Below are 57,671 nucleotides of genomic sequence, written 5' to 3' on the forward strand. Positions count from 1 at the left end.
AATGTTTTAGAACAGCCTTATAAAGATCAATACTTAAATGTGTACCAAAAAGGAGCTTTAATTGGTATGTGTATTGACATTATTATTAGAGAAAAAAGCAATGGAGAAAGAGGAATTCTTGATTTAATGCATAAATTATCTAGCGAATATGGTATTGATAAACCATTTAATGATAATGAATTATTTGCAAAGATCACGCAGTTAACTTATCCTGAAGTAGGCGAATTTTTAAACAAATATGTAGCAGGTACAACGCCAATTCCTTACGATTTTTATTTAGCGAAAGTTGGTGTTTCAAAAGCAACAGAGAAAAAACCTGGAAATGCTTTCATTAAAGGACAAGTTCCAAATATTACTATCGACAAAGCAACAAAAGAAATTGCTGTTCGTCCTGAATCAGAATCTCTTGAATTTTTCAAGAACTTAAACCTTAAAGGCGGAGATAAAATTTTAGCTGTAAACAACAAATCATATAATTTAGATAACATTTATGATTTGATTACAGAAAGTGAAAATTGGAAAGAAAACGATCCAATTACTTTAAAAATTAAACGCGGCAGTAAAGAAGAAACTATAAAAGGAAATGTAAAACTGCCTTACGAAGAATCTGAAACTTTTAAAGCTACTGATGCTTCAAAAGAAAAGCTTAAAAATGCATGGTTGAAAGGTTAATTCCTTTTGACTAAAAACAAAAAAAACCGACAAGTGATTGTCGGTTTTTTTTATACTGTAGCTTGTTAGGTTTGTCAGGCAGATCGGAATCGAAGCCATCGAAAGTTAAATTAGCACTGAGTTGGGCTTAGACTCCGCTCAGCCTGACAAAAAAGAGTTTATTTCTTCACTGGAAATTTCCAAGCAAATTCATCTTTATCATTGATGATTGCTCCAATTTCGAATTTCACCACTTCGTCAAATTCTGTTTGAAGAATAAACCAATTGTCTTCATTGAAATAATTTTCAAACGTATCAAAAGTTTCTTGAGTATATTTTGTTATTCCTTTTGCAGCAAAATCTTTCTTTACATCAGCAATTTTTCTTCCGATTAACTTGAAGCCAAAAACTTCTAAATCATTACTAGAAGCCACTATGTAACCTAATTTCAAGTCTTCTTCTTGATAAAATGTCAATCGCATTTTGTATGCATTATATACAAAAATTACATTATCATCTTCGTCGTTATAGTTTTTATCAGGTTTTCCTAAAGCTGCTGTTACATCGTTCTGCTTCATCCCGAAAAGCAGTTTATCAATTCCTGATTTTAAATTTATTTTCATAATGATTTTTCTAATATTTGAAATGCAAATTTCGGGAACTTTTTTGTTGTTCCGCCACGAATTACACAAATTTTCACGAATTTTAATATTACACCGTTTGGCTCATTTATTAACTTCTGTCAGGCTGAGCAATCTTTTCTGCCAGGCTGAGCATAGTCGAAGCCCATTTTCGTTATAAAAACCCTTCGACTACGCTCAGGGTGACAAACATAAAACTAATTTTAATATTGTTTCTTATTCGGTTTTGAACTCATATAAAATGTAATCTTCCCGCCATTTATAACATCAGCATGTTTTAAAAACGGTCTTTCTAATTGTTTTCCGTTAAGCAGAACTTTACTCACAAATACATTTTTATCAGATTGGTTTACGGTTTCTACTTCGAAAGTTTTTCCGTTTTCTAAATTTATGACAGCATTTTTCAGCAATGGACTTCCTAATGCATATTCATCAGAACCTGGAGCAACTGGATAAAATCCTAAACTGCTAAAAATATACCAAGCACTCATTTGTCCGAAATCATCATTTCCTCCTAAACCATCAGCACCATTTCTGTACATTTTTTTCAAGATCATTCTAATTTTATCTTGAGCTTTCCACGGAGCATCTGTCCAATTGTACAAGTACACAACGTGATGTGAAGGCTCATTTCCGTGAACATAATTCCCAATTATTCCTTCTCTTGTAATGTCTTCTGTATTCTCAAAATATTTGTCCGGAAGATGCATGTTGAATAACGAATCTAAACGAACTTTAAACTTCTCATTTCCGCCCATCAATTTAATCATATCAGCAGGATCTTGCGGAACGTACAAGCTGTAATTCCAAGAATTTCCTTCAATAAAACCTTGGCCGTGCGTGTCAAGGGGATCAAACTCTTTCTTAAAGGTTCCATCGTTTAATTTCGGACGCATGAAACCTGTTTTTTCATCATAGACGTTTTTATAATTTTTCGATCTATTGATAAATTCATTGTAAATTTCTGTTTTTCCTAATTTCTTTGCAGCTTGCGCAATCGCCCAGTCATCATAAGCATATTCTAAAGTTTTAGAAACCGAAGCCCCGCTTTTGTCTTCTGGAACATATCCTTTATTCATGTAAAATTCTAAACCATCATAATACGGCACTTTTGCAGTATTTACACAAGCCTGAAGCGCTTTTTCAGCATCAAAACTAATATTTCCTTTTACAATTGCATCTGCTATAACTGAAACAGAATGATATCCAATCATACACCAATTTTCGTTTGCATAATGCGACCAGATTGGAAGCATCTTATGAACGCTTTGATCTGAATGTGCCAGCATTGAACTTACCATATCAGCATTTCTTTTTGGCTGCACAATATTAAATAACGGATGTAAAGCACGATAAGTATCCCAAAGTGAATAACTGGTATAATTGGTGAAATTTTCGGCTTTGTGAACATTCATGTCTAAACCTTTGTAATTTCCATCTAAATCCATATACTCGGTTGGTCCCAAAAATGCATGATACATTGCGGTATAAAAATTAACCAAATCTTCTTTTTGAATGGTTTCAATCTGAACCTTATTCAATTCTTTATTCCAAACGTCCTGACTTTGTCTTTTTACTTTTTCAAAATCCCAATCAGGTGTTTCTCTTTTCATGTTTTCTAATGCTCCAGCGGAACTAACAGGAGATAAAGCCATTTTTATTTTGATTTTTTCACCTTCATTCGTATCAAAATCAAAAAACAATTTTAGGTTCTGACCTGCCATTTCTGGGAAGTTTTTCGTTTGATCAAATCTCCCCCAAAAACCTCTGTACACACTTTTTTCTTGTGCTGCCTGTCCATAACTTTTAATTGGTTTATTGAAAGACATAGCAAAGTAAACCGTTCTGGTTCTCGCCCATCCATTTGTCTGACGATATCCTGTTATCAAAGTATCATTTTCTATACGAACAAAAGTCCAGACATTTTTTTTATCATAATTGTAAATCCCAGATGTCAAATCTAGAATTATATGTGCTTCATCAGATTTAGGAAAAGTGTATTGGTGCATTCCAACACGAGTTGTTGCTGTAAGTTCTGCTTTTATTTTATGATCTTCTAAAAAAACACTGTAATAAGCCGGCTCTGCTTTTTCTGTCGAATGAGAAAATGCCGATCTATAGCCCGATAAAGGTTTTGATGCAATACCTGGATTTAATTGCAATTTTCCTGTTGTCGGCATAATTAAAAAATCACCTAAATCTGAATGCCCAGTTCCGCTGAAATGAGTATGACTGAAACCTACAATCGTTTTGTCTTCATACTGATAGCCGGCACAATATTTATAAACTTCTCCATTATATTTTCCGTTTAAACTGTAAGCAATCGTATCGGTTTCGGGGCTTAATTGTACGCTTCCAAAAGGAACTGTCGCGCCTGGGTAAGTGTGTCCCATTTTTGCAGTTCCTATCATTGGATCTACATACTGAATAAGATTTTTTCCACTTGCTTTCTTTTGTGCGTTTATAGTGTTGGAAAAAACGAGCAGCAAAATTGATATTCCGAAAAGACAATTTTTGAAGTTTATTTTAGTCATTTTATAGTTTTTCTTATTTATTAATTTCATTACTTTTTGATAAGCGAATTTTCATTTAAAGTAATGGTGATCCGTTGGGGTAATTATTCAAAATTAAAAGTTCATTGAACTGTAACTTAGAATTTAAATCAAGTATTGAAAAGAAACATGAAGGGAAATTTTAAAAATAAAATCCTTTAAAAAAAGCAGACCTGTTTCTGGTTTTAAAATTTGATACTGGTATTATTCAATTTTCTTAAAAACTAAAATTTGAGTACAATTGTCATCGAGACAATGAATTTCTAACATTGAACCAATAGTTACAATTGCGTTTTGCAAACTATTTTTTGGATTACCAATAAATGTATTATTTGAATTAATACTGAAACCAAGGTCTGTTGTAAATTCATCAACAGCATTTAACTTTTTGATTTTATTAAAACCAAGTCCTGTTGTGCTTTTATGATAATTTGTTTTGATATTTAAAACACGTGTTTTCATTACCCACTTATTTTCTTGCTTACTGTTTTTATAAGATTCTGTGTAAAAAGGCACAACGTATTTGATAAAAAAAAAGGAGGGGAAAATTACAAATACAGATCCGAAAAAAAACATGAAATCATAATTAGACAACAAAATTTGATCAATTAAACTCTCAATTATACAAAATAGCAAAATGCACACAGGAAGAACTACAAAAATAATTGCAAAAACATGTGTTCTAAATCTGCTCTTAAGAATAACTTTTTCTTCTTTTGTTAAAGGAATTTTTTGAATGCTCATTTGCAAATAATCTTAATTTATTCAAATATATTATTCTTTCTCCAAAAAATTCATTTTATTCAACGTCAATTCTACTACCTTAATCTTTAGAATTATCAATAAAATTAATATTGTTTGCACTCAACGAGTTAAATGTAAATATGACAAATAATTAGAGCTGCGTTGGATAGCAAATTTCTATGAAATATTTGTCTTTATTCTAACTTCATCTAGATATCTTTACTTTTTATAAAAATCAATGTATGAAAAAAATATTCTTTATATTCTTTGTTTTAAACTCTCTTTTTAGTTTCTCTCAAAAGGCTGAAAGCAGCAGATTATCAAAAGAACAAATAATTCAAAAGGAACTAAACCAACTTTCAGATTTCCCAATCTATAGAGCATTTGAATATAAAGACAAAGGCGGTGTTTACGAATTGATTTTAGCCGAAAATCAGAAAGTGATATCGAAAGACACTTTAAATACAAAAATAAAAGCTATTTGCGTACTTAATGATCACGGGGGATTTTTAGAAAAATGGAGAATTAACGATTTACTTGAAGACTACGATCCTAAAGAAACCAATATTTGGTTCTGGACAAAATATTGCAGCACAAAAGATCTTGACGACGACGGATATATAGACCCTGTAATTGTTTACGGAACAAGAACGGAATACGATGAAATAAGACGTGTAAAAATTATTACAGTTTACAACAACAAAAAGTATGTTATTCGTGCTGTAGAATGTGATTTAGATTATTGCAGAAGCTTTAAAAAGGATTCAAATTGGAATTTATTACCACAGAAAACAAAAACTTATATCGATCAATTAGTAATCAAAATAAGAAAAGAGCAAAATTTATTATTGAAGGATGGATAAAAGGTAAACTAAAATTATAACTTTTGTTTTAGATTTTCTTTTACCCCATCAAACCATTCGTTTCTTAAAATACTCAAAACAATAGAATCACGGCGAACAGTGCTGTTTGCTGTTGGCATATGACTGCGCAAAACGCCTTCAACTTTACAGCCAATACTTTTCATTGCGGCCACACTTCTTTCGTTATTATTGTCTGCACGAAATTCTACGCGCTCCATTCCTAAAGTTTCAAAAGCAAATTGAAGCAGTAAAAACTTGCAGTGTTTATTAAGTCCTGTTCCTCTAAAAGCAGAACCGTACCAAGTATAGCCCAATTGAAGTGTTTTATACTCGAGATTAATATCGTAAAAACGTGTTGAACCTGCATATTTTTGAGCTTTTTTATCAAAAACTATAAAAGGGAATTCTTTTTGATTTTCTCTCGCTTTTACAGCGGACTGAATGTATTTGATCAAATTTTCTTTACCATCAGCACCAATTAACGAATATTTCCATGTTTCAGGTTCATTAATCGATATTTCTAATAAATTTTCGACATCTGATTCTTGAAGTGATCGCAATAAAACGACCTCATCCTCTAAAATTAAAGTATTTGTAAAAGAAAAATTGGAAACAGTCATGGTTTGCTTTTTTATAAATTTTCAAGGAGATATAATTAATTCGAACTTTGTTTTTGATTTTTTTGATTTGCCATAAAACCGCAATCACAGCCCCTATTCCTCCACCTGCGTAACTAAAACTATGCATTTCTGAAACTGAAATTAGATTTTTTACATTTTTAATTTGAAGAGGAAAGCAACAATTTGACTCTAAATTCGAAAAACCTAAAAACCCGTAACATAATCCTAATAAACCAATTATTACTGTTGTAATCAACATTATAATAATTACACCTGTAATACTTCTTATCATTTCTTTTGTATTAGAACTAAAGAATCCAACAAAACCAAAGATAAGTCCAGTAAATAAACCAATCCACCAAACAGACCACACGCCAATTATTGAAGCAGTTAGTCTTGGAGTATTTCTGCCATATTCTACAAAACCAAATCTTTCAAACAAAACTTGTGTGAAAAATTCATCAGAAATTGTGTATGTGAACTGATTGTGTAAAACACCAAAAAGCGAAGACGCAATAATACTTAAAAGAATACAACAAACAAAAACGAGTACTTTTCTCATCTCCCTTTTTACAATAAATGAAACTTATTCACTCATTTCGTCATAACGCTCCGGAACTTGCGGATCATAAAGCGGACATTTAAATTCCAGCATCAAATCGACCAATTGGTTCATAGTTTTTCCTTCGGTGCCATAACAATCTATTTTGACACTTTGCGGAGTCGTAATAACTTGGAAAGCTCCTTTTCCTGCGTTATTTTTCCAACTGTTTTCATCAATTCTTTCCCATTTTGAAAAAACAGAATTAATGCGATTTATAATTACCTCAACAGGAAGTTTCTCCAGGCCGATAACTCCTTCTTTTTCAACAAGAGCTTCGTAAACCTCATGATGGTTTAGGTAAATTTCGTCTAAATATCTCCAAAAAAGCAGTTCGTACATAATGAAGTGTTTTTAAAACATATAAGTGATATAAGTTCATATTAAAATCGCTTGAAAAAGTAACTAAAATGAACTTATATCACTTATATGGTGAATTATTTTAATATTCGAATGTTCCGTATTCGCTGGTAATTGTTAGTTTTTTAGCATCAGCTGCTTCTACTCTACCTACGATTTGTGCATCAACATTAAATGATTTCGAAATGGCAATAATATCTTGTGCAATATTCTCAGGAACATAAATTTCCATACGGTGACCGCAGTTGAAAACTTGATACATTTCTTTCCAATCTGTTTTTGACTGTTCTTGAATTAACTTGAACAATGGCGGGACTGGAAATAAATTGTCTTTTATAATGTGTAAATCTTTTACGAAATGTAAAATTTTAGTTTGAGCACCTCCGCTGCAATGCACCATTCCGTGAATGTCATTTGGTGTATATTTATCTAAAATTTTCTTGATAATTGGTGCATACGTTCTCGTTGGAGAAAGTACTAATTGACCTGCATTTATTGGACTGTTTTCAACTTCATCAGTTAAACTAACCTGACCTGAATAAATTAATTCTTCTGGAACTGCCGCATCGTAACTTTCTGGATATTTTTTAGCCAAATATTTCCCGAAAACATCATGACGTGCAGAAGTCAAACCGTTGCTTCCCATTCCGCCGTTATATCCTTTTTCGTAAGCTGCCTGCCCAAAAGAGGCTAAACCAACAATTACATCACCAGCTTTAATATTAGCATTATCTACAACATCGCTGCGTTTCATACGAGCCGTAACTGTCGAGTCTACAATTATTGTGCGTACAACATCTCCAACATCTGCAGTTTCACCACCTGTTGAGTGAATAGTTACTCCAAATGATTTTAATTCGTTAATTAATTCTTCTGTTCCGTTTATAATTGCCGAAATAACTTCAGCAGGAATTAAATTTTTGTTTCTTCCAATTGTAGAGGAAAGCAAAATATTATCTGTAGCTCCAACACATAATAAATCGTCAATATTCATAATTAAAGCATCTTGAGCAATGCCTTTCCAAACTGAAATATCTCCAGTTTCTTTCCAGTACATATAGGCCAAAGATGATTTTGTACCCGCTCCATCAGCATGCATAATCAAGCAATGCTCTGAATCTTGCGTTAAGTAATCTGGTACAATTTTACAAAATGCCTGTGGAAACAAGCCTTTGTCAATATTTTTTATAGCGTTATGTACGTCTTCTTTTGATGCCGAAACACCTCTTTGTGCATATCTTTTGCTAGAATCTGAACTCATGAAAATTAGTTTGTGTTGATGTGGTGCAAAGATAATCCCTTTTTTTAATTCTTTGACTTATTCGATTATATGATTCACAAAAAAATCGGCAGAATATAATTTCTGCCGATTTCCCCTGATTAACTATTTTGAAAAAATTGGTCTTTTAAGTTATTTCCAATCCGGCATCGCTGCGTTTTGGAATAGAGTTGTCCTTGTTGAACTATCAGATATACTTGCTGTTTGAATGTTTTTAGCAGATAATCCATCATTCGACGTATTAACAAAGATGACTTTTGCTTCGTTTGGTGAGAATTTAACGTCTAAATCATTAAAACCATTCTCTTTTTGAGTGTCTAATTCTGCCGAAGTATTTGTTGCTACTGTGTAAATAAATATTCTAGAATCTAATCGTCTGTAAGTTGAATTTTCGAAACCAGAAACATCTTTGGTATAAACTACTTTACTATTATCGATCGTAATACCAAGACCGCTTGCAGCACCTTTTTCGCCTGAAAGTATTTGATACAATACATCTCCAGCCATATTTATAGCATATATTTCGACATTATAACCTGAGGCGTCATTTACTTTTAGTACAATCTGACTGCCGTCCTGACTCCATTCGCACTCTGATATAAACTTACCATTAGGAGTTTTAAATATCTGAACTAAACCTGAACCATCTGAGTCTATACGAAGGAGCTGATCAAAATTAGGATAAATTATCTGTCTTCCGTTTGTGCTCCAGCAATAATTAACATGATCCATATTAAATCCAGCGATTGGAATAAAGTTGGTCACTTTTTTCACATCTGTACCATCAGGATTCATAGTAAAAATTTGATTTAATGAACCGTCAGAACTTATGTAAGCAATTCGATTGATACTTAAATTTTTTCTCGGTCTGTAACTATTAATTGATGATGGTGATAACTGAAGCTCATTTCCTGCTTCATCTGCGGTATAAATAACATTATTATTTTTTACCTTTTTAACATACAAATATCTCGGATTTGGAAATGCTAATGTTGTAAAAGAGGTTATTGCACTATTTGTAGGTTTATTGATTCCGTCATTTGCCGATACTTGCCAATAGTATTTTGTACTATAATCTAAACCTGTAATTTTTAAAGTTGTAGCCTTAAGATCAGAATACGTTTTAACTTCATCAGTCGTTCCGTTTTTAACGGTAACTTGAAACGTCATTGGATCTTTTTCTGGATCAGTCGAGGTCCAAGTTAAATCTAAACTTAAAGCCTGAGAAGTAGCATTATCCAAAGGAGCTGTAAGCGTAGGAATTTCAGGCGGTTTATTATTTGCTGTAGATACTTCTAACTCAAAAATAATTTCTACCGGCACATCTTTTTCAACTGTTGCGGGTTGAAATCTGGCGATAAATCCATCTTTCTGCGCTTGAAAAGAATATTTTCCTACTGGTACTTTTTCCATAATAAAGTAACCATCTTTATCTGAGAATACAGTGCTTGTTGTTGGGCTCGATAAAACTCGGGCATTTGCGATCCCTTCGTAGGTTCGAATATCAACAACTCTTCCTTTTACTACTGCTGTTCCTGTGTCGTCAACTTGTTCTTCACTACAAGACATCAAAAGAATAAAGCACGCCAAAATTTTTAATCCTATTTTCATTTGAGACATAATTTTATTAAACTTACATTGTATTTACTCCTGTAATCATTTTAAAAAGAACCTGGAAATATCACGAGGTTTTATTATTTCTTCTTGTACTTATAACTTTTTGGGAAATAATAGGTCAATCCTAAACCAAACCGCCAGTAGTAATCATCTCGAACGCCGCTGACTAAATAATCTACATTATCACTAAAGGGAACATTAAACTCGCCAAAGGCTTTTATTCCCAGATAATTTGTTGCGAGATATTCGACTCCGCCGCCAAACTGAACTTTACTAGCTATGTTTTCGTATTTTTTATTGAACTCAACCCCAGTTCCAGCAAAAATATAAGGGGTAAATACATCACGAGGCAAGATTAAACATTCTAAATTGAGATCTAAGGAAAGATATCCTGCATCGAGTTTATTTTTGTTTGCCAGCCAAAATGCATTTGACGATGCACTTAAAGCAAATGTTGGTGTAAAGAAAAATTTTGCCGCACCTCTAATCAGTGGTTTCGGAACTGGATTTGCATAATCACCCTGCATTAAGGCAACTCCTCCCGAAGCTTCCAATCCAAAACGGGCTCTTCTTTCACTCAAATTTCTATTGTATAATTGGGCTAAATCGGCTTCGCTTTTTTCTTTATCATATTCAGCGACAAAAGCATCAATTTTATTCTGAGGAGCATTTACTTCCCATAGTTTATCTTTAATTCCGTCTACAATAAGACCTTCAACAGCTTTTTCGATTGCTTCTGTTACTGCTAATTGAATAGGTTCGTTTCGAGTAAAACCGGTCTCTACTTCTAAAAGTCGGTTTAGATTTACATATCGAAATAAACTCGCATCTACACTTTGAGACAAAATAGTTTTAGAAACATAAACCGTATTTAAGATTTTTCCGTTAGAAGTTGAAACTAACCTTAAATATACTGTTACACGATCTTGTCTGTAACGAGTAGAACCACCCGCACCAAAGTATCTTGCACCAAAACCACCTGTAATAATATTAGTATCATAAGAAATAATTCCACCCTCAAGCAAAACGCCTGCAAATAAAAGCGGCGTTAAAACGGCTTCATTCGCTTCTGTTTTTGAGGCATATTCCTGACGTGTCGAACGGATAATATTTCGTTCATTTAAAAGGTTACCTAGATTTTCACGCTCTATAGGTATAAACCACTTAGAGTCTTCCAGCGCTTTAATTAAAATCGAAGTTGCACCTTGAGTAACCGCGGTACTAAAAGTACTTCCTAACTCAGTAGCTTTATACTGCCCAGTCTGATCTTTAAATTTGTAAACCCCAACAACAATTTGTTCTTTAGGTTTAGGCATATCGACTAATGCGGTAGTTGCAGGAGTATTTTCTCCAAATACTGCCTTTTGAACTCCTACTGGCTGGTTAAAATAAGCTCCACATCCTGAGAATAGGCAAGTTATTAAAAGTATAAAAAGGGGACTTTTATTCATAATAAGTTATTTACAGTAAAACATGAACCTAATTGACGTATAAGAAAAAAAACAAGGAGCCAGAATCTATCGAGCTGGTATAATTACTTGCGTTTGTTCGCCTGTATCGATATCTAAAATATCTACTACCATTCCTAAATTAGAATTATAAATATCTACAGACAGTGTTCCAAAGACATATGTTCCTGGTTTTAGTCCGCCGCCAGTTCCTGTTCCAGTACCAGTACCTGTGCCTGTCCCCGTTCCTGTTCCGGAACCTGTTGCTGATCCAAATTGATCATCGAATAACGAATTTGAAATCCTGTTTAGCAGCTGATTATTTAAAGTACTTTTAAAACGTTCCAAATCAGTCTGCTGCTTGTATCCAGAGGTTGGATCTTCTTTATAATCATTTTGCGCTTGGGCAGAACTAAGCAGCCACTGATAATTAAAAGTATCGCCACCACTAAAAGCAGGATTAATAGGTTTATAAGCTAGATCTTGTGCATTTGAAACCGCACTAAAACCTGCTAAACACACTAGTAAAGCTAAAGTTTTCATATTGATATAATTTTATTTCCTACATTAAAAACACAACTCTTCTTGACACAAAACGTTCCTCAATTTTAGTATTGAGTTATAATTTTGCTTTGCTTTTCGAGATCCTTAAAATATTTAAATGCTTTTGAAGCGGCTGTATCAGCCATATATTTTAAAAAATCTTCATCTGGACGCGAAATAAATTCTTCAATTATTTCACCATCCACTAAAATCGTAATTTTTGTTGTGCGTCCAAAAGTCAATTCCTCTTGAACTGTTACGATTTTACTGGTATTGATCTTTAATTTCGAATATTGCGAATAAAAATAATCGTAAAAGTCATTTCCCAGTTTTGTTTTAGTGTCATTAGCAACAATTCCAATCATTTCGATTCCGTCTTGTGGAATAGCTTTTCCGGAATCTGATTCTTTTTCATCTCCAAAAACAACTCTATCTTTACCTATAATGGCATTATTTTCATCATAAATTAATAACAGTATTATGATCTCATCCTCTTTTGTAAAATTGACCTGTGTTTTTGAAAGCTCAACTTTTTGAATGGGTTCTAATGTGACTCTGCCGTCTTGTCCGTTATTTGATTTATTTGAACCTGATTTGCTTTTTTTGAATACTGTCAACTTATACGAGATATTCTTGAACTCAGATTTTAAATTCTCTACGGTTCCAGTAATAGCAAGAAGGTTTTCAATTTCTTTTACTTCTATCTTAGCTTTTACTTCTTTATAAACTACCTGCGAGAATCCTGATTCAGAAAAAAAAAGGGCAAAAAAAACAATTCCTATGTTCCAATACTTTTTCATAATTCTAACGATTGAATATAAATATTGTTCCTGAATTTCCAGATTGATTAATAATCAAATCTTTAGATATAGAATTTGAACCCGAATTAAAAACCGTTAAATTACTGCCGTTCTGATTTATTGACATTGAAGCGACTCCTCTTGTGTACAAGGAATAATCGCTTATATAATTATTGTTGCCTGTCTGTGTGTAGGATTGATTGATTTCCTCAGCTTTTTTATAAACATTCATATAGTTGGTATTGCCTGTTTGCTGAGCGGTTACATTTGCATTATTACTGATGATGGTTAAATTGGCCTGATTGTAATTTCCAATTTGCGAAACCGTTACAATATTTCTGCTTTTAATGTATTGGTTTATTTGATTTTGATTGCGATTGTTCATTTCATTTAAAACGTAATCACTTCTATTCCCATCAATTGATTGAGAGAATAAAATTCCTGTAATGAATAGGAAAATATAAGTGGCAAAACGTTTCATAATTGTGGTATTGTGGTAAAAGAGAATTCTAAGAAAAAAAAAAGGAAGAACTTAATAAATCAAATTCTTCCTTTTCTTGGTTCTATTTAGTTAGATTGGATTACTATACTTCCGTTTAGGAATCCAGTTTGAGTAACTGTACTAATGTGGTCATTTCCAAATTGAGCAGTTGCTGCAAAGTTTCCAATTCCATATTGTTCAATGCTAGAGTAGTTATCCCATCCTAATTGCAATGTAGCGGCATTGTTGAAGAAACCTACTTGAGTAGTTTCTGCAGTATTGTCATTTCCAAATTGCAATGTTGTTGAATTATTAAGTGCTCCGAATTGAGTAGTAGTAGCTGTATTAAAGTTACCTACTTGTAATACATCAGAATTGTTGTAAGCTCCGATTTGAGTAGTAACTGCTAAGTTTCCAACCCAGATTCCTTGTGCGATAGTTGAACTGTTGTCGTCTCCAATTTGAGTTACTACAGCAACGTTTCCTGCTCCTAATTGTGCAACACTAGACTCATTATCATCTCCGTATTGTCCAACAATTGCAACGTTTGCAATACCTATTTGATCAACATCTGAATTGTTTGATGATCCCACTTGGATTACCAATGCACCATTTAACAAACCTAACTGATCTACATCACTCACATTACCTTGAGCGAACGCTACACCTGCAAATAGCATCGCGGAGATGCTTAAAATTACTTTTTTCATAATAAATATATTTAATTGGTTATTAATACAAATTATTATGTAGGTATATGCAATTTGGGGAGAAAATCTGGGGGATTTTAACCATCATTTGAGAATAGTTTTTTCTGCTAATTCTCTCATTTTCATATTCAAAATTAGAAAACTTCTCGATAATCAAAACAGGTATAAATACGTATTTTACAAGATCTTAATCTGTTTTCGATGAAATGCAAAACTATAACGACGAACTGCTGTATTTGTTTTTTTTCTTAATAAGAAAAAAGTTACTTTTTACATTTTCCTTACATTTATGCCAAAACAAAAGATATATTTCAAACCTGAAACAGTTATATTAACATAATCACAAAAAAAGCCTGTCTTTTTACAGACAGGCTTTAACTTAATGTTAATGAAAGTTATTTAGTAAACAACAATTCTCTGTATTTGGTTAATGTCCAGCTTTCATCATCAACCAAAAGCTCCAGTTTATCGCAATGGTTACGAATGTCTTCGAAATAAGGTTTTACCTTATCGCAATAAGCTTCTGCCATTTTTTGTGCATCGGTCAATTGATTTGCTTTCTTTCTTTCGTTTGTCATTGCCAATACTTTAGAATTGATTCCTTCTATATGACCTGAAATTTCTTTTATTAAAATAATCTGCTCTTTTGCAATCGTTTCAAATTCTTTTCCAAAAATCTCTTTTAAACCTTTTACATTCTCAATCAAAGTATTTTGATAACGTATTGCAGTAGGAATAACATGATTTCTAGCGATATCGCCTAAAACTCTTCCTTCAATCTGAATTTTCTTAGTGTATTCTTCTAATTCTATTTCGTAGCGCGCTTCAGCTTCAACATGATTAAAAATACCTAGTTCAGAAAATAAGTCCAAAGCTTGCTTAGAAACTTTAGCTTTAATAGCCTCCGGAGTAGTTTTAAAATTACTTAAACCTCTTTTTCCAGCTTCTTTTTCCCAAGCTTCACTATAACCGTCGCCTTCAAAAAGTATTTTTTTAGACTGCTTAATGTATTCTCTTAAAACATTAAAAATAGCGTCGTCTTTTTTCATGTCTTTAGACTCGATCAAAGTTTCTACTTCATTTTTAAAGTCGATTAATTGTTTTGCCACAATAGCATTTAACGTTGTCATTGCGTTAGAACAGTTAGAATTTGAACCAACAGCTCTAAACTCCCATTTATTTCCTGTAAATGCAAAAGGCGAAGTTCTGTTTCTGTCTGTATTATCTAATAGTACGTCTGGAATTTTACCAACTACATTTAATTTTAGATCTGTTTTTTCTTCTGGAGATAATTTTCCAGTTGTTACACTTTCTAATTCAGACAATACTTTTGTTAACTGCGCTCCAATAAATACAGACATAATTGCCGGCGGTGCTTCATTTGCACCTAATCTATGATCGTTGCTTGCTGTAGCTATAGAAGCACGAAGTAAAGTTTCGTTATCATTAACCGCTTTAATTGTATTAATAAAGAAAGTCAAAAACTGTAAATTGCTCATTGGTGTTTTACTCGGACTCAATAAATTAACTCCTGTATCTGTTGCCAGCGACCAGTTATTGTGTTTTCCTGAACCGTTTACTCCTTTAAAAGGTTTTTCATGAAATAAAACTTTAAAATCATGACGTTCTGCGACCTTCTGCATAACATCCATTAATAAAGAGTTATGATCTACAGCCAGATTTGTTTCTTCAAAAATAGGCGCAAGTTCAAACTGATTTGGCGCAACCTCATTATGACGTGTTTTTACAGGAATTCCTAAAAGCATACATTCCTGCTCTAAATCTCTCATATAAGTAAGAGCACGAGTTGGAATAGATCCGAAGTAATGATCATCTAACTGCTGCCCTTTTGCCGAAGTATGTCCTAATAAAGTTCTTCCAGTCATCATTAAATCAGGACGAGAATTTGCCAAAGCTTTATCAATCAAGAAATACTCTTGCTCCCAACCTAAAGTAGCTGTTACTTTTTTTACATTTTTATCAAAATATTTACAAACTTCAGTAGCTGCTTCATCAATTGCAGATAAAGCTCTTAATAAAGGTATCTTATTATCTAAAGCTTCTCCTGTATAAGCAATAAATACTGTCGGGATACATAAAGTTGTTCCATATATAAAAGCTGGCGAAGTTGGATCCCAAGCTGTATAACCTCTGGCTTCAAAAGTATTTCTGATTCCGCCATTCGGAAAACTTGAAGCATCTGGCTCTTGTTGTACTAATTGTGCGCCTCCAAATTTTTCTACAGGATCGCTGCCATCATACGAAGTTTCAAAAAAAGCATCATGTTTTTCAGCAGTTGTTCCTGTAAGAGGCTGAAACCAATGTGTATAATGTGTAACACCTTTTGCCAACGCCCACTCTTTCATTCCCATGGCAATATAATCTGCCAGTTTTCTTTCGATTTTAGTTCCATGCTGAATAGCATCCCTTACTCCTTTTAAAGCATCTGAAGTTAAATATTGCTTCATGGCTTTTTCATTAAACACATTTGAACCAAAAAGATTTGATTTTCTACCAATCTCTTCAAAATGTACCGGCTTTCTTGTAGAAGCTTCTTGCAAAGCTTGGAAACGTAATGTTGACATGTATATAATTTTAAAAATTCGTACTAATTTTCATTAAAAAATGATCGGCAAATATAAACAATAAAATTCCCTGTTTTAAACATAAATTGGAGAATTTTGAAAAACAATTTCTCAACAGAAGATACTTTTTTCAAAGAATAATGAATCTGTTGTATAGAATTCTAACAAAAAACAATAGTATTACCTAATAAATAAACATTTTTTCATAATTCCTTAACCTTAAAATTCAAAAAGAGCCCCAAATTATTACGAATTTATTTTTTTAAGGCGTTAAAAATTGCTTTTTTAAAAATATACCCCTCTCAAAATTGCGCTTCTCAAAAAAATTATAGTCAGATAAACAAAATAGCCCCCTAATTTTTAGGAGTAAAAAAATAAATCTATATTTGACCCAGCGAAAAAACAAAAAAACAAATTTATATTATTATGGCTAAAATTAAGTTAGAGTATATTTGGTTAGATGGATACGAGCCAACTCAAAATCTTAGAAGTAAAACTAAAGTTGAAGAGCATGAAAATTTCAAAGGAACATTAGAAGAACTTGGAAATTGGTCATTTGATGGTTCGTCAACAAGACAAGCTGAAGGTGGATCTTCTGACTGTTTATTAGTTCCTGTTGCAATTTACCCTGATCCAACTCGTATTAACGGATATTTAGTAATGTGTGAAGTTATGTTTGCTGACGGAACTCCACATCCATCTAACGGAAGAGCTACAATTGATGATGATAATGATGATTTCTGGTTTGGTTTTGAACAAGAGTATTTCATCATGGATACTAAAACTTTATTGCCATTAGGTTTCCCTGTTGGAGGTTATCCTGCTCCACAAGGTATGTACTACTGCTCTGTAGGTGGAAAAAACACTCACGGAAGAAAATTAGTAGAAGAACATGCTGATTTATGTATCGCTGCCGGAATTAACTTTGAAGGTATTAACCAAGAGGTTGCCTGCGGACAATGGGAATTCCAATTATTCGCTAAAGGTGCTAAAAAAGCTGGAGACGAAATTTGGGTTGCTCGTTACTTATTAGATCGTTTGACTGAAAAATATGGTTACTATATTGAATACCACCCAAAACCACTTGGAGATACAGACTGGAATGGTTCAGGTATGCATGCTAACTTCTCTAACGAAGTATTAAGATCATGTGGAGACCAAGCTACTTACGAAAGAATTTGTGAGGCTTTCCGTCCTGTTACTGCTGAGCATATCGCTGTTTATGGTGCTTACAATGACCAACGTTTAACTGGTAAACACGAAACTGCTTCTATTCACGATTTCTCTTATGGAGTTTCAGACAGAGGATGTTCTATCAGAATTCCTTTAATGACTGTTCAAAAAGGATGGAAAGGATGGTTGGAAGACAGAAGACCAGCTTCAAACGGAGATCCATACAAAATTGCTGCTAGAATTATCAAAACTGTTAACTCAGCGCTATAATTCAAAGCTTACATTATATTCTAAAAGTGCCTTCGTAATTGTTGGCACTTTTTTTATTTATTAATCCGTTTACACAATCTTGTCATTTCGATCGAAGGGAGAAATCACACTCGTTGATCGACACAGATTGAAGAGTTTTTGTACGGAATTTCTAGTGTGATTTCTCATTCTTCGAAATGACAAACTTTGTGTATAAACACAAATTAGAGCAACAGGTTTTGCAAACACATTCTTTCCATAAAATTCACCATTAACTTTTCAATAATTAATTTCCAAGTTAAACTTCAAAACTTATCTTTGTACATCATTTAAAAAATTCATCATGATAGTCTGGACTTTCTTTTTGTTAGCCGTAATTTTTATTCTTGCTTTAGATTTAGGTGTATTCAATAAAACACCCCATATCATCAGCACCAAAGAAGCCAGCAAATGGACCTTAATTTGGGTTACTTTATCTTTTCTTTTTTCAGGAGTTATTTATTGGCTGTACACTACAGACTATATCGAAAACCCTGATAATCTAAAACCAGCTGTAGCCGCAATGAAATTCATTACCGGTTACTTAATTGAGTTATCCTTAAGTGTAGATAACATTTTTGTAATTGCTATTATTTTTGCTTCCTTCAAAATTCCGCAAAAATACCAGCACCGCGTATTATTCTGGGGAATTTTAGGCGCAATTGTTTTCCGTGGTCTAATGATTTTCTTCGGAGTAATGTTGATCAATAAGTTTACTTGGACAACCTATTTATTTGGAGCTTTCTTATTATTTACAGCGATAAAAATGTTGTTTTCAGGTGAAGACGAAGATTTTCAGCCTAAAGATTCGTTCGTTTACAAAGCATTAGGAAAAATTATTCCGATTACTTCTCATATGGAAGGCGAAAAGTTTTTCATTTCAACAAAAACCGCAAAAAGAGCTGCAACACCATTATTTGTTGCTTTGATTGTAATTGAAGTAATGGATGTTTTATTTGCTGTTGACAGTGTTCCCGCCATTCTAGCCATTACATCTGATCCGTTTTTAGTATTCAGCTCTAATATTTTTGCTATTCTTGGACTGCGTTCTATGTACTTTTTCTTAGCTAATATGCTAGCGAAATTCAGTTATTTAGAATACAGCTTAGTTGCTATTTTAGCCTTTGTGGGATTAAAAATGTTACTGCACGATTTTATCCACGTACCAGAATGGGCTTCTTTAGGATTTATTGCACTTTCACTTTTAGTTGGAATTATGGTTTCTCTTAAATTTGGTAAAGAAAAAGAACTTACTGATAGTAGCGAAGAATAATACTTTTCAAAAAATATAGACATAAAAAAAAGGAAATCTTTATGATTTCCTTTTTTTTATAATTCTAATACTAGATTTTAATCTCTTGAATTTGGCTTTCATTCAATTTTGCTGCAGACATTACTTCTGAAAAATTATTCGTATTAACAGTCTTAGCTAAATCAGATGGAATAATTACAACTCTAAAAGTTTGATTTTGAATATACTCTGGTTTGTTTAACAAATTATAAGTTCCTCTAGCAGTTATAATAAAATCGATTTTACTAAAATCATAATCATAATCCAACTCATTTCCATCATTAAAATAAATTGTTCTAGGTAGTAATTGCCAAACTGGAGTAGTTGGGTTAATAATACCTGTTAATCTATAAATCAAAACAGTTTCATCATCAAATAAATTATCCCCAATTTCAAATTTAAAAGTACTTTTTAAATTATACTCGTTATCAGCAACCCTACCTAAATTAACATTACTAATTTCAAATGCTTCAGGCATTAACGCATCTCTTCCCGGAGGCCCTTCTGGTCCTTCACAACTTGTAAAAGCGATTAATCCAACAACCGCAAAAAGGGTAAGTATCTTTTTCATAATTTATATTTTTTAGATTTATAAAGGTATCCCAAAAACCAAACCAAAAAAAGTTTTTAGTTGGCTTTGAAACGAGATTTTTGTTTATTTTTTTGCAACAACCTGATTTTTAAGCAGTATTTTATTAAAAAATAACACATGATACGGCAGCGAATTTTCCCAATATTCCCAAGTATGTGCTCCCGGACGCTCTGTATAATCATGTTCTATTTTATCGTAAACCATTCTGCGATGCAATTCTCTATTAGGTTCAATTAAAAAATCATCAACACCACAATCAATTATTAACGGCAGTTTATTGTCTTTTATTTTATCCAGCATTCCCATAACGGCGTGCTGTGCATACAATGCCGAATTATCGCTTTTGTCTCCAAAAACGGGCTGCATCAATTTTACCACTTGTGCCGAAGATTCGCGATTAAGCATTGTACTCATATCTATTGCCCCGCTCATACTGCCTGCAGCACAAAACAAATCAGGATGTTTGGCCGACAAATACAAAGCTCCATGCCCGCCCATAGAAAGTCCTGTTATTACTCTTCCGTTTCTATTGCTTATGGTTTTATATGTTTTATCCACTTTTTGAATTACTTCCTGCGTAATAAAAGTTTCAAACTGACTTCCTGGATTTACAGGGCTGTCTAGATAAAAACTAAACGTTTCGCCCTCTGGCATTACAATAATTATATTGTATTGATCTGATAAATTTTGAACTAATTTTTTATTTGGAGTATTTTTTAACCAATCACCAAAATGTCCGTAAGCGCCATGCAGCAAATACATTACCGGAAAAGCCGATTTACTTTTAGCATATGAATTGGGCAAAACTACAGCCGTTTTGTACGTTTTACTCATGGCTGCGCTGGCAATTTGCAGCGTGTCTACTTTTGCCGCGTACGACATTGACGAAACACATAAAAAAACGGCAAATACCCAAATTTTAAAGTTTTTCATTTTTATCATTTTTCGATTAAGGAATGTAAATATACCTTTTTTCAAAATAATTATATGAAAAATCCGACCAGCTTTTCACTAATCGGATTTATGGGGTTATTTTCTTTTGTTGCCACGACCCGAGCGATAGCGAACAGGCGAAGCAATTACACGAATTTTCAAGAATGAAACTTTGACAAAGTTTTAAACTTTGTTAAAGTAAAAACTAAAATTAAAAATTCGTGTTAATTCGTGTAATTCGTGGCAAAAAATTTATCATTCAAAAACCTAACTAATTATAATTTTATGCTCGTGACGATATTGCGAGGCACTTTTACCAGTATATTGTTTAAATGATTTACTAAAGTGACTGAAATTATTAAAACCGCTTTCGTAGCAGACTTCATTTATACTGATTGCTTTTTCGGCCAATAATTTTGAAGCATGAACCAAACGATATTCATTCACAAACTCTGTAAATGTTTTATTTGAAATCTTTTTGAAATAACGACAAAATGAAGGCGTGGTCATACTCACCAAATTCGAAACTTCGTCAATAGCAATCGATTCTTGAAAATGATCTTTTACATAATTAAAAATCATATTCATACGATCGCTGTCTTGTGTTTGAAGCTCCAACGAAAAACCATCAGCATTTAAAATGGTGTATTCTTCAGAAGATTCAAGTTCATCCAAAACACTCAAAAGTGTAAGCAAACGCTCAAACGGAAGCTGATGTTCCATCATTTCTATTTTCTTTCCAATTTGTTTTTTAGTCTCACCGCCAAAAGCAATTCCGCCTTTAGACTGACTTAAAATATTTTGGATTTTCTTCATCTCTGGAACTACAAAAAAGTCATTTCCTAAAAATTCAGGTTTAATATGAATGACTGTTTCGTTTGTATTTCCCGTATTTTCATTTGTAAAACCGCAATGCGGTAAATTAGAGCCTATCAGAATCAAACTGCCATTTGTGTAATAAGAAACGTGGCTTCCTATTTGTCTTTTTCCTGCCCCGCCGTTTATATAAACCAACTCAATTTCTGGATGATAATGCCATAAATGAGCTTTGCTATTGGTCTTTTCGGCGTGTTTAGTATAGGTAAAAGAACTTCCGTATGAGCTAGTTATCACTTCAAGAGCTGGGGCAATTGTCTTCATGATAAAATCTTTAAAAAATAATAGCAAATTTAACAAAATCACCTAAAATAATTTAAATTTTAACCTATAACGGTTTCGTAATTGAGGATTTTGTATAAAAATACAGTTCGAAAACAGGAGAAAATCGTCATTTTTTTCATAACTGATATTTTTCTGAATGTTTTTTTTCTAAAATCGTATTTAATCAAACGTTTTTATGGTCATCTGGTATTTTTTGTAAGAATACAGGAGTTTGTAAAAAATATTAACAATCTTAAATCATTAAAAAATAACAACTGAATTAACAAAAACACCTACAATAATTCAAATTTTAACCTATATCGGTTTCGTAAATGAGAATATAGCACATAAATTGGAAAATAGAGTAAATAAAAAATAGGCGCCACTGAAGTAATTTTACATCAGAAAATTAGTGATAACAATTTAAAACGAAATACTATGAAAGCGATTTTAAAATTAAGTTTAGTATGTGCAGTACTTTTATCAGGATTCAGTACTTATGCAATTGATGGAAATGAGGACTTTAATCTTCATGTATTGAAAAACGGAAAAATGATCACTTTTGGTCTTAACCAAGTTCAAAAAGCAAAATTAGCAATATACGATAAAGAAGGAAATTTGTTCTACTCTGAAAATGCTGCTGGTAAAGATGGAATTTTAAGAACTTTTGATTTACAAGATTTTCCAAACGGAACTTACTTTTTAGAAGTTGAAGACAATTCTAAAAAAGTGAGATATGAAATTATCGTAAACGATGATTTTACAACATTATCATCAAAAGCAATTTCGGCAGTATACAAATCAGATTCTTCTGCAAAAAATACAAGCGTAGCAATACGCTAAAAAAGTTTATACTCTCATACAGTATAAAAATGAGGTTAGATAGTTAGTAAAGTTAAAAAACGTAAGTTTTAGAAACAGCTCTTTGTGGTTATTGAGCTGTTTTTTTTTGTCCTTTATTATACTAAGATTTTAACCGCTAAAACTTAACCGCAAAGTATGTAAAGAGTTTTATGAAGATCATTTTTCTACGAAACTCCAGCAAATCAACTCTATCTTATTTTAAACAAAACATTAAGTAATAACAAGTGAATTAACCAAAACGTAACAAATAACGCAAAATTTAACCTATAACGGTTTCGTAAATGAGAATATAGCACATATATTGGAAAATAGAGTAAATAGAAAACAACAATCTAGAGCCTAATTTTACATTCAGAAATTTGAGATAAATAATTAAAACTAAATAGTATGAAAAAGATTTTAAAATTGAGTTTAGTATGTGCAATACTTTTATCAGGAATAAGTTCATATGCAATTGACGGAGGTAATGCTTTCAATTTGCACGTATTAAAAGCTAATGGAAAAGTAATCACTTTTGCTTTAAATCAAACTCAAAAAGCAAGCCTTAGTATATACGACAAAAACGGAAGTTTAATTTATTCTGAAAATGCTTCTGGTAAAGATGGAATTCTAAGAACTTTTAGCTTAGAAGAATTTCCTGCCGGTACTTATTTCTTAGAAATTGAAGACAGCGTTAAAAAAGCAAGACATGAAATTACAATAACAGACGAAAGTTCACTTTTATCTTCAAAAGCTCTTTTGACTGCTTATTAAACAAAAAATAAGCGCCGCAATGCGCTGTAAGAATTTATACTTTGTTTAAAGTATAAGGTTAGATAGTTAGTAAAGTTAAAAACGTGATTGTTTTAAAACAGCTCTTTGTGGTTATTGAGCTGTTTTTTTTGTGCTTTATTGAAATGAGATTTTAACCGCAAAGTTCGCAAAGTTTTTTAGACAAAGCTTTGCGAACTTTGCGTTTTTCTAAATTCAGCATATTAAAAACCATCGCGTGCTTTGCGGTTAAATCCACATAATACCTGTAAATAAATTCTTAATTCAATGTAAATTCAAAATCAAGAAAATCATTGAAAAATAATAACCAAATTAACAAAAACAGTAAATATTCTTTATATTTTAACCTATAACGGTTTCGTAAATGAGAATACAGCATCGAAATTGGAAAATAGAGTTGTTAAAATACACGCACCTCTGTAGTAATTTTACTTCAGAGAATTAAACTAATAATTTAAAACTAAGTATTATGAAAAAGATTTTAAAATTGAGTTTAGTATGTGCAGTACTTTTTACTGGAATGAGTACGTATGCAATCGATGGAAATGAAGATTTTAATCTTCATGTAATAAAAGCAAACGGAAAGCTTATAACATTTGCTCTTAATAAAGTGCAAAAAGCAAATCTGGCAATTTATGACAAAGACGGATCTCTAATTTATTCTGAAAATGCTTCGGGTAAAGATGGAATTTTAAGAACTTTTAATCTTGAAGAATTTCCAGAAGGAACTTACTTCTTAGAAGTTGAGGATAATGTAAAAAAAGTAACGCATCAAATCACCATTACAGATGATGCAACTGTATTATCAAAAAAAGCGGTTTCATCAGTTTACAAAGCAGGTTTTTCTGCAAAAAATACAAGCGTAGCAGTACGCTAAAAGGTTATACTTCTCATAAAGTATAAATCAAGGTTAGATAGTTAGTAAAGTTAAAAAACGTAAGTTTTAAAAACAGCTCTTTGTGGTTACTGAGCTGTTTTTTTTGTTTTAAACTCAAGCAGATTTCATTGTTTATTTTTATTTTGAAAAACTATTCTTAATAAATGTATAACACTGGTTTTTATGTCATTAAAAAAATGATATAAAAAAACATCCAAAACACCAGTAATTACGTATATAGTGTAAACAAAATACAGAAATAGTTTTAAATCAGCATTTTACATCATTAAAAAAGCACTTTTTTTGCATAAAATTAAATTTGTATTTGTAGTTTTGCGCGTTCCACATTAGTAATAAACATTAAAAAAAACATGACAAGATTTACCAAAACAGGGTTAGTTGCGGCCTTTTTTTTAGCAACTGTATTTTCTTATGCCATTGATGGAAAAGGAGATTATATTTTGAACATTAAAACCGGAGAAGGAAAAGTAGTAAGCTTTACTTTAGATACTGTTCAAAAATCATCATTTTCTATCTACGACGAAAATCACAATTTACTTTATGCTGGAGAATCTGCAGCAAACAAATTAGAGGTTTCAAAAACAATAAGTCTTGAAGGTTTTCCAGCCGGAACTTATGTTCTTGAAGTAAAAGCAAACGATAAGGTTGCAAAACATGAGATTAAAGTTGCTTCTAAAAAAGTAAAAACCGTAAAGTTAGACGAATCAGTAAATGAAAGTCCATCTTTTCGCCGCTAATTTTTTGCTCTAAAAATTAGAAAGCATCAGCCGCAGCTGATGCTTTTTTATTTATTCCCTTTCTTGATTTCTAAAATTATTCCCAATTTGAATCAGTTTCCAAAACAAATTAGAATCCATAGGAAGAGGGATTTTCTGAATATCATTCTCTAAATCCTTATTATAAAGTGACGAATGCAAAACAGCATAACATAAATCTAATAAATCAATTGCAGTAAAACTTTGTTTATACTCTAAGCGCAGTTCTTCGCTGTTTGCAAAACATACATTTCCCGTTTCTTTTTTGTCAAGAAACAATAAACAGTATCGATTTGTAATACTCTTTAGCAATTCAGAATTTAATTCTGATCTTTCCTGAAAAAGACTATTAAGAGTAAAATAAATTACTTTTTCATCTAATGAAATTTTTAAAACAAGCTTTTCTAAATCAACTTTCAGAAGATCTTTTTCCTTGCTTTCATCAACACGAAAATTAATTATTTTATCTAAGTATTGTCGAACTGTCATAATATTCTTAACTTTATAACTCTAAAGTTATAATTTATCCTTTGCATAAATGAAATATTTATTCTGATAAATCGTTTTTCATTATAAGAAATTTTCTATTTAATGCGTTAATTTGTTTCTGACAGCCCTAAAAAATCGATAAAACTAAAAAAACACCGTCTAAATACATGTTATATACTTGATTTAGATATATTTGCAAAAATAAAAAATAATAACCAAACCATTCATTTAAACCAATATTCATGAAAGAAAAACTAGCTGTATTAGTGCTGTTGACTGTTTTTTCACTTCGTGTTTCTGCTCAAAATGAAAAGCCTTTCATAACAGACAAGATAAGCGATAAGTATGCTTATGTTGATGTGATTAAAACTTACGAACGTATTGCTGCAAAAGGCTACAAATCTGTCGACTTGTTTCAAAAACTAGGAAATTCCTCTTACTCTAACTACAAACTAGAGAAAGCTGCCGCGTGGTACGGTGAACTTTTCGCTATAACATCAGATTTAGAACCTGTTTATTATTATCGCTACGCAGAATCTTTGCGATTTATTTGTCAAAATGAAAAAGCCGATGCTGTTATCGAAAAACTAAATCGTAAACCCAAAGTTATTACTAGAAAAAAGGTTTAAAAGAAACTGATATAAATAAAACCTCTCAGAAATGAGAGGTTTTTTGTTTTTATTCCACTCCAGTAATACCACAATATTGTCATTTCGATGTAAGGAGAAATCTCCGTACGCTGAGCACACACTGTTGTGGAGTTTCTTGTGGATATTTCTCCTTACATCGAAATAACAAACTTTATGAAGTTTTACTGTGTTATTAGAGATAGTATTCCGCTTGTGCATTATTTGGGTTCACGAATAAAATGCTTACCCTAGCTGATGCTGTTATCGAAAAACTAAATAGTAAGCTCAAAGTTATTACAAGAAAAAAGGTTTAAAACAGCAATAGTATACAAAATACAAAAGCATCCATTTATGGTGGATGCTTTTTTATCTCTTTACTTTTTTATAATCTTTTTAGTAATCTCAGTTCCATTAATTTTAGCCTTCAAAATATAGGTTCCTTGATGTAAATTGGATATATCAATTTTATCACCATTTAAATCAGATTTACCACTTACTAATCGGCCATTTAAATCAAAAATTTGAATGTCTTCAATTTCGCTGTAATCTTCAGTATGGAAATTTACAAAGTTTTTTGAAGGGTTTGGGTACAGATTTAAAGATTTTCTTTGATCTATAGAAACTGTACTTAAATTTTTTGCAAACTTATACAGTTTATTATCTTTAGAATAATACAAATAATCATTGTAAGCAAAAGGTTCAAGAATATTGTCTAATGAACTAATATTTTCCGTAGTTTGTAAAGAATTATTTAAAATCCAACCTTTCCTTTGAGTAGTTTTTTCTCTTGAATTCATAATAAAATATTCATCCTTATTAATTTTCAAAATAACCCCTCTATTGATGTCACGGAACGCCACGGGTCTTTCTAAATCATTTGCCAATGATAATTCTTTAACACTAGACAAAATATTTGTAGATAAATCCATCGAAACCAAGGATGTTCCTCCCGTTGAATTGAATGAACTAAAAAGCAAAGAATTCTCTGTTTTCACAAAATTAGAAGGAAAAAAGTATTGCATACTTGTCTTATCATGAATAGGAAAAAGATCATGGCTTTCTGCGTTGAATTTCAATATTGTTAAGTTATTAATACTTGAAGTAAAAAACATTAAATATAAGTTGCCATTTACTTCAATAATATCGCTAAAATCAACCAGTTTATAATCTTTATTTTTAGTATTTCCGACGCTTTTAGTATTTGCAAGAGTTCCATCAGTTTCAAACAAAAAAGATCTGCTAACAAAATATAATTTATTTTTATATTCTATATATTGACTCAAAATAGAAGTCCCGCCATTGGTCGATCCACCTTCAGTATATTTTCCTGAACCGTTTCCATCAATTTCTTCTGTTATTGGAAATGTTCCACCAGAAGTCCCATCACTTCTCCAAACTCTTGAATTATTACTCCCTTGAGGCTGAAATGTAAATATAAAGGTATTATTACACTTTCCTTGAAATGAAACTCTATTCGAAATAGAGAAATCATTCTTTATCATTATCGAACCAACTGCTGTTCCATCTGTTTTCCAAAGTTCTATAGAATTATCTACGTTTCTAATGATAAAAAAAATTGTATTTCCTACAGTAGTCAATCTTGTCACTCTGCCATTAAGAAAAGTTGTTATTTTTTCAGGAACTTCTGTTTTACCATTTATTTTCCATATTTCTCCATTAGAATCTACATCTTTGGCAATAAAATATAGATCATCATTTAAAATAGTTGATGTCTGTTTTAAATTTGCAACCGTCGAATTACCACTTCCTGCATTAATATCTTTTAACAAGCTTGTATTAGAAGTTGTTCCGTCACTTTGCCATATTTCTTTCCCAGTACTAGTTTCATAACCTTCAAAAAAAAACTTTTTATTAAAGAGAACTGAACTCATCGGAGTACCAGGAGAAAAATTATAAATTTCTTGTTGAGCACTAACTTCAGTAAATAAAAAAATAAAAAAAAATAAAAGTAGTTTTGTTTTCATATAAGTATCTTCAATAAAATTACATAAATATTGTTAATCAAAAAAAATGCTTTTTAATTAAATTTAACAGTAAATATATAACGATTTATATTACAAATATCATTTTACAAACAAAAAACGCATTCGATAGTTAAATCAAATGCGTTTTTATTATTTAAGAAAAAAACTATCTACATATTCCTTCTATACTGTCCGCCAACTTCAAACAATGCCGAAGTAATCTGACCTAACGAACAAACTTTTGTAGCTTCCATTAAATGATCGAATAAGTTTTCGTTTTTAATAGCCGCTTCTTGCAGTTTATTTAAATGCTCGTTTACTTTTGCTTCGTGAAACTGGTGTAAATTATCCAGCATCGTGATTTGATATTGCTTTTCTTCTTCGGTGGCACGAATAACTTCTGCCGGAATTACCGTTGGAGAACCTTTTGAACTTAAGAATGTATTTACACCCACAATTGGGAAATCGCCATTGTGTTTTAGGGTTTCATAATACAAACTTTCTTCCTGAATTTTAGATCTTTGGTACATTGTTTCCATTGCGCCAAGAACTCCTCCTCTTTCTGTGATTCTGTCAAATTCTTGAAGAACTGCGGCTTCAACTAAATCGGTTAATTCTTCGATGATGAACGAACCTTGAATTGGATTTTCGTTTTTAGCTAAACCTAATTCTTTATTAATAATCAGCTGAATTGCCATTGCACGACGTACAGATTCTTCTGTTGGCGTTGTAATCGCTTCGTCGTAAGCATTGGTGTGCAATGAATTACAGTTGTCATAAATCGCGTATAAAGCCTGTAAAGTTGTTCTGATATCGTTGAAATCAATTTCTTGCGCATGTAACGAACGTCCAGAAGTCTGAATATGATATTTCAGCATTTGTGCTCTTTCGTTGGCTCCGTATTTGTTTTTCATGGCTTTTGCCCAAATTTTACGTGCCACACGACCAATTACCGAATATTCTGGATCTACTCCGTTTGAGAAAAAGAATGATAAGTTTGGTCCAAAATCGTTGATGTTCATTCCACGGCTCAAATAATATTCCACATAAGTGAAACCATTTGAAAGCGTAAAGGCCAATTGTGTAATTGGGTTTGCTCCTGCCTCGGCAATATGATATCCTGAAATCGAAACCGAATAGAAATTACGAACGTTTTTAGTAATAAAATATTCCTGAACATCTCCCATTAAACGTAAAGCAAATTCAGTTGAGAAAATACAAGTATTCTGCGCCTGATCTTCTTTCAAAATATCAGCTTGAACGGTTCCTCGAACTTGCGAAAGTGTTCTGACTTTTATTTCATTATAAACCTCCAAAGGTAAAACCTGATCTCCTGTAACGCCCAAAAGCATTAGTCCTAAACCATTATTTCCTTCTGGTAAATCGCCTTGGTATTTTGGTCTTTCAATACCTTTAGCAGCATATATTTTGTTGATTTTTGCCTCAACTTCTTTTTCTAATTCGTTGGTTTTAATGTACAATTCGCATTGCTGATCAATTGCCGCGTTCATAAAAAAGCCTAACAACATTGGCGCTGGCCCATTAATCGTCATACTTACAGATGTTAAAGCATGCACCAAATCAAAACCTGAATACAACTTTTTAGCATCGTCTAAACAACAAATTGAAACTCCCGCATTCCCGATTTTTCCATAAATATCTGGACGCAAATCTGGATCATTTCCATATAAAGTCACACTGTCAAAAGCAGTCGAAAGTCGTTTTGCAGGCAATCCTGCACTTACATAATGAAAACGTTTATTGGTTCTTTCTGGTCCGCCCTCGCCCGCAAACATTCTAGACGGATCTTCGCCTTCACGTTTAAACGGATACAATCCCGATGCAAAAGGAAATTCTCCAGGAACATTTTCCTGTAAATTCCAACGTAAAATATCGCCCCAGCCTTCATATTTAGGCAAAGCAATTTTCGGAATCTGTAAATGTGATAAACTTTCAGAATGTGTTGCAATTTTGATTTCTTTATCACGAACTTTAAATGAGTAAACTGGATTTTTATATTTCGCTACTTTTTCATCCCAATTCAAGATAATTTCCCAATTGTACGGATCTAAATCCATTTTTACCTTATCGAATTGATTTAGTAAAAGATTTAAAAAGATTCTATTTTCGTCGAGTCCTTCGACTCCGCTCAGGATGACACTATCGTCATCAATTCCCGCTTTATTGATTTGAGGAACTTTACCAGAAACCGATTCTATGGTTTTGAAAATTCCGTACAATTTCTGCGCTACTTTTTGCTGTGAAACTGCAGTTTCATCATAACTTCTGTTGTTCTCTGCAATTTCAGATAAATAACGTGTTCTGTGTGGCGGAATCACGAAGATTTTCTCGCTCATTTCCTTTGTGATTGTAAAAGTCGACTTCAAATCTGAAGCCGTTTTTTCAACCACTTTATCCATAATTGCTTTGTAAAGCGTGTTCATTCCCGGATCGTTAAACTGCGAAGCAATTGTTCCGAAAACAGGCATTTCGTCTGGATTTTTATCCCAAAGATTATGGTTTCTTTGATACTGTTTTTTTACATCGCGCAAAGCATCAAGCGCGCCGCGTTTATCAAATTTGTTTAAAGCTACTAAATCAGCAAAATCAAGCATGTCGATTTTTTCCAATTGCGTTGCAGCTCCAAATTCTGGAGTCATTACATATAAAGAAACATCAGAATGATCCATAATTTCGGTATCAGACTGACCAATTCCAGAAGTTTCCAAAATAATCAAATCGTATTTTGCGGCTTTTAAAACCTGAATCGCTTCGGCTACATATTTCGACAATGCCAAATTAGATTGACGAGTTGCCAGCGAACGCATATATACACGAGGATTATTTATGGCATTCATACGGATTCTGTCTCCTAAAAGCGCTCCTCCCGTTTTTCTTTTTGATGGATCGACAGAAATTAATCCGATTGTTTTCTCTGGAAAATCAATTAAAAAACGACGTACTAATTCATCAACCAAAGATGATTTCCCTGCTCCGCCCGTTCCTGTAATTCCTAAAACAGGAATTTTAGAATCGGCATTGCTTTCGTGAATTTTATCAAAAACAGGTTTTGCAATCTCAGGAAAATTCTCTGCAGCCGAAATTAAACGCGCAATTGCTGTTGGAACTTTATTTTCGATATGATCGATTTCTCCATTTAATTTGTCTCCAATAGGAAAATCAGCCTGCTGAACCAAATCATTAATCATTCCTTGAAGTCCTAACGAACGGCCGTCATCTGGTGCATAAATTCTAGTAATACCATATTCATGCAATTCTGAGATTTCGCTTGGCAGAATCACTCCGCCGCCGCCGCCAAAAATCTTGATATGCCCTGCTCCTTTTTCGCGAAGCAAATCGTACATATATTTAAAATACTCATTATGACCTCCTTGGTAAGAAGTCATTGCAATTGCATTAGCATCTTCCTGAATTGCTGTATTAACCACTTCTTCAACACTTCGATCATGACCTAAATGTATTACCTCAACTCCTGTTGACTGTATAATACGACGCATAATATTAATGGCGGCATCGTGTCCGTCAAAAAGTGAAGCAGCTGTGACAATTCTTACTTTATTTTTAGGAATATATGGTATTTGTTGTTCCATTTTATGAATATGATAATTTTAAGGGAGCAATTTACAAAATATTTTAATATTTGGTTACTCTAATAGCTTTATGTTAACAAAAAAAGATTCACTATTCCTAAACTACTGGGGTAACATTTTAAATCACTTATTGATCTATAGTATATAAACCTACAACATGGCAATTTTGATAAATCTATATTTAATAAAGCAACTCATTTTCAAGATCTTAAAGTAATTTAGTAAAGTAGAAAAAGCCCCAAATTTTTACCAAACTTAAAATCTAAGTAATAACGTAAAAATTTAAAAAAATGAAAACTACATATCACCTAAGTATAATTATTGCTCTTAGTTTTATTATCGTATCTTTTAATAAGTACGAGAATGTTGAATCTAAGAATTACAAATCTAACGTTTTGGCTCTTTACAATAATTCAGATAATGATAATGTAAAAGACAATATTTCAAACGAATTCTTCAAGAAATATACTGATTTAAAAAAGTATAAATCTGATGTCATGTCCTTATACAAAAACCGATCTCTTGGAACTATTTGGTACGACGAAAATGAGATCAATCAATTTGGCATCATCTTATATGAAAACGCAAAAAAAATAAACGATTTGGTTATTCCTTACCAAAAAGAAATAGATCAGCTTTTTGATTCTTCATCAGAAACCAATCTCTCTGTAACCGATGCCGATATGCTTTTAAGTTCTTTATACATTGTATATGCTCAAAAAAGTAATTCAGATTCAAATAAAAAATTGTCTTATGACGCCATGCTGAAAGATTTTTTAAACTACAGTACAATCGAAAAAGCAACAGTAAAAACTGAGGACGATAAAAATCTTTATGACCAATATTATAAACTGCAAGGCGTTTTAAAACAATATAAAAAAATAGAACAATCTAATAAATGGAAACCTATTACAACAGAAACTCCATACAAAGATTTGCGTCCGGATGCAGCTTCAAGCACAATTGCTCAAGTTAGAACGCGTTTGTATTTATTAGGCGATTTAAAACAGGATTCTAAAAGTGATGTTTACGATCGTGAACTAATGGATGCTGTTATGAAATATAAAGTTCGTAATGGTTTTAAACCAAATTACATTCTGGCAGAAGAACATATTAAAGAAATGAATATTCCGCTTTCGGATAAAGTAAAAACTTTGGTACTAAATATGGAAAGAGTTCGTTCTATTTCGGCTGAGCTGGTGAACAATGACGAATACATTATGGTAAATGTTCCCTCTTACGAATTGATTTATGTTAAAAACGGAAAAATTGAATTAACTTCAAGTGTATTTGTAGGATCGCCTTTGACTAAAACTACCATTTTTAACGGGCAAATCGAAAGAATTGTTTTTAGTCCTTACTGGACAGTGCCGCAAAGTATAGTTGAAAATGAGTTAAAATTAAAAATAGCTGCCAATAAAAATTATCTTGCAGAACATAACATGGAAATGGTAAACGGTCAGATACGACAAAAACCAGGACCAGAAAACTCTTTAGGTTTGGTTAAATTCATGTTCCCAAATCCAGACGATATTTATATGCACGACACACCATCTAAAACTTTATTCGATTTTGAAAAAAGAACTTTCAGTCATGGATGTATTAATGTAAAATTAGCCAAAGAATTAGCAGTCGCCATGCTAAAAGATTATCCTGAATGGACAAAAGAAAAAATAGACAACGCAATGGCAGGAAAAGCAGAAAACAGTTTCAAACTTTCTAAAAAAGTACCTATTTATATCTGCTATTTTACTTCGCTTGTGAATGAAAACGGAGAGGTTGGCTTTTTTCAAGATGTCTATGAAAAAGATGCAGCTCTAACTCCTGAAAAATCAGCTGTTGCAGTAAACTAAATTTAATTTAAAACTTAAGAACCAATCGGAAATTCATTTATTTGAGTTTCCGATTTTTCTTTGTTCGCTGCATATGCCATAACTTAATACTGCAAAATATTCTCCTAATTTGAAATTTACAAAGAATTAAAAAACAAAATATCAAGGTACTAGAAGTCTATATTTACTTTTAAGAAATGTACCATATTAAGAAATTGTTTTTTTGTTAATTAAAACATGCTTTTTACTGGTACATTTAATAGTCATATTCATATATTTGGCAAAAATTTTTTTATGAAAAAAACTACCCTAATCTTATTACTAACTGCATTAAGCAGTGTGTCTTATGCTCAAAAAGCAGACACCAACAAGAAAAAAGTTAAGATAACGATTCCAAAATCTGACTTTTTCAAAAACATTAAAACATACAATATTATTGTTCAAGGAGACGATACTTGGAATGCAGATTACGCTGACAAGACCACAAAAACTTATGAGCATAATGTAACTAAAAACACTATTGAAGATTACTCTAAAAAAGATGCCTCAAACCCAGATGTTCGCGTTTTAATGGGATATAAAGGAGCTACTTACAAAAGAGCTGATAATGGTACTTATCTTTTAGACGGAGATTTCAAATATTTGGTTTTAGGAAAAAACAATGAAATCATATACGAAAAAGGCACAAATGCTAAAATGTATTCTGGAACTTATGTAAACGGAAAACCAAATCAAAGTTTAGCAAGTGACCTTAACAACATTGGATACAAATATCTTGCTGATAACAATATTTTTACAACCGAAAAAGAATTCACATTAAACTACGGTGTATTCGAAAAAGCAGATGAGTTTCCTGAACTTATCGAGTTTAACACTAAAACAAATGAATTTTTAGACAAAATTGCAAGCAATTCTTTAGATCAATCTTATCTAACAGAACTTGAAAAATTCTATTTGGGTTATGTAGGTAAAGAATACAAAAAATTAAAACCAAAAGATTACAATAAAGTAATTTACCTAAACTTATCGCTGACACAATTGTTCCTTTTAAATTTTAACAAAGCTTTAGAATACCTTGAAACTGCAAAGCAAGGTGCAGGTATGATGAGTATGTGGCCAGATGAAGCCAAAGCAAACATTACAAGTTTAATGACAGTAAACCAAAGTAACTTTACTGCAAAAGTTGAAAACCCAACATTTGACTCGGCTTACTACATCTATATTAACGGAACTGTATCTCAAAACGGAAAAACACAAACTGGAAAACTAAAAACGGATCGATTTGCAAATCGTGCAGAGGGAAGTATTCTATCTTCAAATGATCCAACTGAATCAAAAGTTTGGATTTATAAAGATAATGGTGAAACTGATTTTGTTGTAGTTAACGACAAAACAACTATTACTACAGATAAAGGATTAGAATTGAAATTTATTAAATACAACAACGCCTTTATTTTAGTAGAAAAAACAGCAGATTCGTCTTTTAAAAAATATGAATCTTCTGCAACTGAAATTTATGCAGAGAAAGACGGAAAATTTGAAGTAAAGCAATAAGCTCATTTTTTTTTTAATACCTATTAAAAAGATTCAACTAAAAAAGTTGAATCTTTTTTTTTTGCAGTTTTGTCGTCTCTCCCATTCATCAAATTTCTATATCTAAGAAATTGAAAGCTGTTCTAATGTTAATTATAAAACAAATTGTTACAGGTCCTCAAATAAAATTGTGGCTTTATTTTTGAATAAGTAGTATTTTTGAAACTTAAATAAAAACTCTATAATGAAAAAGATTTTAATTCTGTCTCTTCTATTTTCTCTAAGTTCTCAGGCTCAGGTAAAAGAAACCTTAGCTCAAAAAATATCAAAACTATCTACTAAAGTTTCAGGAGTTGGCGGCGTTGATATTGCATCTGGACTAAAAGAGGCTCTAAATAAAGGAATTACAGAACAAGTAAGTAAATTAACCGCCGTAGATGGTTTTTATAAAAATGAAGCTGTAAAAATTCTAATGCCCGAAGAGCTGCAAAAAGTCGATGCCACTTTAAGAAAAGTTGGATTAAGTTCACTTGCCGATGAAGGCGTTAAAATGCTTAATCGTGCTGCCGAAGATGCTGTGAAAGAAGCAACTCCAATCTTTGTTTCGGCAGTGAAAAATATGTCGATTACCGATGCAAAAAATATTTTATTAGGAAGTGAAAACGCTGCAACAACTTATTTACAAAGCAATACAACTAAATCTTTATACGGAAAATTTAATCCCGTAATTAAAAGCTCATTCGAAAAAGTAGGGGCAGATGTAGTGTGGAAAAACATTATAAATAAATACAACACAATCCCGCTTGTGAAAAAAGTAAATCCAGATTTAACGGATTATACAACAACTCAGGCGTTATCCGGCGTTTTTAAAATGATTGCTGTTGAAGAAAAAGATATCCGTACTAACATTAGCGCAAGAACAACACCTTTATTGAAAAATGTTTTTGCAATGCAGGATAAAAAATAGTTTTTTTTGTTTAACTGCTTAATCGTNNACGATTAAGCAGTTAAACAATTAACCGATTAAACCAAAAAACGAAATGCAAAAAATAACCATTCTGATTCATTGCAAAGACCAAAAAGGAATTATCGCTGCAGTGACAACTTTTATTGCCAAAGTTGAAGGAAATATTATTTACATTGATCAGCATGTTGATGTAGAACAAAATGTCTTTTTTATGCGATTGGAATGCGAATTAACCAATCCGAAAACGACAATCGAAGATTTTAAAACTGATTTTGATCAATCTATCGCCGCCGACTTTAATATGTCTTGGGATTTGTACAACCAAGAACAAAAGCCAAAAATGGCATTGTTCGTTTCTAAATACGATCACTGCTTATTTGATATTTTAGGACGTTACAGTGCTGGCGAATTAAACATCGAAATTCCGCTTATTATCAGCAATCATAACGATTTAAGATCAATTGCTGAGCGATTCGACATTCCGTTTCATTGCGTGCCTTTTACAAAAGACAATAAAGAAGAAGGCGAAGCTAAACAAATTGAACTTTTAAAAAGATATCAAATCAATTTTATTGTTTTAGCACGCTATATGCAGATTATCACACCCAATTTGATTTCGCTTTACGAAAATAGAATCATTAATATCCACCATTCGTTTTTACCCGCTTTTCCGGGAGCAAAACCCTATCATTCAGCCTTTAAACGTGGTGTAAAAATTATTGGTGCAACAAGCCATTACGTCACCGAAGAATTAGATGAAGGACCAATTATCGAGCAGGATATTGCCAGAGTTTCTCATATTCACTCAGTTGAAGATTTTATCATGAAAGGCCGTGATTTGGAACGCATTGTTCTTGCAAGAGCAATTAAACTGCATGCAGAAAGAAAAACAATGGTTTATAGTAATAAGACAGTTGTTTTTTCTTAGAGACTAAGATTCTGAGATACTAAGGTTCTAAGGTTTTCTCCTTTTTATAAAATAAGTAAACCCGACCAGCTTTTAAAAGTTGGTCGGGTTTACTATTATGATAATTTGAAACTTAGTCCCTTAGAACCTTAGTATCTCAGAACCTTTTTAACGAACCACAATCGACAATCTTGGATCATCAAAAGCGTCTACTTCAGCCATTGTCATTCCTAAAGCGTTTGCAACTCCTTCTCCATATGCCGGATCAGCTTTGAAACAGTTTCTGATATGGCGAATCTGAATAAACTTTTGAGCGCCGCCAACTTGTCCTGCAGTATTTTTAAACAACAATTGTTTCTTTTCTGGAGTTAACAAATTGAATAATAATCCCGGCTGTGTGAAATAATCATTATCATCATCTCTAAAATTATGTGCCCACGCATCGCCGTGAAGTTTCAATGGCGGTTCTTTAAATTCTGGCTGTTCTTGCAATTCGCCAAAACTATTTGGTTCATAATGTTTTTTCGAGCCGTTATTTCCATCTACGCGCATTGCTCCGTCTCTGTGGAAAGTATTATAAGGACATCTTGATGAGTTTACAGGAATTTGGAAATTATTTACTCCTAAACGATATCTATGTGCATCACCGTAAGAAAACAAACGGGCTTGCAGCATTTTATCTGGTGAGAAACTAATTCCAGGAACAACATGCGCCGGATTAAAAGCGGCTTGTTCTACTTCGGCAAAATAGTTTTCTGGATTTTTATTCAATTCAAATTCTCCAACTGGAATCAATGGAAAATCTTTTTTCAACCAAACTTTAGTTAAATCAAAAGGGTGAAAACGATACGTTTCAGCTTGTTCTTCAGTCATAATCTGAACAAACAATTTCCATTTAGGAAAGTTTCCTTCTTCAATAGCATCAAACAAATCTCGCTGGTGGCTTTCTCTGTCACCTCCTACTAATTTAGCCGCTTCTTCATCTGAAAGGTTATCAATTCCTTGCTGTGTTACAAAATGAAATTTCACATAATGTCTCTCATTTTGTTTGTTTATAAAACTAAAAGTATGACTTCCAAATCCGTGCATTTGTCTGTACGATCTAGGAATACCTCTATCACTCATTACTATTGTAACCTGATGCAAAGCTTCTGGCAGTAAAGTCCAAAAATCCCAATTGTTATCAGCACTTCTCAAATTGGTTTTTGGATCACGTTTTACCGCATGATTTAAATCAGGAAATTTCATTGGATCACGGAAAAAGAATACAGGTGTATTGTTTCCTACTAAATCCCAGTTTCCTTCGTTTGTATAAAATTTCAAAGCAAAACCCCGAATATCTCTTTCTGCATCTGCAGCGCCTCTTTCTCCTGCAACTGTAGAAAAACGAGCAAACATTTCTGTTTTTTTACCAATTTCCGAAAACAAATCGGCTCTTGTATATTTAGTAATATCATGAGTTACTGTAAAAGTTCCGTAAGCGCCAGAACCTTTAGCATGCATTCGTCGTTCTGGAATAACCTCACGATCAAAATGCGCCATCTTTTCTAAAAACCAAAAATCTTGTAACAAAACAGGTCCGTGAGGGCCCGCAGTTTGAATGTTTTGATTGTCTGGAACGGGAGTTCCGGTAGCAGTTGTTAATTTTCTGTTTGATTCCATATTGCTGATATTTAATGTTTTATCAAATATACAAACTTATCTTTAGCATATTGATAATCAAAATTGATTGTTATTATATTTTAATAACAAAAAACTATATACTATTACAGAAAGCTCAAAATCAACACTTAAAAAATCTTAACGTATGTCCAACAAAGTAATAACAAAACCTTAACAGCAAAGCATCCATATATACCTGATCTTTGTAGTGTAATAAACTGGTTATTTATTATTTTGGTTTTGGTTAGTTAAATGATGCCGGCGTCTTCGAGATGCCGGCATTCTTTTTTTGTGTTAACTTGGTTTGTTTTGTTTCAGGTATCAGGTTGCTTTACTTTGAACGTAGTTTTACCACAAAGAGCGCAAAGTTTTTTTATCTATTAGGCTTTGTATAAAGTATAAAGTTCGCAAAGCTTTGTAAAAAACTTTGCGAACTTTGCGTAATTCCTTGCGTCCTTTGCGGTTAAAAAACTTTTTTTTGAACATTAACTTATATCCAACAAAGTAATAACAAGATCTTAACAGCATAAGATCGATATATGTCGGATCTTTGTCATGTAATAAACTGGTTATTTATTATTTTGGTTTTGGTTAGTTAAACAATGCCGGCGTCTTCGAGATGTCGGCATTTTTTTTGTTTCTCCCGACGCTTCGGGATCAGGTTTAATATTACTTTGCTTTGAACATAATTTAACCGCAAAAAGCGCAAAGTTTTTATCTACGAAACTTTGTATAAAACACAAAGTTCGCAAAGCTTTGTGTAAAAAACTTTGCGAACTTTGCGTAAACCTTTGCGCTCTTTGCGGTTAAATATCTCCGAACAACCTGAAACCTGAAACAAAAAATTAATTTTTCAATCGTTCGTGAAGTAATTTAAAATACGTGAAAGCCTTTAATAATCGGCTGCCGTGCCAGGAGAACATTTCTCCGTCGACAAAGATTGTTTTCGCATGATGTGTAAACCTGCCTATTTCAAAAGCATCTTCTTCTTTAAAAGGATAAGGTTCTGAGGAAAGAAAAACCACATCTGGATCGCCTTCTAAACGCATTTTCTTTAATTCGATTTCAGGATAACGTCCTTTATCACTATAAATGTTCTCAAAATGATTTAGTTGCAGCAATTCATTAATATATGTATCATTTCCAGCAACCATATAAGGATTTTTCCAAATGAAATACGCAGCTTTTTTAACTTCAATATCTTGAATGTATTTTTTGAAATCGCTCAAGGCGAAAGTCAATTTGTCGTTCCACTTTTGCGATTCGGTTCTGCAATTGAATAATTGACCAAAATCTGAAATCATCTGAAAATTATCTTCTATAGAAACTATATTGGTAACCCAGACTGGACAAATTTCTTGCAGCTGATTTACTATTTCTTCTGTATTCTCTTCTTTATTACAAATGATAATATCAGGCTGTAAAAGTTTTATTTTTTCAAAATGAATTTTCTTAGTACCTCCGACAATCTTCTTGGTCGATTTTAAATGATACGGATGAACACAGAATTTCGTGATTCCGATTATTTTATCTTCTAAACCCAAATCATAAAGCAATTCTGTTTGAGATGGAACCAAAGAAATAATCCGTTTGGGAGCGGTTTCAAAAGAATGAACGGTTCCTATTTGATCTGTTAACTGTTTCATTTATTAAGATGTCTTTTTAACCGCAAAGTTCGCAAAGATTTACGCTAAGATCACAAAGTTATTTTCCTTGCGAACCTTGCGAAAAACCTTAGCGAACTTTGCGGTTAATCTATTTATAAAGTTATTTAAAACTTAGCATTAATAATATTTTCCATTTCTTTTTGAACAGATAAAGCCTCTTCTCTTGCCTTTTCAGCAAAGTCAGTTCCTTTTGAAGCGTAAATAATTGCTCTTGCCGAGTTTACCAATAAACCAATTTTATCGTTCATTCCGTATTTACATACTTCGGACAAACTTCCGCCTTGAGCCCCAATTCCAGGCACTAACAAAAAGCTGTCTGGAACAATTTTTCTAATATCGGCAAAATATTCTGCTTTTGTCGCTCCAACAACGTACATTAAATTTTCACTGTTTTTCCATGTTTTAGAAGTTTCTAAAACTTGTTTGTACAATTCTGTTCCGTTTGTATTTAAAGTCTGAAAATCGAATGCGCCTTCGTTAGAAGTTAATGCCAGCATAATAGTATGTTTATTTTCGAAAGCTAAAAAAGGCTCAACAGAATCTTTTCCCATATAAGGAGCAACAGTTACACTATCAAAATTTAAGTCTTCAAAAAAAGCTTTAGCATACATGCTCGAAGTGTTTCCAATATCGCCGCGTTTAGCATCAGCAATTGTAAAAATTTCAGGATAATTTTCGTTTATGTAGTTAATTGTTTTTTGCAGCGACATCCATCCTTTTATTCCGTATGCTTCAAAAAAAGCAGTATTTGGTTTGTAACCTACCGTTAAATCATGAGTGGCATCGATTATCGCTTTATTAAATTCAAAAATTGGATCTTCTGTTTCTAATAAATGCGGCGGCATTTTAGTTAAATCAGGATCTAAACCAACGCATAAAAATGATTTTTTTTGAAGAATTTGTTCGTGTAGTTGTTGTGTTGTCATATTATATTTTAATAGTGCAGCAAAATTACAAATAATATTAGATTTTGTTTCAGGTTTTAGGTTTGAAGTTTCAGGTTAATTCTTTGCCACGAATTTCACGAATAGAATTCTGGTAAATACAATTTGTGCAACTCGCAGCAAAAAAACTTCACGTTTCGCCCTTCGACTTCGCTCAGGGCGACATTCTAAATTTTTCAAACTTCAGATTCATTGTCAGGCTGAGCGAAGTCGAAGACCAAGTTCCAATTGGACCTCCCTTCGACTTCGCTCAGGGTGACAATTAGGATATTTCAATTTTCTAATTGCCATATTATCTAATTGTCCTATTATCTCATTAACATTGAATTTTTATAACAACCGCAAAAAATTATGTAAGAAAAAAGAATCGCTTCTTTTTAAATTTGAAAGAAACTCTAAAAAACAGTTACTTATGACCCCGAATATTGGAATATCTACACGAAATTTAAAAAAGAGCACAAGCCTTTTAGCCACTATATTATCTAATGAAATGATTCTTTATGTAAAAACCAGAAAATTTCACTGGAACATTTCGGGAAATAGTTTTATGGAATTGCATAAATTGTTTGAAGAGCAATACCGAATTTTAGAAGCTCAAATCGACGAAGTTGCAGAACGCATCAGTCAGCTTGGCGAAAAAACAATTGGAACAATGAAAGAATTCATTGAAAATTCTACACTAAAAGAATCTCCAAAGGAGTACGCTTCGCAAAAACATATGCTCGAGGAACTTCTAGAAAATCACGAACAATTGGTAACTGAATTTCGAGCTTATATTCCAATTTTTGAAGACGAAGCCAATGATGCCGGCTCTGCAGATTTTGTGACGAACTTATTGCAGGAACATGAAAAAATGGCTTGGATTCTGCGCCGTTATCAAGTTTAAAAAAATGCTTGAAATGTGAATTATGCAACGATTATCAAAATAAGTGTAACACGAAATTTAATATTAATACGCAACTTTACCATGTAATAAGGACCCCACATTCTATTTCCAAAAATAAAAAAGGCTTGGTTGAATAAAACAGAATCTAAAGCTGTAAAAGCTTTTCTGACAGTTAATGATTTAATTGTTGCTAAAGATAAAAGTTGCGACGTACCAAAAACTTTAGCAAATACAGGAAAAAATGAATTATATCAAATCCTGCCAGAATTATGAAACTTTCTTATTCGATCAGAAGTACCGTCTAGTAGCAAAATATTAGACGGTATTTTTTTGAAAATTTGGTTTTTATACGTTAATATTTCCTTAATACAAAGAGCAAGAAAGACTATAAGCCAAAATAAATTAATTATCTTTAACCAAATTTGTATAAAATGAAACTGTTTATAAAGTTTGACATTAACACCATTTGCTCTCTTTATCTGAAGCAAAATCTCGAGCAGCAAAATATAAATTTTACTACTTTAGGTTTTGGAGAAATCGAGGTTGATGATAGTCTAGATTCTGATGCACTCGAAGCTTTAAAAAACAATTTAAGCCCTTGCGGATTTGAAGTTGTTGAAAATCAAAAGAGTGTTTTAGTTCAAAAAATTAAAGATGCTATAATTGAGCTTGTTTTTATGGAAGACAATAACAATTATAAAAGTTCCGTTTTCTTAGCAGAAAAGCTGAATCATAGTTACGGCTATTTATCGAACGTTTTCTCTGAAGTAACTTATTCTTCTATTGAAAACTTCATCATTTTACAAAAAATTGAAAGAGCAAAACAGTTAATTATTATTAACGAAATGAGCTTAACAGAAATCGCGTTCTTATTAAACTATTCAAGTGTAGCCCATTTAAGCACACAGTTTAAAAACACAACCGGCATAACGCCATCGGCTTTTCAGCGAATAATTAAGAAACGAAGAGAAAATTTAAAACAAAACTAAATACCACATAAAAATGCAAAACGCATTATATATTTTACTCGCAGATGATGATGAAGATGATCGTCTTTTTTTTAAGGATGCTTTTGAAGAAGTAAAAGTACAAACTAATGTAAATTTTGTTCATGACGGAATGCAGTTAATGGACCATTTAATGAATCCAAACACAAAAATTCCTGATATTTTATTTCTCGATTTGAACATGCCTAAAAAAACAGGGAAAGAATGTTTGATCGAAATCAAAAAAACAGAACATCTTAAAAACATCATTATCGCCATTTATTCAACTTCATCATCTGAAGAAGATATTGAAGATACTTTTATTCAAGGTGCCAATATTTACATCAAAAAACCAAGCGATTTTAATACGCTTAAAAAAATAATTAACGAAGTTGTGACTGTAAACTGGCACTATCATACATCAGGATTAAATCGTGATAATTTTTTACTGCGTCTAAAATAATTGTAGATCAATGAAATGGATACCAAATTTTAATTCTTCAAACTCTTTGAGAGTTATTTTTGTAATCGCAGTTTTCATTCTGTTATTTCTTTCCTCTATTGCATACAAGCACAATCAAGATTTAAACGAATCTAGTAAGCTTGTTATGCATACTTACGAGATAAATATTCAGTTGGAACGTTTAATGTCGGCGATCAAAGACGCCGAAACGGGTCAGCGAGGTTATATCATTACCAGAAATGCACGATTTTTAACGCCTTATATTTATTCGCGGGATAAAGTAAATACTTCCTTTATCACCTTGCGAAAATTAACGGCTGATAATCCTGTTCAACAGGAAAATCTTCGCAAACTTTTTAAGCTAATTATTCAGCGTTTTGTTTCGTTTGAAAACTGTTTAAAATACAGCGATCCTAAAACATATGATAAACGCAGACTTGACAATCATATGTTTGGCGGCCGAATCCTGATGGAAAACATTCGTTTTAAGGTTGACGAAATGAATGACATGGAGAAAAAATACTTAAACAAAAGGCTGAAAATCTATGATGCCGAAATATCTTTAAGTCCGCTTTTTTCTATTTCATTATTTTTAGTCGCCATGAGCTTTATCTTACTAGCTTACAGACAAATAAGCAAAGATTTCGAGCGTTTGAAAATTTTCAATAAGAAACTCTTAATTTCCAGCGGTTTAATCGCACAATCTGAAACAATTGGTAAATTCAGTACATGGCAATGGGATTTAGACTCTAATAAAATCGATTATTCTGATAACCAATTTCGCTTATTAGGTTACGAGCCAGGTTCATTTGTACCTGAAAAAGATACTTTTTTAAATTTTGTTCATCCAGATGATAAAGAAACGGTTGCTAAATCTATTGAAGGCATTATAAACAGCGGACGACTTCCTTTTGTTTATTATAAAATATTGCTTCCAAGCCGTGAAGTTCGATATTTTAAATCAACAGGAAAATTATTGACGGATCAACAGGGAAGCAAAATTTTACTGGGAATTAATTTTGATATTACCGATGAGCATCTGCTTAATATAGAATTGCAGGAACGTAATCACGAATTAGAAAAAAGCAATAAAGAACTGGCTTCTTTTAACCATGTTGCGAGTCATGACTTGCAGGAACCGTTAAGAAAAATCCAAACTTTTATTTCGAGAATTTCTGATGCTGATAAAGCTGTAATGTCGCAAAGTGCCAACGATTATATTACTAAAATTCAGATTTCGGCTAAAAGAATGCGAGTTTTAATTGATGATCTGCTTTTATTTTCGAGAACAAATACGACGAAAAAAGAATTTATAAAATCGCAGTTAAATGAATTGCTTCAAAATGCCGAAGCGGAATTAACAGAAATTATCGAGGATAAAAAAGCAGTTATTACAGTTTCAAAACTGCCTAAATTGTCTGTGATTCCGTACCAAATAGAACAGCTTTTTATCAATTTAATTGGAAATTCACTAAAATACAGCAAACCTAATGTTGTACCTGAAATCGTAATTGAAAGCACCAAAGTACTTTCTGAAGATTATCCCGAATTGCTGGATCAAAATGTAAAAAAATACCACAAGATTACTTTTACAGATAACGGAATGGGATTTGATCCTCAATTTAAAGACACGATTTTTATATTATTTCAACGTTTACATTCAAAAACAGATTATCCGGGAACTGGAATTGGACTGGCTATCTGCAAAAAAATTGTCGACAACCATAAAGGCTTTATTATGGCGGACAGCGAGCCGGATAAAGGCTCTGTTTTTACCATTTTTCTTCCTGATTAATTCTTCACAAACAGCATCATAAAACATTGTAAAATAACGTTGTATAATTTCTTTATGGGAATTATATAACGTTTCTTTTTTATGGTGTAAAGCAAAATACGCCATTCATCGCCAACTTTGTAATATAATACTTTATGAAGTAATAATGAGAGCAACATCTATACTAAAAGGAACATTTTTCAAAGTGTGTTTTTTTTTGATTATCATTTGTGTTTCATCGTGCAAAAAGAATAATCCAATTGAAACGACACTAAAGAAAAATGAAACTTTTGCAAAAAATGAAAAGGAAGAAACAGAAGCCTTTTTTTTTATAGCTGTTGCAAATGTTAGTAAAACGATTATTTCAAAAAGCAAGATTGCACAACAAAAAAGTTCAGAAAGTTCAATAGTAATTTTAAGTTTAAAAATCGAAACGCAGCAAAATAGATTATTAGAAGATATAAATGATTTAGCCAATAAAAGGCTAATTATCATATCAGAAATAGATGCGGCGCATAGAAGAGATACCTACAATTTGGTAAATGTAAATGCTTTTGATTTTGATGCTGTTTATCTAAATTCTATGAAAGAATATTTAGAAGATCAAATCGAATTACTGGAATCGATCTCTAAACAAACAAATGACAAAACAATTTTAAAATTAGTATTGACCTATTTACCTGAACAATTTGATCTTTTAAGAGAAACGGAGCAAAACCTGAAAAAAGAAATAAAATAATGGTTAGCCAATTTATTGGCAGCTATTTTAATAATGAAAATAAATTTAATAATAAAGACTTTTTAAAGGCTGGAAACGTAAAAAATGAACCCTTTTTAAATTAAATATATTAATCACTAAAATTCAATTATTATGAAAACGAGTAACACCATTTTAGGAATTGTTGGAGCTGCAGCAGCAGGAGCATTATTAGGAGTATTATTTGCACCAGATAAAGGTTCAAATACCAGAAAAAAAATCAAAGATAAATCAAGAGACTACGGCGATAATCTCAAACATAAGTTTGACGGCGTTGTACACACAATCACTTCAAACGGTAAAGAAATTATTCAAGAAGGAAAAGCAAAGTTTAATGAAGCAAAAGAAGACTTTAATGCGCTTAAAGACGAAGCTAAATCTGTAAAAACAAATTACTAAAAAGTGATTCTTTCAAACCATAAATACCACTATCATGGAACCAAATGCAACAACAAATGAAGATCTAAATCTTTATGAAAAAGCCGAAAATTATACCAAAACGAGTTTAGAATTACTAAAACTTAAAACGGTATCATCTGTGGCTGATGTTGTTTCGACACTCACATCAAAGATTGCGGTTGCGATTGTTGTTGCATTTTTTTCCTTGTTCCTCAATATTGGTATTAGTTTGTGGATTGGAAAACAACTTGGAGAATATTATTACGGCTTTTTTATTATGGCGCTTTTTTATTTAATTGTTGCCATTGTGATTCATAAAATGCATCATAGCTTAATTAAAACTCCAATTGGAAACACAATTGTTTCTAGTATTCTAAAAGAAACTAAGAACTGATTTTATTCGATTAATAACTAAAAAAGACTGTTATGGAGGCTATTTACACTATTGACGAATTGAATCAGAAAATTAAACAGCTCGAAAACCGACAAGACACAGAATGGGATTTGATTAAAGAAGAAATCGAGGATATTAAAGATAACTTGAAACCTATTAATCTAATTCGGAATACGGTCGAAGAAATCAATGAAACAATTGGCTTTAAAAGTCATTTGGCACAGTCAGCAATTAGTATTGGAATAGGTTTTCTGGCCAAAAAACTAGTAGTAGGAAAAACGCATTCGACATTTAAAAACATCTTCGGATCATTATTGCAGCTTGTTGTAACCAATTTAGTTTCGAAACCGCATGAACCTTCACGCGAAACAGCAAAAGAGGAATCATGACATAATGAACTATCATAAGAGTGATTGTCTAACTAAATACTACGATTATGGAAAAATTAAATGAAATAATAGTCAAAAATAGTGTGAACATCTACTCTACCTTATATAAATGTTTTGAATTTACAAGAGTATTTTTAGGTATCTAACTTGTTTATACGTTTTAAATTATAACAAACGATTAAACGGTTAATACATCACTATAGACCCTGAGGTACTAAGGGGCTGAGATTCTAAGTTTTTTCTTGAAAACTTAAACTTATCTTAACCCAAAAGCGCGAGTTTCACAAAAGTGAAACTCGCGCTTTTTTATTCTCTAAAATACATCTCAGCAAATAAATTATAACCATATTGCCTCCAAATGGTTAAAACCATTCGCTATACGTAAATAAGGATTAATTTATTTAGCCAAAAAAGCCGAACATAAGTTCGGCTTAACTATTTACAGACTCAAAGAAAAACCTTTGCCCCTCTGAACCTTTGCCCCTCAATCAAAAAAACCTCAGAACCTCAGCATCTCAGTCCCTCAGAACCTTTAATTATAATTTTGATAAATAGGAAATTTCAATCCCACATAAAGGTTGCAGCCTTTAGAATTGTTTGAAAACAAATTACTGATTAAAGATCCTGAACCAATAAACAACGGGCCGGCTCTAAAACCAGTTCCAACTTGCGTTCCGCCGTATTCCATCCAGGTTACAGGAACATAAAAACTAAATTTCCCGTCTTCAAATCTAGGCGTAAATGTAACCGAATTAGCAATTGCGGTTCCATTTGTTTTTTTAGCATCAACCAATCCAAAATCACCGCTTAAATTCAGATAAAATTTGTTATTAATATTCCAGTCAAAATTGGTGTGAAAAGCAGTTGGTAAATTAGCCTGCATCCCTTTTCTTGCTGCCGTTTTTACATAATTAGCATCAAAGAACTCAAAAATATTATCAGCATTATCAATATCATCCTGCGTAACTCTTCCTGACAAATCGTAGGTATTTTCGGCCATATTTTTGTAATTAAGTTTTCCAATATCTGTTATCGAAACTGCAGCTTTAAACTTATATCGATTTCCTCTGCAAGTATGGCAATTGGTACGATATTCATACGTAAACCCTAAATCAACGCCAACGCCAGCCGAACTTCCGTCAAACTTAGGATCATTGCCGTTTTGATAATCATAACTTGCAGCTGTTTTTAATGTTCCTGTTGAGTAATATTCGCTCAAAGCGGGATTTACATCATTTTTATTAAAAGCAACACTCAAATTACTTCCGTTAATATAGCCGTTTACTCCTGCCATTAAATATTTCAGTGTAACACCGCCTTTTATAAAATGTTCTTCCTCATCGAGTAAAACTGTACCATAGCTGGCGCCAATTTCTGCCCACGAATTCGTAACAGCATTTGGATTTCCTCCTGTTATTAAAAAACTATTTGAAACATCTAAATCCTTATTTACCTCATCAACAAGTTGACCATTTACATCGACAACATTAGTTACACTTCGCACACGCGTAAAAAGCGCAACACTGTGAGCTGGCGTAATATTGAACATAACGGACGGACCTAAAATGTCGACATTAAAATTCCCTTTATTATTCGATTTAATATTCTTCTTTCCGTCTCTTTGCAAATCAAAACTGCCATCTAAAATCTCGGCAAAATTAACTCCATACAAGTCATTCTGTCCCGTTGCGCTAGCCGAAAATACGTTAATATCAACTTGGTATTTAGAATCAACAACAGCCGAAGGGTTAAATAGTACACCTTGAATTCCCGCATAATTATCATCCCGAAATCCAAAATACGATTGCCCTTGGGCATAAAAAAAGCTTCCAAAGAAGCAAAATAATAGTAAAGTTCTCTTCATAAATTAGTTTTAAACAATTGGTTAGTTACACCTTTTATGGTTGAAAAGGCACACAAATATTAAAAGAAAAATGTTTAAAAAAAACTTTTTTTCTAAGGAACAAAGAGGCAAAGGTGCAGAGGCTCAAAGGTTTTAAGATTTTTCTTAGAATTAATAAAAACCAAAATAGTACTCACGCTTGAAACTGTGAAAACTATTTCGGGAGCTGTATTACGGGAAATGATTTTTGAAAAATGGGTTGTGATAATTTGTAAATACATTCTGTCCCAATAGTTGAAACCATTGGCTATATTTATATCTTTTATCTAGAATCATCACGATCACAAACAAAAAAAGCCGAACAAATGTTCGACTTTTAATATAGTATAAATTCAAAGAAAACCTTTGAATCTTTGCATCTCTGCCCCTTTGCCCCTAAGCAAAAAACCTTAGAACCTCAGTACCTCAGAACCTTAGAAAACTTCCGAAGCCTCTTTCAATTTCTCCATATTGTTTACCAACTGAAGCTCAGCAACAATTTTATGAATATCACCATTCATGATATTTCCTAAATCGTAAAGTGTTAAACCTACACGGTGATCCGTTACACGACCTTGCGCATAGTTGTACGTACGAATTTTAGCCGAACGGTCTCCAGAACTAACCTGAGAAGTACGTTTTGTAGCATCTTCAGCTTCTTTCTTAGCCAATTCCATTTCGTACAAACGAGAACGTAAAACCGTTAACGCTTTATCTTTATTTTTATGCTGCGATTTCTGATCTTGACATTGCGCCACTAATCCTGTTGGAATGTGCGTTAAACGTACTGCCGATTTCGTAGTATTTACAGATTGTCCTCCAGGTCCTGACGAACAGAAGAAATCTACACGAACATCGTTCATATCAATTTGTACATCAAATTCTTCTGCTTCTGGTAAAACCATAACAGTAGCTGCCGATGTATGCACACGACCTTGTGTTTCAGTCTGCGGAACACGTTGTACACGGTGAACACCAGCTTCAAACTTCAAAGTTCCGTAAACATCTTCTCCCGAAACTTCAAAAATAACCTCTTTGAAACCTCCAGAAGTTCCTTCGTTCATATCTACAACCGAAGTTCTCCAACCTTGAGATTCACAATATTTAGTATACATTCTGAATAAATCTCCTGCAAAAATACTTGCTTCGTCTCCACCCGTTCCCGCGCGAATCTCCACCATTACATTTTTAGCATCTTCAGGATCTTTAGGAATCAACATAAATTTGATTTCCTCCTCCAGCTGCGGCAAACGCTCTTTTGCTTCGTCTAGCTGCATTTTGGCCATTTCAACCATATCAGCATCGCTTCCGTCAGCAATAATTTCGTTTGCTTCGTCAATATTTGCTAAAACAAGAATGTATTCTTCTCTCTTTTCAACCAAAGCTTTTATGCTTTTATATTCTTGGTTGAGTTGCACATAACGTTTTTGATCAGTAATAACATCCGGCTGAATAATCAAATCCGAAATCTCATCAAAACGCTGCTTTACATATTGAAGTCTATCTAACATTTTCTAATTCCTTTTATTGGACTGCAAAATTACAAAATTTTTGTGGAAAATTCTAGTGGTTATTTTTTGGGAATTTTGATACAGATTTTGATGGTTTTTGTTTTTGAAAAACAGGGGTTTTTACTTAGTAATAAATTTTTATTAAATTACGATGTTTGTCTTTAATTGATTATCGATTTATTTAGCTTAAAAATATCAATCTCCTCTAACTGTTGAATATTGTTATATTTTATTTTTTGTTACGAGCTATTAATAAATATAATGTTTAAAATAATTGTCCTTTCAATGTTGAATGTTATTGTGTATTTTTGAAAAAATAATGAGGTGGTCAAATTCAAATTTAATTTTGTTAACTCACAAAACGCAATACATTTATGATTGAACCAGTTACTACAATTACAGAATTTCTTAAAAATATAGAAGAATTAACTGCAAATAATGAAAAACTATGGTTTCGAGGATTAGAAAATAGTAATTTTAAATTATGCCCTTCAATCTATCGACCACCATTTGCATCCAATGTTGAGGAACACTTTTTAAATAAATTTAGCTCTAGGGCTATTCCTTTTCTAACTTCGTCATATAGTGGTTATGAATATTGGCATTGGTTATTTTTAATGCAACATCATGGAGTTCCCACTAGATTATTAGATTGGTCTTCAAGCGCAATAACGGCTCTAGCTTTTGCGGTCCTTTATCGAGATGAAAAACATAAAGATGCTGATGCAGTTGTATGGTGTTTAAACCCAATCCTTTTAAATGATGAAAATAGAATTCGAGTTAAATTGATTGATAATGAAAAAATTCCTGACATTACATTAAAAAAAGAATTACTCCCTACTTACAAATTTAATGCTACTGGAGTTGTAAAGTACCCTGTTGCTATAACCGGTCCATTAAATAATTCTAGAATTGTAGCTCAAAAAGGAACTTTTACACTTTTTCCTGATACAGAAGCTTTTAATCTAGAAGACACAGAAGGTGCTTCGGAGTTTTTAACTAAAATTACCTTATGTAAAGATCATATTGAAAGTTTAAAACGACAACTATCAACTTTAGGAGTTACTGAAAGCACAATATATCCAGAACTTTCAAGTTTGGCGTTAGAAATTAAAAGAGAGTTTATTGAACCGCTAATTACTCTTAAACATGTTTAAAATATATAAACTCGGTGATTTTGGAACTTTTAATATTGATAAAATAATATCTTATGAAAGTTCAATTGATTTCCATCCTGTCTATCAGAGATATGGTGGAATTTGGTCGAAAGAAAAAAAACAACTTTTTATTGATACTATTTTAAATGATTTTGATACCCCAAAATTTTACTTTAATTATTTCTCAGATTCTAACAATCCTTTAAATACGAGCAATAAATTATATGCTGTTATTGATGGTAAACAAAGGTTAGAGGCTATATTTGATTTTGTAAAGAATAAGTTTGAATTATCAAGCAATTTTAAATTTTATGACGATGAAAAAATAAACTTACAAAATTTAAAATTTAATGATATTTCGGAAAAATTTCCATCTATTTTGTCAAAGTTTTTTTCCTATGAATTTGATATAATTTTTGTAGACACAGACGATGAAGACAAATTAGAGGAACTCTTTTTAAGATTGAATGGAGGAGAAGCACTTACAAATGCAGAGAAGAGAAATGCTGTTGGTGGAGAATTTAATAGAAAAGTTAGAGATATTGTCGAAAGCAATGTTTTTTTTACTGAAAAACTTAGATTTAAAAATCCTAGATACCAACATCAAGATTTATTTGTAAAGCTTGCTTTAACTGAATCAAATAATGAATTAGTTACATTCACAAATAAAGTACTATATGAATTCATTAGAGATAATAAAGATTTTACAGAGAAAATAGCTGAAACCTTTAACATTGTACAAAATAATCTTACAGAAATGTCTAATTGTTTTGTGGATAAAGATTTTTTATTAGCTTCTAAAGGGGTAATTCCAGTTTATTATTACTTCTATACAAGACACTTACCTAACCATCTAGCTTTTAATCATTTCTTAAATTTATTTGAAACTGTAAGAAAAGAAAACAGAAAGAAAGAGAGTTTCGAAGCAAATCCCTTACTAATGGAGTATGACCGCTTGAATCAACAAGGAGTTCATTTAGAAAAATCATTAAATTTCCGATACAAAATTCTAGAAAAAGGTTTTAACTTTTATCAAAAGTATCAAACATTAGAAAATTTTTCTCTCGATGATTCAATGTTTTATGACTTTGATGATGATAATTTAAATACAAATTAAAATTATTTTTTATTTTTAACTCTCTAAAGTGTTCAACCATAAAACTACGCAAACGTCTACGACTTTGCGTAGTTTTTTTTGCTCTTAAAAACCATAAACCTGTCAAAAATCTACCGACTTTTCCTGAATCTATCTAAAATTACTATTTTTCATAAGCATCAATGAGTTAAAGTCAGAGACTTTGAGGCGTTTATATTTTTAAACAAATTACAGCAAAGTGGCGCAAAGTCAGAGACATTTGCGCAGCGGGTTATTTTTCTTTGTTGATACAAATATGCCTAATTCTCTCATATATCTAAGCACTGTAGTAGACGATACTAAATATCCACATTTTTCAAGTTCTACTGCGATACGTAAACATCCATAGGTTTTTCTTGATGCAACAAAGATGGAATTGATTTCATCTTTTAAATTAATTTTACGTTTTTGTTTTTCTGTAAGAAAACCTTTTTTCCATGCTCGATAAGTTACTGTGTTCGTGCCTAACGTTTTACACATTAATTCTTTAAAATAATTCTTTTCATTTTCTGCAATAAAGTGAAAGATAAAAGGTTTACCACAAATAATAAACTCCCTAGCATTTCTAATAATTTCAATCCTTAGATTTATATTCTTAATCTTTTTTTCAAGAATTTTAATCTTTTTCTCTTCAGGACTTGATATTGAATTCCCTTTACCTGGAAAGCTTGTGCCTCCATTCTTTTTCAAAATATTTCGCCACAAAGACAGAGATTTTACACTTATCTGTAAATCTCTAGCCGTCTGAGTTACACTTCCATTTTCATAACTTAATTGAATAGCTTTTAATTTGAAATCTCGGTCATAATGTATTCTCTTCATTTTCATAATAAATATTATCAAATTCCTCAATTGTCTTGTAATTAAGACTGGAATGGATTCTTTTTTTATTATACCAATTTTCTATATAATCAAATAGTACTATTTTCATTTCACCTGTTGTTAGTAATTTTGTCTGTTTATATATTACTTCTCTCTTTAAAGTATTAAAAAAACTTTCCACAACAGCATTATCATAACTGTCTCCCGTTCGACTCATACTTGGTTTGCAATTATATTCAGCCAATTTATTAGTAAACAATTTATTTGCATACTGAACTCCTTTATCAGAATGGAATATTAATCCTTTTGCAATGGGACGACTTGCTATTGCTTTTTCAAAAGCAGGTAAAGTTGTAACCTTGGCAGAAAGTCCAAAACTCAAATGCCATCCTATTATTTTTCTATCATACAAGTCCATGACAACAGTGAGATATGAAAAATTTTTATCAATCGTAATATAAGTTATGTCTGAAACCCAAACCTTGGAAGGTTTATCGACTTTAAATTGTCTGTTTAAAAGATTTGGCGCAATACATAAATTATGTTTTGAATCGGTCGTAACTTTGAATTTCTTTTTTAGTTTACTGCGTAAACCAAGCTGTTTCATACAAAACGATACATGTCCTTGGGAAATTTGAAATCCACGACTGTGTAATTCTCTAGTAATCAATACAGCTCCTTTATACTGTCCGAATTCAAAAAATATAGAACTTATTTCTTTTTTGAGCAGACAGACACGGGTTTCTGTTTTTGAAAAAGGTTGTTTTACCCATAAATAATAGGTGGCATGAGAAGCTTCTAAAACCTCAAACATTTTATATAAAGGATATTTCCCTCTGTTTTGATGTATGAAATTATAAAGCACATGCTTACTTTCATGCATGTATTTCAATCCTTTTTGCAGTATTTCTAATCGAAGTTGGGAGTCTGCAAGTTTTTTTTCTAATTCGTAACTTTTTTCGTTTTCAAAAGAAATTCTTTTATGTCCTACACCTGGAAAACTTCCTTTTCCAAATTTAGAGTAGATAGTGCGCCACTTAGAAAGCATTTTAAGAGAAACGCCAAGTTCCTCAGCTGCTTCCGTAACCATATTTCTTCGATAACTTAACTGTACGGCATTTTCTTTGAAAATTGCATCGTAATGTCTGACATTTTCTTTCATATTGTAAAGTTAACTTATTCGTATATTATTAAATATAAACAAGTTAACCATTTTAAAAAACCCAATCTCGCAGATATATCTCTACGGTTCGTTAGCGCGGATTTGTAATCCGTGCCCGCAACAGTAAGACATAATAAAAATTATCAAAACAAAAAGCTACAAATCATATAGCTTTTGTTTTACATTTACAAACTAAACAAACCAATCCCTAGCTCTCTAAAGAATTCTTATAAAACTAGCAAAGCAAAAAATGAAAAAACTTGTTTTCCGATTTTGGATCATTAATTTCCTGATAAGCATTTCATTATTTTTTATTTATAGAATTGTGATTTCAGAAACAAAGATGGTCGAGGGAAATTCCTTTGAAAAATTTGTACAGATTTTAGATCTCATAATAAATCTAGGTTTTTCTGCTGTATATTTTATTGCGATGATTATCTCTTCGTTTGCAATTTTTCTAAATTTGAAAGAAAAAATCAGAAATAATTTCTACTGGTCACTTTTAGCATTTTTAGGAATACCATTATTTTGTGTCATTTTTATCCTTGTTAATTTATTGATTGATATTAGCGTACACAATGTAACTGTTTTAAAAAGGCTTGCCCTTTTTTCAATAATTTATCTATTTCTTACCACAGTAGAGTTTTTATTGTTCAGAAAAAGAATTAACAAACTCAAAATTGAATAAACAAGATTGCGCAGCGAGGCATTAAATACTAACAAAAACAAACACATTGAAAACACTACTGCTTTTTTTATTTTTTTGCGCAGCTGCAAATGCACAGGATAAACCAATTGGTAATTTTGAACATAGGTATTTTACAGATCCTGCTTATGACGGTTTTAGTTTTGGGCAAATTTTTACTCTTCAATTAAATCAAGACAATACTTATACTTTGATCGAAGACATTGAAAACGATGTCCTCGCTGAACCAACAAAAATTATTGGTTCCTATACCTACAATGAACGCATTTTGACTTTGCAAACTCCCACTATCCGAGCATTTAAGGTGAATAAAAAAATGACAAAATTAAAAGCTGTCCAAAAAACGGAAGCGTTCGGAAATAAAATTCGGGAAATCTATATTAAAAAATAAACACTGCAAAATACCTTATAAATACTGACTGTTAACACGGGATTATTCTTCTAGATTTTGAACTTTTTTAAGAAACATTTCATCTATTTCATCCAGAAATTCGAATGCATCCAAAGGAAAAAGCTTGTGCACAACTTCTAAAATCAAAGGCAGATTAATAGTTGTTCTTATATCTGTTTCTGAAATTTTATGCACGTCGTTTTCTACACCTAAAATACATAGTTTCAACATTTCATTAATAGTGCAGCCAAGTTCATAATAACTTGAAAACGCAACTTTAGCAGCATACTGCTCATTTTCTTTATTAGCCGATTTTAGAGTTTCAAAATAATAACGCATTAATTTTTTGAATTTTTCTTCGTTTTCCACTCCCATTATTATATAAGATTTAATTTACAATTTTAAACAAATATATAAAATTCGGTTGAAAACAATCGATTTTTAACAATCATATCAAAACAATCAATTACTTGTAATTTCATTTCTATGAAAAGAGAAAGAAAAAGTGAAATTCCAGAAGTCGTAAAAGAACTGGGAATTAAGATAAAAGATGTGATAAACAACAATGAATTAAAAACAAGAGAGGTTGCCCATGATGCTGAAATGGATGTAGAAAATTTACGAAAATATATTAAAGGCTCACAGGAAATGAAAATAGGAACTTTATTTAAAATTGCACAAGCTTTAAAAGTTCATCCGAGCGAATTAATTAAGGATTTGTAATACTTCTTTGATTTTTAATTGCTCGACGAAGAGTTTTAATGAAACTCTGCGCAATCTCAAAAACTTTCAAGATTGACTTTGTGTTTTTTCTTCTTATAAATTATTAAACTTACAAACCAAAAAAGCATGACGCTAATTGCAATTTTCTTTCCCTTTGCTTCTTTCTTTTTGAGAGGAAAAATATTCACTTCTATTATTTGTCTCATCTTACAAATAACTTTAATTGGCTGGATTCCTGCGGCAATTTGGGCTGTTATTTCTCTACAGAATTCAAGAGCCGATAAACGTAATGAGAAACTAATAAAAGCGATGAAAACCAAATCTTAAAATAAAAATGCTATAAACATATCGTCCCGCTGGGACTTTATTACTTTCCAGACTTTAAAAAAACAACTTCATTCTGTTTAAATATTATTTTATAAAATAGTACGGCTTTACGTAAGGTTTTTCAGTAAAAACGAATTACTTTTAAAAAAACTTTTTAACTCGTTTTTAAAACAACCTAAACCAATGAAACTAATACTTAGCATTTTACTTTTTATTTTCAACTCGATTTTATTCGCACAATCCAGTCAATTTGCAGGCGATTATACACGTTCACTTTCGGACGACGGGAAACAACATATAATCGAATACAAACTGAGTTTAAATCCCGATGGCACTTTTGAGTTTCATTCCTATTCCAAAATACAAGGTGGAACTCCGCCA

The 57,671-nt window shown here is 32.0% G+C and carries 56 protein-coding genes (2 of these 56 running past the window's edge); 28 read left to right on the forward strand and 28 right to left on the reverse strand.

Translation table 11 applies throughout. The features are described 5' to 3' along the window. Positions 1-672, forward strand: partial view of a M61 family metallopeptidase gene (locus tag B0A75_RS15325; RefSeq protein ID WP_089055160.1) — the final stretch only. It extends 1,185 nt beyond the left edge of the window; only the last 672 of its 1,857 coding nucleotides appear in the window; its start codon lies off the left edge, out of view; it ends in the stop codon at positions 670-672. Between the two features lie 158 nt (positions 673-830). Here the strand turns inward: B0A75_RS15325 and B0A75_RS15330 are convergent, their stop codons facing one another. The 3 genes from B0A75_RS15330 to B0A75_RS20410 form a co-directional block, all read right to left on the reverse strand. Then, positions 831-1,274 (reverse strand): hypothetical protein, encoded by a 444-nt coding sequence (locus B0A75_RS15330; protein ID WP_089055161.1) that lies wholly within the window; start codon positions 1,272-1,274, stop codon positions 831-833. A gap of 221 nt (positions 1,275-1,495) precedes the next feature. Continuing rightward, on the reverse strand, positions 1,496-3,826 hold the full coding sequence (locus tag B0A75_RS15335) for a GH92 family glycosyl hydrolase (RefSeq protein WP_089055246.1): 2,331 nt from the start codon (positions 3,824-3,826) through the stop codon (positions 1,496-1,498). 222 nt (positions 3,827-4,048) lie between these two features. After that, entirely contained in the window at positions 4,049-4,306 is a 258-nt protein-coding gene (locus B0A75_RS20410; protein WP_123872383.1) for a hypothetical protein, read from the reverse strand. A gap of 524 nt (positions 4,307-4,830) precedes the next feature. On the opposite strand from B0A75_RS20410, the gene B0A75_RS15345 reads away from it, so the two are divergent. After that, positions 4,831-5,451: a M949_RS01915 family surface polysaccharide biosynthesis protein gene (locus tag B0A75_RS15345; protein ID WP_089055163.1), complete on the forward strand. Its 621-nt coding sequence runs from the start codon at positions 4,831-4,833 to the stop codon at positions 5,449-5,451. Between the two features lie 14 nt (positions 5,452-5,465). On the opposite strand, the gene B0A75_RS15350 is transcribed toward B0A75_RS15345, so the two are convergent. From B0A75_RS15350 to B0A75_RS15400, 11 genes are all read right to left on the reverse strand, one after another. Continuing rightward, positions 5,466-6,071, reverse strand: coding sequence for a GNAT family N-acetyltransferase (locus B0A75_RS15350; protein ID WP_089055164.1), 606 nt, complete (start codon positions 6,069-6,071; stop codon positions 5,466-5,468). Next, positions 6,022-6,633 carry a hypothetical protein gene (locus B0A75_RS15355; protein WP_089055165.1) on the reverse strand — a complete coding sequence of 204 codons (612 nt, stop codon included), beginning with the start codon at positions 6,631-6,633 and terminating at the stop codon, positions 6,022-6,024. Before B0A75_RS15355 ends, B0A75_RS15350 begins: the two co-directional genes overlap by 50 nt. A gap of 24 nt (positions 6,634-6,657) precedes the next feature. After that, complete coding sequence (locus B0A75_RS15360; RefSeq protein ID WP_089055166.1) at positions 6,658-7,014, reverse strand: hypothetical protein; 357 nt, start codon at positions 7,012-7,014, stop codon at positions 6,658-6,660. Between the two features lie 100 nt (positions 7,015-7,114). Next, complete coding sequence (locus B0A75_RS15365; RefSeq protein WP_089055167.1) at positions 7,115-8,293, reverse strand: AIR synthase related protein; 1,179 nt, start codon at positions 8,291-8,293, stop codon at positions 7,115-7,117. Between the two features lie 150 nt (positions 8,294-8,443). Continuing rightward, entirely contained in the window at positions 8,444-9,922 is a 1,479-nt protein-coding gene (locus tag B0A75_RS15370; protein WP_244284410.1) for a carboxypeptidase regulatory-like domain-containing protein, read from the reverse strand. A gap of 83 nt (positions 9,923-10,005) precedes the next feature. After that, complete coding sequence (locus B0A75_RS15375; protein ID WP_089055168.1) at positions 10,006-11,379, reverse strand: CsgG/HfaB family protein; 1,374 nt, start codon at positions 11,377-11,379, stop codon at positions 10,006-10,008. A 66-nt stretch (positions 11,380-11,445) separates the two neighbouring features. Then, positions 11,446-11,919, reverse strand: coding sequence for a curli assembly protein CsgF (locus tag B0A75_RS15380; RefSeq protein WP_089055169.1), 474 nt, complete (start codon positions 11,917-11,919; stop codon positions 11,446-11,448). Between the two features lie 65 nt (positions 11,920-11,984). Then, positions 11,985-12,719: a curli production assembly/transport protein CsgE gene (locus B0A75_RS20725; protein WP_233207102.1), complete on the reverse strand. Its 735-nt coding sequence runs from the start codon at positions 12,717-12,719 to the stop codon at positions 11,985-11,987. Between the two features lie 4 nt (positions 12,720-12,723). Next, a complete protein-coding gene (locus B0A75_RS15390; RefSeq protein ID WP_089055170.1) occupies positions 12,724-13,200 on the reverse strand; it encodes a hypothetical protein in 477 nt (158 codons plus the stop codon). 86 nt (positions 13,201-13,286) lie between these two features. Beyond that, entirely contained in the window at positions 13,287-13,910 is a 624-nt protein-coding gene (locus B0A75_RS15395; RefSeq protein ID WP_089055171.1) for a hypothetical protein, read from the reverse strand. Between the two features lie 395 nt (positions 13,911-14,305). After that, entirely contained in the window at positions 14,306-16,495 is a 2,190-nt protein-coding gene (locus B0A75_RS15400) for a glutamine synthetase III family protein (protein WP_089055172.1), read from the reverse strand. A 426-nt stretch (positions 16,496-16,921) separates the two neighbouring features. Here B0A75_RS15400 and B0A75_RS15405 point away from each other — a divergent pair, with 426 nt between their 5' ends. Beyond that, on the forward strand, positions 16,922-17,938 hold the full coding sequence (locus B0A75_RS15405; RefSeq protein WP_089055173.1) for a glutamine synthetase beta-grasp domain-containing protein: 1,017 nt from the start codon (positions 16,922-16,924) through the stop codon (positions 17,936-17,938). 322 nt (positions 17,939-18,260) lie between these two features. After that, complete coding sequence (locus B0A75_RS15410) at positions 18,261-19,229, forward strand: TerC family protein (protein ID WP_089055174.1); 969 nt, start codon at positions 18,261-18,263, stop codon at positions 19,227-19,229. A gap of 70 nt (positions 19,230-19,299) precedes the next feature. Here B0A75_RS15410 and B0A75_RS15415 read toward each other — a convergent pair whose 3' ends face one another. The 3 genes from B0A75_RS15415 to B0A75_RS15425 all read right to left on the reverse strand — a co-directional run bounded on the left by B0A75_RS15415 (position 19,300) and on the right by B0A75_RS15425 (position 21,912). Next, positions 19,300-19,818, reverse strand: coding sequence for a hypothetical protein (locus B0A75_RS15415; protein WP_089055175.1), 519 nt, complete (start codon positions 19,816-19,818; stop codon positions 19,300-19,302). An 84-nt stretch (positions 19,819-19,902) separates the two neighbouring features. Further along, entirely contained in the window at positions 19,903-20,772 is an 870-nt protein-coding gene (locus tag B0A75_RS15420; protein ID WP_089055249.1) for an alpha/beta hydrolase, read from the reverse strand. A 267-nt stretch (positions 20,773-21,039) separates the two neighbouring features. Beyond that, positions 21,040-21,912, reverse strand: a complete 873-nt coding sequence (locus tag B0A75_RS15425; RefSeq protein WP_089055176.1) for an AraC family transcriptional regulator — start codon at positions 21,910-21,912, stop codon at positions 21,040-21,042. 438 nt (positions 21,913-22,350) lie between these two features. Here B0A75_RS15425 and B0A75_RS15430 point away from each other — a divergent pair, with 438 nt between their 5' ends. The 4 genes from B0A75_RS15430 to B0A75_RS15445 all read left to right on the forward strand — a co-directional run bounded on the left by B0A75_RS15430 (position 22,351) and on the right by B0A75_RS15445 (position 25,182). Further along, the gene (locus tag B0A75_RS15430) at positions 22,351-22,755 is read left to right on the forward strand and encodes a T9SS type A sorting domain-containing protein (RefSeq protein ID WP_089055177.1); all 405 of its coding nucleotides are present in this window, start codon (positions 22,351-22,353) and stop codon (positions 22,753-22,755) included. A gap of 408 nt (positions 22,756-23,163) precedes the next feature. Next, the gene (locus B0A75_RS15435) at positions 23,164-23,529 is read left to right on the forward strand and encodes a T9SS type A sorting domain-containing protein (RefSeq protein ID WP_089055178.1); all 366 of its coding nucleotides are present in this window, start codon (positions 23,164-23,166) and stop codon (positions 23,527-23,529) included. 487 nt (positions 23,530-24,016) lie between these two features. Beyond that, positions 24,017-24,424: a T9SS type A sorting domain-containing protein gene (locus tag B0A75_RS15440; RefSeq protein WP_089055179.1), complete on the forward strand. Its 408-nt coding sequence runs from the start codon at positions 24,017-24,019 to the stop codon at positions 24,422-24,424. A gap of 371 nt (positions 24,425-24,795) precedes the next feature. Then, positions 24,796-25,182: a secretion protein gene (locus B0A75_RS15445; protein WP_089055180.1), complete on the forward strand. Its 387-nt coding sequence runs from the start codon at positions 24,796-24,798 to the stop codon at positions 25,180-25,182. A gap of 51 nt (positions 25,183-25,233) precedes the next feature. On the opposite strand, the gene B0A75_RS15450 is transcribed toward B0A75_RS15445, so the two are convergent. Then, complete coding sequence (locus B0A75_RS15450; protein ID WP_089055181.1) at positions 25,234-25,689, reverse strand: type ISP restriction/modification enzyme; 456 nt, start codon at positions 25,687-25,689, stop codon at positions 25,234-25,236. A gap of 242 nt (positions 25,690-25,931) precedes the next feature. Here B0A75_RS15450 and B0A75_RS15455 point away from each other — a divergent pair, with 242 nt between their 5' ends. Next, complete coding sequence (locus B0A75_RS15455; protein WP_089055182.1) at positions 25,932-26,318, forward strand: flagellar motor protein MotB; 387 nt, start codon at positions 25,932-25,934, stop codon at positions 26,316-26,318. A gap of 374 nt (positions 26,319-26,692) precedes the next feature. On the opposite strand, the gene B0A75_RS15460 is transcribed toward B0A75_RS15455, so the two are convergent. Together B0A75_RS15460 and B0A75_RS15465 are read right to left on the reverse strand one after the other, a co-directional pair. Beyond that, positions 26,693-28,303: a T9SS type A sorting domain-containing protein gene (locus tag B0A75_RS15460; RefSeq protein WP_089055183.1), complete on the reverse strand. Its 1,611-nt coding sequence runs from the start codon at positions 28,301-28,303 to the stop codon at positions 26,693-26,695. A gap of 170 nt (positions 28,304-28,473) precedes the next feature. Beyond that, positions 28,474-31,914, reverse strand: coding sequence for a methylmalonyl-CoA mutase family protein (locus B0A75_RS15465; RefSeq protein WP_089055184.1), 3,441 nt, complete (start codon positions 31,912-31,914; stop codon positions 28,474-28,476). A 290-nt stretch (positions 31,915-32,204) separates the two neighbouring features. On the opposite strand from B0A75_RS15465, the gene B0A75_RS15470 reads away from it, so the two are divergent. From B0A75_RS15470 to purU, 4 genes are all read left to right on the forward strand, one after another. Next, positions 32,205-33,767, forward strand: coding sequence for a L,D-transpeptidase family protein (locus B0A75_RS15470; RefSeq protein WP_089055185.1), 1,563 nt, complete (start codon positions 32,205-32,207; stop codon positions 33,765-33,767). A 273-nt stretch (positions 33,768-34,040) separates the two neighbouring features. After that, positions 34,041-35,300 (forward strand): hypothetical protein, encoded by a 1,260-nt coding sequence (locus B0A75_RS15475; protein WP_123872385.1) that lies wholly within the window; start codon positions 34,041-34,043, stop codon positions 35,298-35,300. Positions 35,301-35,523: 223 nt separating this feature from the next. After that, positions 35,524-36,246 carry a DUF4197 domain-containing protein gene (locus B0A75_RS15480; RefSeq protein ID WP_089055187.1) on the forward strand — a complete coding sequence of 241 codons (723 nt, stop codon included), beginning with the start codon at positions 35,524-35,526 and terminating at the stop codon, positions 36,244-36,246. Positions 36,247-36,319: 73 nt separating this feature from the next. Continuing rightward, a complete protein-coding gene (purU, locus tag B0A75_RS15485) occupies positions 36,320-37,174 on the forward strand; it encodes a formyltetrahydrofolate deformylase (protein WP_089055188.1) in 855 nt (284 codons plus the stop codon). 147 nt (positions 37,175-37,321) lie between these two features. Here the strand turns inward: purU and B0A75_RS15490 are convergent, their stop codons facing one another. From B0A75_RS15490 to pyrF, 3 genes are all read right to left on the reverse strand, one after another. Then, complete coding sequence (locus B0A75_RS15490; RefSeq protein ID WP_089055189.1) at positions 37,322-38,815, reverse strand: catalase; 1,494 nt, start codon at positions 38,813-38,815, stop codon at positions 37,322-37,324. Positions 38,816-39,660: 845 nt separating this feature from the next. Further along, positions 39,661-40,461, reverse strand: a complete 801-nt coding sequence (locus B0A75_RS15495; protein WP_089055190.1) for an ABC transporter substrate-binding protein — start codon at positions 40,459-40,461, stop codon at positions 39,661-39,663. A 125-nt stretch (positions 40,462-40,586) separates the two neighbouring features. Then, positions 40,587-41,408, reverse strand: a complete 822-nt coding sequence (gene pyrF, locus B0A75_RS15500; protein ID WP_089055191.1) for an orotidine-5'-phosphate decarboxylase — start codon at positions 41,406-41,408, stop codon at positions 40,587-40,589. Between the two features lie 430 nt (positions 41,409-41,838). Between pyrF and B0A75_RS15505 the strand changes: the two genes are divergently transcribed. The 9 genes from B0A75_RS15505 to B0A75_RS15540 all read left to right on the forward strand — a co-directional run bounded on the left by B0A75_RS15505 (position 41,839) and on the right by B0A75_RS15540 (position 47,474). Beyond that, positions 41,839-42,312 (forward strand): Dps family protein, encoded by a 474-nt coding sequence (locus B0A75_RS15505; RefSeq protein WP_089055192.1) that lies wholly within the window; start codon positions 41,839-41,841, stop codon positions 42,310-42,312. A 129-nt stretch (positions 42,313-42,441) separates the two neighbouring features. After that, on the forward strand, positions 42,442-42,585 hold the full coding sequence (locus B0A75_RS20535) for a hypothetical protein (protein ID WP_165765130.1): 144 nt from the start codon (positions 42,442-42,444) through the stop codon (positions 42,583-42,585). 158 nt (positions 42,586-42,743) lie between these two features. Further along, on the forward strand, positions 42,744-43,301 hold the full coding sequence (locus B0A75_RS15510) for a helix-turn-helix domain-containing protein (protein WP_089055193.1): 558 nt from the start codon (positions 42,744-42,746) through the stop codon (positions 43,299-43,301). Positions 43,302-43,314: 13 nt separating this feature from the next. Further along, a complete protein-coding gene (locus B0A75_RS15515) occupies positions 43,315-43,761 on the forward strand; it encodes a response regulator (protein WP_089055194.1) in 447 nt (148 codons plus the stop codon). Positions 43,762-43,771: 10 nt separating this feature from the next. Then, positions 43,772-45,556: a sensor histidine kinase gene (locus tag B0A75_RS15520; RefSeq protein WP_089055195.1), complete on the forward strand. Its 1,785-nt coding sequence runs from the start codon at positions 43,772-43,774 to the stop codon at positions 45,554-45,556. A gap of 196 nt (positions 45,557-45,752) precedes the next feature. Further along, positions 45,753-46,274: a DUF4142 domain-containing protein gene (locus tag B0A75_RS15525; RefSeq protein WP_244284411.1), complete on the forward strand. Its 522-nt coding sequence runs from the start codon at positions 45,753-45,755 to the stop codon at positions 46,272-46,274. A 132-nt stretch (positions 46,275-46,406) separates the two neighbouring features. Then, positions 46,407-46,691: a YtxH domain-containing protein gene (locus B0A75_RS15530; RefSeq protein ID WP_089055197.1), complete on the forward strand. Its 285-nt coding sequence runs from the start codon at positions 46,407-46,409 to the stop codon at positions 46,689-46,691. Between the two features lie 34 nt (positions 46,692-46,725). Then, positions 46,726-47,085 (forward strand): hypothetical protein, encoded by a 360-nt coding sequence (locus tag B0A75_RS15535; RefSeq protein WP_089055198.1) that lies wholly within the window; start codon positions 46,726-46,728, stop codon positions 47,083-47,085. A gap of 32 nt (positions 47,086-47,117) precedes the next feature. Further along, the gene (locus tag B0A75_RS15540; RefSeq protein ID WP_089055199.1) at positions 47,118-47,474 is read left to right on the forward strand and encodes a hypothetical protein; all 357 of its coding nucleotides are present in this window, start codon (positions 47,118-47,120) and stop codon (positions 47,472-47,474) included. Between the two features lie 532 nt (positions 47,475-48,006). Here the strand turns inward: B0A75_RS15540 and B0A75_RS15545 are convergent. After that, on the reverse strand, positions 48,007-49,338 hold the full coding sequence (locus tag B0A75_RS15545; RefSeq protein ID WP_089055200.1) for a DUF5723 family protein: 1,332 nt from the start codon (positions 49,336-49,338) through the stop codon (positions 48,007-48,009). A 452-nt stretch (positions 49,339-49,790) separates the two neighbouring features. Further along, on the reverse strand, positions 49,791-50,867 hold the full coding sequence (gene prfA, locus B0A75_RS15550; protein WP_089055201.1) for a peptide chain release factor 1: 1,077 nt from the start codon (positions 50,865-50,867) through the stop codon (positions 49,791-49,793). Positions 50,868-51,241: 374 nt separating this feature from the next. Between prfA and B0A75_RS15555 the strand changes: the two genes are divergently transcribed. Both B0A75_RS15555 and B0A75_RS15560 read left to right on the forward strand, forming a co-directional pair. Next, on the forward strand, positions 51,242-52,024 hold the full coding sequence (locus B0A75_RS15555; RefSeq protein WP_089055202.1) for an FRG domain-containing protein: 783 nt from the start codon (positions 51,242-51,244) through the stop codon (positions 52,022-52,024). After that, entirely contained in the window at positions 52,017-53,141 is a 1,125-nt protein-coding gene (locus B0A75_RS15560; protein WP_089055203.1) for a DUF262 domain-containing protein, read from the forward strand. The genes B0A75_RS15555 and B0A75_RS15560 overlap by 8 nt, the downstream gene beginning before the upstream one ends. Positions 53,142-53,369: 228 nt before the next feature. Here B0A75_RS15560 and B0A75_RS15565 read toward each other — a convergent pair whose 3' ends face one another. Next, positions 53,370-53,981, reverse strand: coding sequence for an IS3 family transposase (locus B0A75_RS15565; protein WP_165765131.1), 612 nt, complete (start codon positions 53,979-53,981; stop codon positions 53,370-53,372). Then, a complete protein-coding gene (locus B0A75_RS15570; RefSeq protein WP_089055205.1) occupies positions 53,962-55,143 on the reverse strand; it encodes an IS3 family transposase in 1,182 nt (393 codons plus the stop codon). Before B0A75_RS15570 ends, B0A75_RS15565 begins: the two co-directional genes overlap by 20 nt. A gap of 734 nt (positions 55,144-55,877) precedes the next feature. Between B0A75_RS15570 and B0A75_RS15580 the strand changes: the two genes are divergently transcribed. Beyond that, positions 55,878-56,240, forward strand: coding sequence for a hypothetical protein (locus B0A75_RS15580; RefSeq protein ID WP_089055207.1), 363 nt, complete (start codon positions 55,878-55,880; stop codon positions 56,238-56,240). A gap of 42 nt (positions 56,241-56,282) precedes the next feature. On the opposite strand, the gene B0A75_RS15585 is transcribed toward B0A75_RS15580, so the two are convergent. Continuing rightward, a complete protein-coding gene (locus tag B0A75_RS15585; protein WP_089055208.1) occupies positions 56,283-56,615 on the reverse strand; it encodes a hypothetical protein in 333 nt (110 codons plus the stop codon). 111 nt (positions 56,616-56,726) lie between these two features. On the opposite strand from B0A75_RS15585, the gene B0A75_RS15590 reads away from it, so the two are divergent. The 3 genes from B0A75_RS15590 to B0A75_RS15600 form a co-directional block, all read left to right on the forward strand. After that, entirely contained in the window at positions 56,727-56,963 is a 237-nt protein-coding gene (locus B0A75_RS15590) for a helix-turn-helix domain-containing protein (RefSeq protein ID WP_089055209.1), read from the forward strand. A 126-nt stretch (positions 56,964-57,089) separates the two neighbouring features. Beyond that, positions 57,090-57,290, forward strand: a complete 201-nt coding sequence (locus B0A75_RS15595) for a YqaE/Pmp3 family membrane protein (RefSeq protein ID WP_089055210.1) — start codon at positions 57,090-57,092, stop codon at positions 57,288-57,290. Between the two features lie 183 nt (positions 57,291-57,473). Next, positions 57,474-57,671, forward strand: partial view of a hypothetical protein gene (locus tag B0A75_RS15600; RefSeq protein WP_089055211.1) — the 5' portion only. Its footprint extends 234 nt past the window's final position; the window shows 198 of its 432 coding nt (coding positions 1-198); the start codon lies at positions 57,474-57,476; its stop codon lies beyond the right edge, outside the window.

The sequence above is a fragment of the Flavobacterium oncorhynchi genome, from assembly GCF_002217355.1.
Taxonomy (GTDB): domain Bacteria; phylum Bacteroidota; class Bacteroidia; order Flavobacteriales; family Flavobacteriaceae; genus Flavobacterium; species Flavobacterium oncorhynchi.

Excerpts from the sequence above, each read along its gene's own strand:
- B0A75_RS15495 (WP_089055190.1), bottom strand. The coding sequence starts at position 40,461 with ATGAAACAGTTAACAGATCAAATAGGAACCGTTCATTCTTTTGAAACC.
- prfA (WP_089055201.1), bottom strand. The coding sequence starts at position 50,867 with ATGTTAGATAGACTTCAATATGTAAAGCAGCGTTTTGATGAGATTTCG.
- B0A75_RS15520 (WP_089055195.1), top strand. The coding sequence starts at position 43,772 with ATGAAATGGATACCAAATTTTAATTCTTCAAACTCTTTGAGAGTTATT.
- B0A75_RS15435 (WP_089055178.1), top strand. The coding sequence starts at position 23,164 with ATGAAAAAGATTTTAAAATTGAGTTTAGTATGTGCAATACTTTTATCA.
- B0A75_RS15590 (WP_089055209.1), top strand. The coding sequence starts at position 56,727 with ATGAAAAGAGAAAGAAAAAGTGAAATTCCAGAAGTCGTAAAAGAACTG.
- B0A75_RS15510 (WP_089055193.1), top strand. The coding sequence starts at position 42,744 with ATGAAACTGTTTATAAAGTTTGACATTAACACCATTTGCTCTCTTTAT.
- B0A75_RS15530 (WP_089055197.1), top strand. The coding sequence starts at position 46,407 with ATGAAAACGAGTAACACCATTTTAGGAATTGTTGGAGCTGCAGCAGCA.
- B0A75_RS15375 (WP_089055168.1), bottom strand. The coding sequence starts at position 11,379 with ATGAATAAAAGTCCCCTTTTTATACTTTTAATAACTTGCCTATTCTCA.
- B0A75_RS15450 (WP_089055181.1), bottom strand. The coding sequence starts at position 25,689 with ATGACAGTTCGACAATACTTAGATAAAATAATTAATTTTCGTGTTGAT.
- B0A75_RS15545 (WP_089055200.1), bottom strand. The coding sequence starts at position 49,338 with ATGAAGAGAACTTTACTATTATTTTGCTTCTTTGGAAGCTTTTTTTAT.
- B0A75_RS15415 (WP_089055175.1), bottom strand. The coding sequence starts at position 19,818 with ATGAAAAAGATACTTACCCTTTTTGCGGTTGTTGGATTAATCGCTTTT.
- B0A75_RS15370 (WP_244284410.1), bottom strand. The coding sequence starts at position 9,922 with ATGAAAATAGGATTAAAAATTTTGGCGTGCTTTATTCTTTTGATGTCT.
- B0A75_RS15480 (WP_089055187.1), top strand. The coding sequence starts at position 35,524 with ATGAAAAAGATTTTAATTCTGTCTCTTCTATTTTCTCTAAGTTCTCAG.
- B0A75_RS15420 (WP_089055249.1), bottom strand. The coding sequence starts at position 20,772 with ATGAAAAACTTTAAAATTTGGGTATTTGCCGTTTTTTTATGTGTTTCG.
- B0A75_RS15560 (WP_089055203.1), top strand. The coding sequence starts at position 52,017 with ATGTTTAAAATATATAAACTCGGTGATTTTGGAACTTTTAATATTGAT.
- pyrF (WP_089055191.1), bottom strand. The coding sequence starts at position 41,408 with ATGACAACACAACAACTACACGAACAAATTCTTCAAAAAAAATCATTT.
- purU (WP_089055188.1), top strand. The coding sequence starts at position 36,320 with ATGCAAAAAATAACCATTCTGATTCATTGCAAAGACCAAAAAGGAATT.
- B0A75_RS15350 (WP_089055164.1), bottom strand. The coding sequence starts at position 6,071 with ATGACTGTTTCCAATTTTTCTTTTACAAATACTTTAATTTTAGAGGAT.
- B0A75_RS15395 (WP_089055171.1), bottom strand. The coding sequence starts at position 13,910 with ATGAAAAAAGTAATTTTAAGCATCTCCGCGATGCTATTTGCAGGTGTA.
- B0A75_RS15400 (WP_089055172.1), bottom strand. The coding sequence starts at position 16,495 with ATGTCAACATTACGTTTCCAAGCTTTGCAAGAAGCTTCTACAAGAAAG.
- B0A75_RS15460 (WP_089055183.1), bottom strand. The coding sequence starts at position 28,303 with ATGAAAACAAAACTACTTTTATTTTTTTTTATTTTTTTATTTACTGAA.
- B0A75_RS15570 (WP_089055205.1), bottom strand. The coding sequence starts at position 55,143 with ATGAAAGAAAATGTCAGACATTACGATGCAATTTTCAAAGAAAATGCC.
- B0A75_RS15335 (WP_089055246.1), bottom strand. The coding sequence starts at position 3,826 with ATGACTAAAATAAACTTCAAAAATTGTCTTTTCGGAATATCAATTTTG.
- B0A75_RS15445 (WP_089055180.1), top strand. The coding sequence starts at position 24,796 with ATGACAAGATTTACCAAAACAGGGTTAGTTGCGGCCTTTTTTTTAGCA.
- B0A75_RS15475 (WP_123872385.1), top strand. The coding sequence starts at position 34,041 with ATGAAAAAAACTACCCTAATCTTATTACTAACTGCATTAAGCAGTGTG.
- B0A75_RS15345 (WP_089055163.1), top strand. The coding sequence starts at position 4,831 with ATGAAAAAAATATTCTTTATATTCTTTGTTTTAAACTCTCTTTTTAGT.
- B0A75_RS15455 (WP_089055182.1), top strand. The coding sequence starts at position 25,932 with ATGAAAGAAAAACTAGCTGTATTAGTGCTGTTGACTGTTTTTTCACTT.
- B0A75_RS15410 (WP_089055174.1), top strand. The coding sequence starts at position 18,261 with ATGATAGTCTGGACTTTCTTTTTGTTAGCCGTAATTTTTATTCTTGCT.
- B0A75_RS15380 (WP_089055169.1), bottom strand. The coding sequence starts at position 11,919 with ATGAAAACTTTAGCTTTACTAGTGTGTTTAGCAGGTTTTAGTGCGGTT.
- B0A75_RS15355 (WP_089055165.1), bottom strand. The coding sequence starts at position 6,633 with ATGAGAAAAGTACTCGTTTTTGTTTGTTGTATTCTTTTAAGTATTATT.
- B0A75_RS15430 (WP_089055177.1), top strand. The coding sequence starts at position 22,351 with ATGAAAGCGATTTTAAAATTAAGTTTAGTATGTGCAGTACTTTTATCA.
- B0A75_RS15470 (WP_089055185.1), top strand. The coding sequence starts at position 32,205 with ATGAAAACTACATATCACCTAAGTATAATTATTGCTCTTAGTTTTATT.
- B0A75_RS15405 (WP_089055173.1), top strand. The coding sequence starts at position 16,922 with ATGGCTAAAATTAAGTTAGAGTATATTTGGTTAGATGGATACGAGCCA.
- B0A75_RS15585 (WP_089055208.1), bottom strand. The coding sequence starts at position 56,615 with ATGGGAGTGGAAAACGAAGAAAAATTCAAAAAATTAATGCGTTATTAT.
- B0A75_RS20410 (WP_123872383.1), bottom strand. The coding sequence starts at position 4,306 with ATGAAAACACGTGTTTTAAATATCAAAACAAATTATCATAAAAGCACA.
- B0A75_RS20725 (WP_233207102.1), bottom strand. The coding sequence starts at position 12,719 with ATGAAAAAGTATTGGAACATAGGAATTGTTTTTTTTGCCCTTTTTTTT.
- B0A75_RS15330 (WP_089055161.1), bottom strand. The coding sequence starts at position 1,274 with ATGAAAATAAATTTAAAATCAGGAATTGATAAACTGCTTTTCGGGATG.
- B0A75_RS15390 (WP_089055170.1), bottom strand. The coding sequence starts at position 13,200 with ATGAAACGTTTTGCCACTTATATTTTCCTATTCATTACAGGAATTTTA.
- B0A75_RS15365 (WP_089055167.1), bottom strand. The coding sequence starts at position 8,293 with ATGAGTTCAGATTCTAGCAAAAGATATGCACAAAGAGGTGTTTCGGCA.
- B0A75_RS15360 (WP_089055166.1), bottom strand. The coding sequence starts at position 7,014 with ATGTACGAACTGCTTTTTTGGAGATATTTAGACGAAATTTACCTAAAC.
- B0A75_RS15505 (WP_089055192.1), top strand. The coding sequence starts at position 41,839 with ATGACCCCGAATATTGGAATATCTACACGAAATTTAAAAAAGAGCACA.
- B0A75_RS15595 (WP_089055210.1), top strand. The coding sequence starts at position 57,090 with ATGACGCTAATTGCAATTTTCTTTCCCTTTGCTTCTTTCTTTTTGAGA.
- B0A75_RS15465 (WP_089055184.1), bottom strand. The coding sequence starts at position 31,914 with ATGGAACAACAAATACCATATATTCCTAAAAATAAAGTAAGAATTGTC.
- B0A75_RS15540 (WP_089055199.1), top strand. The coding sequence starts at position 47,118 with ATGGAGGCTATTTACACTATTGACGAATTGAATCAGAAAATTAAACAG.
- B0A75_RS15425 (WP_089055176.1), bottom strand. The coding sequence starts at position 21,912 with ATGAAGACAATTGCCCCAGCTCTTGAAGTGATAACTAGCTCATACGGA.
- B0A75_RS15535 (WP_089055198.1), top strand. The coding sequence starts at position 46,726 with ATGGAACCAAATGCAACAACAAATGAAGATCTAAATCTTTATGAAAAA.
- B0A75_RS15515 (WP_089055194.1), top strand. The coding sequence starts at position 43,315 with ATGCAAAACGCATTATATATTTTACTCGCAGATGATGATGAAGATGAT.
- B0A75_RS15555 (WP_089055202.1), top strand. The coding sequence starts at position 51,242 with ATGATTGAACCAGTTACTACAATTACAGAATTTCTTAAAAATATAGAA.
- B0A75_RS15440 (WP_089055179.1), top strand. The coding sequence starts at position 24,017 with ATGAAAAAGATTTTAAAATTGAGTTTAGTATGTGCAGTACTTTTTACT.
- B0A75_RS15565 (WP_165765131.1), bottom strand. The coding sequence starts at position 53,981 with ATGAAGAGAATACATTATGACCGAGATTTCAAATTAAAAGCTATTCAA.
- B0A75_RS15490 (WP_089055189.1), bottom strand. The coding sequence starts at position 38,815 with ATGGAATCAAACAGAAAATTAACAACTGCTACCGGAACTCCCGTTCCA.